Origin of the sequence: Erythrobacter sp., assembly GCF_038133525.1 — a bacterium.
In the GTDB taxonomy this organism is placed as follows: Bacteria; Pseudomonadota; Alphaproteobacteria; order Sphingomonadales; family Sphingomonadaceae; genus Qipengyuania.
This window is the reverse complement of record NZ_JAYPTL010000002.1, coordinates 35142-92812: the sequence shown is the minus strand read 5'-3', so window position 1 is coordinate 92812 and position 57671 is coordinate 35142. Positions and strand designations below refer to the sequence as shown.

The 57671-nt window shown below is 63.0% G+C and carries 51 protein-coding genes (1 of these 51 only partly in view); 22 read left to right on the top strand and 29 right to left on the bottom strand.

What is annotated here, in order from left to right; genetic code table 11:
* The 3 genes from gltB to AAFM29_RS01145 form a co-directional block, all read right to left on the bottom strand.
* A protein-coding gene (gene gltB / locus AAFM29_RS01155) for a glutamate synthase large subunit (RefSeq protein WP_371830699.1) crosses the window boundary here: on the bottom strand, positions 1-4551 show its 5' portion. Its footprint begins 96 nt before the window's first position; the window shows 4551 of its 4647 coding nt (coding positions 1-4551); the start codon lies at positions 4549-4551; its stop codon lies off the left edge, out of view.
* A gap of 239 nt (positions 4552-4790) precedes the next feature.
* Positions 4791-5708 carry a hypothetical protein gene (locus AAFM29_RS01150; RefSeq protein ID WP_341710981.1) on the bottom strand — a complete coding sequence of 306 codons (918 nt, stop codon included), beginning with the start codon at positions 5706-5708 and terminating at the stop codon, positions 4791-4793.
* Between the two features lie 18 nt (positions 5709-5726).
* Positions 5727-6959, bottom strand: coding sequence for a TIGR04063 family PEP-CTERM/XrtA system glycosyltransferase (locus tag AAFM29_RS01145; RefSeq protein WP_341710980.1), 1233 nt, complete (start codon positions 6957-6959; stop codon positions 5727-5729).
* 80 nt (positions 6960-7039) lie between these two features.
* Between AAFM29_RS01145 and AAFM29_RS01140 the strand changes: the two genes are divergently transcribed.
* The 5 genes from AAFM29_RS01140 (at position 7040) to AAFM29_RS01120 (ending at position 10975) form a co-directional block, all read left to right on the top strand.
* Positions 7040-7225: a hypothetical protein gene (locus tag AAFM29_RS01140; RefSeq protein ID WP_341710979.1), complete on the top strand. Its 186-nt coding sequence runs from the start codon at positions 7040-7042 to the stop codon at positions 7223-7225.
* Positions 7218-8600, top strand: coding sequence for a DUF5935 domain-containing protein (locus AAFM29_RS01135; RefSeq protein WP_341710978.1), 1383 nt, complete (start codon positions 7218-7220; stop codon positions 8598-8600). Before AAFM29_RS01140 ends, AAFM29_RS01135 begins: the two co-directional genes overlap by 8 nt.
* Before the next feature lie 108 nt (positions 8601-8708).
* Positions 8709-9158 (top strand): MaoC family dehydratase, encoded by a 450-nt coding sequence (locus AAFM29_RS01130; protein ID WP_341710977.1) that lies wholly within the window; start codon positions 8709-8711, stop codon positions 9156-9158.
* A gap of 54 nt (positions 9159-9212) precedes the next feature.
* Positions 9213-10394, top strand: a complete 1182-nt coding sequence (locus AAFM29_RS01125) for an acetyl-CoA C-acyltransferase (RefSeq protein ID WP_341710976.1) — start codon at positions 9213-9215, stop codon at positions 10392-10394.
* Positions 10394-10975 (top strand): carboxymuconolactone decarboxylase family protein, encoded by a 582-nt coding sequence (locus tag AAFM29_RS01120; RefSeq protein ID WP_341710975.1) that lies wholly within the window; start codon positions 10394-10396, stop codon positions 10973-10975. The genes AAFM29_RS01125 and AAFM29_RS01120 overlap by 1 nt, the downstream gene beginning before the upstream one ends.
* A gap of 39 nt (positions 10976-11014) precedes the next feature.
* On the opposite strand, the gene AAFM29_RS01115 is transcribed toward AAFM29_RS01120, so the two are convergent.
* A complete protein-coding gene (locus AAFM29_RS01115) occupies positions 11015-12253 on the bottom strand; it encodes a polyhydroxyalkanoate depolymerase (RefSeq protein ID WP_341710974.1) in 1239 nt (412 codons plus the stop codon).
* A 162-nt stretch (positions 12254-12415) separates the two neighbouring features.
* Here AAFM29_RS01115 and AAFM29_RS01110 point away from each other — a divergent pair, with 162 nt between their 5' ends.
* The 3 genes from AAFM29_RS01110 to AAFM29_RS01100 all read left to right on the top strand — a co-directional run bounded on the left by AAFM29_RS01110 (position 12416) and on the right by AAFM29_RS01100 (position 15468).
* Positions 12416-14242: an ABC transporter transmembrane domain-containing protein gene (locus AAFM29_RS01110; RefSeq protein WP_341710973.1), complete on the top strand. Its 1827-nt coding sequence runs from the start codon at positions 12416-12418 to the stop codon at positions 14240-14242.
* Positions 14243-14314: 72 nt separating this feature from the next.
* Entirely contained in the window at positions 14315-15127 is an 813-nt protein-coding gene (locus AAFM29_RS01105; protein WP_341710972.1) for an undecaprenyl-diphosphate phosphatase, read from the top strand.
* A gap of 86 nt (positions 15128-15213) precedes the next feature.
* Entirely contained in the window at positions 15214-15468 is a 255-nt protein-coding gene (locus AAFM29_RS01100) for a hypothetical protein (protein ID WP_341710971.1), read from the top strand.
* Between the two features lie 46 nt (positions 15469-15514).
* Here the strand turns inward: AAFM29_RS01100 and phhA are convergent, their stop codons facing one another.
* A complete protein-coding gene (phhA, locus tag AAFM29_RS01095) occupies positions 15515-16453 on the bottom strand; it encodes a phenylalanine 4-monooxygenase (RefSeq protein ID WP_341710970.1) in 939 nt (312 codons plus the stop codon).
* Positions 16454-16463: 10 nt separating this feature from the next.
* Here phhA and ppk2 point away from each other — a divergent pair, with 10 nt between their 5' ends.
* The gene (gene ppk2, locus AAFM29_RS01090; protein ID WP_341710969.1) at positions 16464-17291 is read left to right on the top strand and encodes a polyphosphate kinase 2; all 828 of its coding nucleotides are present in this window, start codon (positions 16464-16466) and stop codon (positions 17289-17291) included.
* Positions 17292-17301: 10 nt separating this feature from the next.
* Here ppk2 and AAFM29_RS01085 read toward each other — a convergent pair whose 3' ends face one another.
* The 7 genes from AAFM29_RS01085 to AAFM29_RS01055 form a co-directional block, all read right to left on the bottom strand.
* Positions 17302-17676: a hypothetical protein gene (locus AAFM29_RS01085; RefSeq protein WP_341710968.1), complete on the bottom strand. Its 375-nt coding sequence runs from the start codon at positions 17674-17676 to the stop codon at positions 17302-17304.
* A gap of 135 nt (positions 17677-17811) precedes the next feature.
* Positions 17812-18666 (bottom strand): MaoC family dehydratase N-terminal domain-containing protein, encoded by an 855-nt coding sequence (locus AAFM29_RS01080; RefSeq protein ID WP_341710967.1) that lies wholly within the window; start codon positions 18664-18666, stop codon positions 17812-17814.
* Positions 18666-19898 (bottom strand): acetyl-CoA C-acetyltransferase, encoded by a 1233-nt coding sequence (locus AAFM29_RS01075; protein ID WP_341710966.1) that lies wholly within the window; start codon positions 19896-19898, stop codon positions 18666-18668. The genes AAFM29_RS01080 and AAFM29_RS01075 overlap by 1 nt, the downstream gene beginning before the upstream one ends.
* Before the next feature lie 14 nt (positions 19899-19912).
* Positions 19913-21154, bottom strand: a complete 1242-nt coding sequence (locus AAFM29_RS01070; protein ID WP_341710965.1) for a CoA transferase — start codon at positions 21152-21154, stop codon at positions 19913-19915.
* 1 nt (position 21155) lies between these two features.
* On the bottom strand, positions 21156-22340 hold the full coding sequence (locus tag AAFM29_RS01065; protein ID WP_341710964.1) for an acyl-CoA dehydrogenase family protein: 1185 nt from the start codon (positions 22338-22340) through the stop codon (positions 21156-21158).
* Positions 22337-22555, bottom strand: coding sequence for a hypothetical protein (locus tag AAFM29_RS01060; protein WP_341710963.1), 219 nt, complete (start codon positions 22553-22555; stop codon positions 22337-22339). The genes AAFM29_RS01065 and AAFM29_RS01060 overlap by 4 nt, the downstream gene beginning before the upstream one ends.
* A 73-nt stretch (positions 22556-22628) precedes the next feature.
* Positions 22629-22919, bottom strand: coding sequence for a hypothetical protein (locus AAFM29_RS01055; RefSeq protein ID WP_341710962.1), 291 nt, complete (start codon positions 22917-22919; stop codon positions 22629-22631).
* A 136-nt stretch (positions 22920-23055) separates the two neighbouring features.
* On the opposite strand from AAFM29_RS01055, the gene recQ reads away from it, so the two are divergent.
* The 5 genes from recQ to AAFM29_RS01030 are packed head-to-tail and all read left to right on the top strand — an operon-like array spanning position 23056 to position 27265.
* Positions 23056-24840, top strand: a complete 1785-nt coding sequence (gene recQ / locus AAFM29_RS01050) for a DNA helicase RecQ (protein ID WP_341710961.1) — start codon at positions 23056-23058, stop codon at positions 24838-24840.
* Positions 24841-24898: 58 nt separating this feature from the next.
* Positions 24899-25810 (top strand): SPFH domain-containing protein, encoded by a 912-nt coding sequence (locus AAFM29_RS01045; protein WP_173213028.1) that lies wholly within the window; start codon positions 24899-24901, stop codon positions 25808-25810.
* Positions 25811-25834: 24 nt separating this feature from the next.
* A complete protein-coding gene (locus tag AAFM29_RS01040) occupies positions 25835-26026 on the top strand; it encodes a toxin-antitoxin system HicB family antitoxin (RefSeq protein WP_341710960.1) in 192 nt (63 codons plus the stop codon).
* Between the two features lies 1 nt (position 26027).
* Complete coding sequence (locus AAFM29_RS01035) at positions 26028-26288, top strand: hypothetical protein (RefSeq protein WP_341710959.1); 261 nt, start codon at positions 26028-26030, stop codon at positions 26286-26288.
* Complete coding sequence (locus AAFM29_RS01030) at positions 26285-27265, top strand: right-handed parallel beta-helix repeat-containing protein (protein WP_341710958.1); 981 nt, start codon at positions 26285-26287, stop codon at positions 27263-27265. Before AAFM29_RS01035 ends, AAFM29_RS01030 begins: the two co-directional genes overlap by 4 nt.
* Here AAFM29_RS01030 and AAFM29_RS01025 read toward each other — a convergent pair.
* From AAFM29_RS01025 to xth, 3 genes are read right to left on the bottom strand one after another with little or no spacing between them, the layout of a single operon-like run.
* Positions 27262-27762, bottom strand: a complete 501-nt coding sequence (locus tag AAFM29_RS01025; RefSeq protein WP_341710957.1) for an N-acetyltransferase — start codon at positions 27760-27762, stop codon at positions 27262-27264. The two genes, AAFM29_RS01030 and AAFM29_RS01025, sit on opposite strands and share 4 nt — an antisense overlap.
* A complete protein-coding gene (gene ribA, locus AAFM29_RS01020; RefSeq protein ID WP_371830698.1) occupies positions 27759-28880 on the bottom strand; it encodes a GTP cyclohydrolase II in 1122 nt (373 codons plus the stop codon). The genes AAFM29_RS01025 and ribA overlap by 4 nt, the downstream gene beginning before the upstream one ends.
* Positions 28829-29626, bottom strand: a complete 798-nt coding sequence (xth, locus tag AAFM29_RS01015; protein ID WP_341710955.1) for an exodeoxyribonuclease III — start codon at positions 29624-29626, stop codon at positions 28829-28831. The genes ribA and xth overlap by 52 nt, the downstream gene beginning before the upstream one ends.
* Before the next feature lie 103 nt (positions 29627-29729).
* On the opposite strand from xth, the gene AAFM29_RS01010 reads away from it, so the two are divergent.
* On the top strand, positions 29730-31142 hold the full coding sequence (locus tag AAFM29_RS01010) for an alkaline phosphatase (protein WP_341710954.1): 1413 nt from the start codon (positions 29730-29732) through the stop codon (positions 31140-31142).
* Between the two features lie 217 nt (positions 31143-31359).
* Here AAFM29_RS01010 and AAFM29_RS01005 read toward each other — a convergent pair whose 3' ends face one another.
* From AAFM29_RS01005 to pabB, 5 genes are all read right to left on the bottom strand, one after another.
* Positions 31360-32022, bottom strand: a complete 663-nt coding sequence (locus tag AAFM29_RS01005) for an outer membrane lipoprotein carrier protein LolA (protein WP_341710953.1) — start codon at positions 32020-32022, stop codon at positions 31360-31362.
* Between the two features lie 74 nt (positions 32023-32096).
* Positions 32097-32264, bottom strand: a complete 168-nt coding sequence (gene rpmG / locus AAFM29_RS01000) for a 50S ribosomal protein L33 (protein ID WP_173213016.1) — start codon at positions 32262-32264, stop codon at positions 32097-32099.
* A gap of 131 nt (positions 32265-32395) precedes the next feature.
* Complete coding sequence (gene arfB, locus AAFM29_RS00995; RefSeq protein ID WP_341710952.1) at positions 32396-32800, bottom strand: alternative ribosome rescue aminoacyl-tRNA hydrolase ArfB; 405 nt, start codon at positions 32798-32800, stop codon at positions 32396-32398.
* Positions 32793-33449 carry an RNA pseudouridine synthase gene (locus AAFM29_RS00990; protein ID WP_341710951.1) on the bottom strand — a complete coding sequence of 219 codons (657 nt, stop codon included), beginning with the start codon at positions 33447-33449 and terminating at the stop codon, positions 32793-32795. The genes arfB and AAFM29_RS00990 overlap by 8 nt, the downstream gene beginning before the upstream one ends.
* Positions 33446-35257, bottom strand: a complete 1812-nt coding sequence (gene pabB / locus AAFM29_RS00985) for an aminodeoxychorismate synthase component I (protein ID WP_341710950.1) — start codon at positions 35255-35257, stop codon at positions 33446-33448. Before pabB ends, AAFM29_RS00990 begins: the two co-directional genes overlap by 4 nt.
* A 109-nt stretch (positions 35258-35366) precedes the next feature.
* Here pabB and AAFM29_RS00980 point away from each other — a divergent pair, with 109 nt between their 5' ends.
* Together AAFM29_RS00980 and AAFM29_RS00975 are read left to right on the top strand one after the other, a co-directional pair.
* A complete protein-coding gene (locus AAFM29_RS00980; RefSeq protein WP_341710949.1) occupies positions 35367-36941 on the top strand; it encodes a helicase HerA-like domain-containing protein in 1575 nt (524 codons plus the stop codon).
* A 98-nt stretch (positions 36942-37039) separates the two neighbouring features.
* Positions 37040-39700 carry a M1 family metallopeptidase gene (locus AAFM29_RS00975; RefSeq protein ID WP_341710948.1) on the top strand — a complete coding sequence of 887 codons (2661 nt, stop codon included), beginning with the start codon at positions 37040-37042 and terminating at the stop codon, positions 39698-39700.
* Here AAFM29_RS00975 and AAFM29_RS00970 read toward each other — a convergent pair.
* The 6 genes from AAFM29_RS00970 to AAFM29_RS00945 all read right to left on the bottom strand — a co-directional run bounded on the left by AAFM29_RS00970 (position 39697) and on the right by AAFM29_RS00945 (position 45444).
* A complete protein-coding gene (locus tag AAFM29_RS00970; RefSeq protein WP_341710947.1) occupies positions 39697-41121 on the bottom strand; it encodes an ATP-binding protein in 1425 nt (474 codons plus the stop codon). The genes AAFM29_RS00975 and AAFM29_RS00970 overlap by 4 nt on opposite strands.
* On the bottom strand, positions 41121-41855 hold the full coding sequence (locus AAFM29_RS00965) for a response regulator (RefSeq protein ID WP_341710946.1): 735 nt from the start codon (positions 41853-41855) through the stop codon (positions 41121-41123). Before AAFM29_RS00965 ends, AAFM29_RS00970 begins: the two co-directional genes overlap by 1 nt.
* A gap of 51 nt (positions 41856-41906) precedes the next feature.
* A complete protein-coding gene (locus AAFM29_RS00960; protein ID WP_341710945.1) occupies positions 41907-42599 on the bottom strand; it encodes a hypothetical protein in 693 nt (230 codons plus the stop codon).
* A gap of 188 nt (positions 42600-42787) precedes the next feature.
* Positions 42788-43186, bottom strand: coding sequence for a cupin (locus AAFM29_RS00955; protein WP_341710944.1), 399 nt, complete (start codon positions 43184-43186; stop codon positions 42788-42790).
* Positions 43186-43581 carry a VOC family protein gene (locus AAFM29_RS00950; RefSeq protein ID WP_341710943.1) on the bottom strand — a complete coding sequence of 132 codons (396 nt, stop codon included), beginning with the start codon at positions 43579-43581 and terminating at the stop codon, positions 43186-43188. Before AAFM29_RS00950 ends, AAFM29_RS00955 begins: the two co-directional genes overlap by 1 nt.
* Positions 43582-43641: 60 nt before the next feature.
* The gene (locus tag AAFM29_RS00945) at positions 43642-45444 is read right to left on the bottom strand and encodes an aminopeptidase P family protein (protein ID WP_341710942.1); all 1803 of its coding nucleotides are present in this window, start codon (positions 45442-45444) and stop codon (positions 43642-43644) included.
* 139 nt (positions 45445-45583) lie between these two features.
* Between AAFM29_RS00945 and AAFM29_RS00940 the strand changes: the two genes are divergently transcribed.
* Positions 45584-47683: a S9 family peptidase gene (locus AAFM29_RS00940; RefSeq protein WP_341711000.1), complete on the top strand. Its 2100-nt coding sequence runs from the start codon at positions 45584-45586 to the stop codon at positions 47681-47683.
* Positions 47684-47699: 16 nt separating this feature from the next.
* Entirely contained in the window at positions 47700-48089 is a 390-nt protein-coding gene (locus AAFM29_RS00935) for an acyl-CoA thioesterase (RefSeq protein ID WP_341710941.1), read from the top strand.
* Positions 48090-48098: 9 nt separating this feature from the next.
* Here the strand turns inward: AAFM29_RS00935 and AAFM29_RS00930 are convergent, their stop codons facing one another.
* From AAFM29_RS00930 to ald, 3 genes are all read right to left on the bottom strand, one after another.
* Positions 48099-49835 carry a diguanylate cyclase gene (locus tag AAFM29_RS00930; RefSeq protein ID WP_341710940.1) on the bottom strand — a complete coding sequence of 579 codons (1737 nt, stop codon included), beginning with the start codon at positions 49833-49835 and terminating at the stop codon, positions 48099-48101.
* 97 nt (positions 49836-49932) lie between these two features.
* Positions 49933-51594 carry a diguanylate cyclase gene (locus tag AAFM29_RS00925; protein ID WP_341710939.1) on the bottom strand — a complete coding sequence of 554 codons (1662 nt, stop codon included), beginning with the start codon at positions 51592-51594 and terminating at the stop codon, positions 49933-49935.
* 125 nt (positions 51595-51719) lie between these two features.
* Positions 51720-52835: an alanine dehydrogenase gene (gene ald / locus AAFM29_RS00920; RefSeq protein WP_341710938.1), complete on the bottom strand. Its 1116-nt coding sequence runs from the start codon at positions 52833-52835 to the stop codon at positions 51720-51722.
* 127 nt (positions 52836-52962) lie between these two features.
* On the opposite strand from ald, the gene AAFM29_RS00915 reads away from it, so the two are divergent.
* From AAFM29_RS00915 to AAFM29_RS00905, 3 genes are all read left to right on the top strand, one after another.
* Positions 52963-53436 (top strand): Lrp/AsnC family transcriptional regulator, encoded by a 474-nt coding sequence (locus tag AAFM29_RS00915; RefSeq protein WP_341710937.1) that lies wholly within the window; start codon positions 52963-52965, stop codon positions 53434-53436.
* 192 nt (positions 53437-53628) lie between these two features.
* Positions 53629-56310 (top strand): TonB-dependent receptor domain-containing protein, encoded by a 2682-nt coding sequence (locus AAFM29_RS00910; RefSeq protein WP_341710936.1) that lies wholly within the window; start codon positions 53629-53631, stop codon positions 56308-56310.
* A 243-nt stretch (positions 56311-56553) separates the two neighbouring features.
* Positions 56554-57671: TonB-dependent receptor plug domain-containing protein (locus tag AAFM29_RS00905; protein WP_341710935.1), on the top strand; the 1118-nt coding region annotated here is incomplete at its 3' end.

The following is a 57671-nucleotide window of genomic DNA, read 5'->3' as shown; positions in this document are numbered from 1 at the left end:
CAGTTCGCCCGCCCAGTTGTCGAGCAAGGCCTTGGCCTTGGCCGAACCGGTGTGGAGCAGGTGTCGTTCGACAAGGACCTTCAGCCTTTCGGCATCGTGGTAGAGCGGATCGCCCATGCCGGGATTGTCGACGGACACGGCCCGTTGCTGCGGCTTGCCCCAGCTCTTTTCCGCACCCTCGCCGTCACCCGGCGTAACCGGGAGCAGGTCGACCTGCGCCGGATTGCAGAGATCGGCGAAGCGCCCATCGGGATCATAGACATAGGCGATGCCGCCGCTCATCCCCGCTGCGAAGTTGCGCCCGGTGGGGCCGAGCACGCAGACGACGCCCCCAGTCATGTATTCGCAGCCGTGATCGCCGGTGCCTTCGACCACCGCGACCGCGCCCGAATTGCGCACCGCGAAGCGTTCGCCCGCGACACCCGAGAAATAGGCTTCGCCCGCGATCGCGCCGTAGAGCACGGTATTGCCGACGATGATGTTCTCGCCCGGCAGGCGCGGTGCCTCGTCAGGTTGGCGTACGATGATGCGACCGCCCGACAGGCCCTTGCCGACATAGTCGTTTGCATCGCCGGTCAGGCTCAGCGTCACCCCATGGGCGAGCCATGCGCCGAAGCTCTGCCCTGCCACACCGGTAAGGTCGATGCGGACCGTGTCCGGCGCCAGGCCGGCATGGCCGTGCGCCTCTGCGATCCGGCCCGACAGCATGGCGCCGACGGTACGGTTGACGTTGCGAATGGTGCGGGTGAGCTGGACAGCCTGCCCGCTCTCGATCGCGGGCCTGCAGGCCGCGATCAGCTCGACGTCCATGGCAGCTTCGAGGCCGTGGTCCTGCTCTTCTGTGTGGTGCAGCGATTTGCCGGCATCCAGCGGAACTGCATGGAGGATCCGTGAAAGGTCGACCCCATGGGCCTTCCAGTGCCGTTCGACCCGGCGCATGTCGATCCGATCGACCCGGCCGACCATTTCCTCGACCGTGCGGAAGCCCATCTGCGCCATGATCTGGCGCAGCTCTTCCGCGACAAAGAAGAAGTAGTTGATGACGTGTTCCGGCGTGCCGGTGAAGCGTGCGCGCAGCACCGGATCCTGGGTCGCAACGCCGACCGGGCAGGTGTTGAGGTGGCACTTGCGCATCATGATGCAGCCCGCCGCAATCAGCGGCGCGGTGGCGAAGCCGAATTCGTCGGCTCCCAGCAATGCCCCGATGGCAACATCGCGCCCGGTGCGCAGGCCGCCGTCGACCTGCACCGCAATGCGTGAACGCAGGTCGTTGAGCAGCAGGGTCTGTTGCGTTTCGGCCAGGCCGATTTCCCACGGCGAACCGGCATGGGTGAGACTGGTGAGCGGGCTCGCACCCGTCCCACCTTCATAGCCGGAGATCGTGACGTGGTCCGCCTTGCACTTGCTCACGCCCGCGGCGACCGTGCCGACGCCCACTTCGGATACCAGCTTTACCGAGATACGCGCACTCGGCTTCACATTCTTGAGGTCGTGGATCAGCTGCGCGAGATCCTCGATCGAATAGATGTCGTGATGCGGCGGCGGCGAGATCAGGCCCACGCCCGGGGTCGAATGGCGGACCTTGCCGATGCGCTTGTCGACCTTGTGGCCGGGCAGCTGGCCGCCCTCGCCGGGCTTTGCGCCCTGCGCCATCTTGATCTGGATGTCGTCCGAATTGACGAGATATTCGGCAGTCACGCCGAACCGGCCCGACGCAACTTGCTTGATCCGGCTGCGCATCGAATCGCCATTGGGCAGCGGCTCGAAACGTTCGGGCTCCTCGCCCCCTTCGCCGGTGTTCGAGCGACCGCCCAGGCGGTTCATCGCGATTGCCAGGGTCGAATGCGCTTCGTGGCTGATCGAGCCGAAGCTCATCGCGCCGGTGCTGAAGCGTTTGACGATTTCTACTGCCGGTTCGACCTCGGACAGGTCGAGCGGCTGTTCGGCCGTCTTGAGCTCCATGAGGCCGCGGATCGTCAGCAGCCGTTCGGACTGCTCATTGATCGAGCGGGCGAACTCTTCGTAATTCTTTGGATTGTTGCCGCGCACGGCGTGCTGCAGCTGCGATACCGATTGCGGGGTCCAGGCATGCGCCTCGCCGCGGATACGGTATTGATAGATCCCGCCGACATCGAGCATCCCGGCATAGAGCGGGTTGCCGCCATAGGCCTGCGCGTGGCGCAGCACGGCTTCTTCGGCCACTTCCTGCAGGCCGATGCCTTCGATGGTGGTGGCGGTGCCGCAGAAATAGGTGTCGACGAAGTCCGACGAGAGGCCGACCGCGTCGAAGATCTGCGCGCCGCAATAGGATTGGTAGGTCGAAATGCCCATCTTGGACATGACCTTGAGGATGCCCTTGCCCACCGCCTTGACGTAGTTGGCCTGTACCTTGGCGGAGTCCATGTCGGGGAAGCGTTCCGCACGCAGTGCCTCGATCGTTTCGAAGGCGAGGTAGGGGTTGATGCCCTCCGCACCATAGCCTGCCAGAGCGCAGAAATGGTGCACCTCGCGCGCCTCGCCGGTTTCGATGACGAGCCCGGTCTGCATCCGCAGGCCCTGGCGAACGAGCTGGTGATGGACAGCGCTGGTTGCGAGCAGCGCGGGCATGGGCACGCGATCCGGCCCTTGACCGCGGTCGGACAAGATCAGGATGTTGGCGTCGCCCAGCACCGCCTCGGTTGCGGCCCAGCACATTTCCTTGAGCGCCATTGCCAGGCCCTCGGCACCGGTGCTGGCATCCCAGGTGATGTCGATCGTAGCCGTGCGGAAGGCACCGTCGAGCGCGACTTCGACCGAGCGGATCTTGGCGAGATCGGCATTGGTGAGGATCGGCTGGCTCACCTCGAGGCGCTTGTGCGTACCGCCATCGCGACCCAGCAGGTTCGGGCGCGGGCCGATCATCGACAGCAGGCTCATCACCAGCTCCTCGCGGATCGGATCGATCGGCGGATTGGTGACCTGCGCGAAGTTCTGCTTGAAATAATCGTAGAGCAGGCGGCTGCGGTCAGACAGCACCGCAATCGGCGTATCGGTGCCCATCGAACCGATCGGGTCCTCGCCGCCCGAAGCCATCGGCTCGAGGAACTTGGCGATGTCTTCCTGCGTGTAGCCGAAGGCCTGCTGGCGATCGAGCAGGCTCTCTTCGGGCTGCGTTATCGCCGACAGGTCGGGCTCGATATGATCGAGGTCCTCGAGCTTGTACTGCGCCTTCTCAAGCCATTTCTCGTAAGGCTGCGCTGCCGCCAGGTCGGCCTTGAGCTCTTCGTCCTCGACGATGCGGCCCTGATCGAGATCGATCAGCAGCATGCGGCCCGGCTGGAGGCGCCACTTGCGGGTGATATCCTCGTCCTTGAACGGCAGCACGCCGCTTTCCGAGGCGAGTACGACGAGATCGTCCTTGGTCGTGCACCAGCGCGCCGGGCGCAGGCCGTTGCGATCGAGACAGGCGCCGATCTGGCGACCGTCGGTGAAGCACACCGCCGCCGGGCCGTCCCATGGTTCCATCAGCGCGGCGTGGTATTCGTAGAAGGCGCGACGGGCCGGGTCCATCAACGGATTCTTGGCCCAGGCTTCCGGCATGAGCATCATCATCGAATGAGCGAGGCTGTAGCCGCCGGTCAGCAGCAGTTCGAGCGCATTGTCGAGACAGGCGGTATCTGACTGGCCGTGGGGGATCAGCGGCCACATCTTGTCGAGGTCGGCGCCCAGCAATTCGCTTTCCATCGTGCGGCGCCGGGCTTCCATCCAGTTCACATTGCCGCGCACGGTGTTGATCTCACCGTTATGCGCCATGAAACGGTAGGGGTGGGCGAGTCGCCAGCTGGGGAAGGTGTTGGTGCTGAAACGCTGGTGGACGAGGCCGAGCGCCGAAACGCAATCGGGGTCGCGCAGGTCGTCGTAGAAGCTGCCGACCTGGTTCGCCAGCAGCAGGCCCTTGTAGACCAGCGTACGGCTGGAAAAGCTCGGGATATAGGCTTGCGACAGGCCTTCGATACCGTGCTTAGCCTCGAGCGCCTTGAGCGGGTTGAGCGTCTGCTTGCGGATTACTACCAGCTTGCGGTCGAAGGCGTCCTGGTCGACGCATTTGGGACCCCGGGCGATCACGCACTGGCGGATCACCGGCATGGATTCGATCACCGCCTTGCCAAGGCCGTCGAGTGTGGTGGGCACATCGCGCCAGCCGACCACCCGCTGCCCTTCCTTGGCGGCAAAGCGTTCGAGCTGCTTCTCGACGTATTCGCGCGCTTCGTCCTGCTGAGGGAGAAAGCACATGGCGACCGCGTAATCGCCAGCGGCAGGCAGATCATGGCCTTCGGCGTCAGCCCATTTGCGAAACAGCGGATCGGGGATCTGTACGAGAATGCCGGCGCCATCGCCCAGCAACGGATCTGCGCCAACCGCGCCGCGATGATCGAGATTGGCCAGAATCTCGAGCGCCTGGGTTACGATCGCATGGCTTTTCGCGCCTTTGATATGCGCGACCATGCCGACGCCGCAGGCGTCGTGTTCGTTGCGGGGATCGTAAAGACCCTCATTCCCCAGGGGCGGCATGCGTCCCATCAGCGGTACGTCCTCCTTCGTGCCCGCCGCGCTGCCTCGCGATGCGAAGCGCCGGGGACAAATCACTTGGTGCCAAAGGATGGCACCGGCAAAATTACGCGAGTGAGCGTCATGCCGTTGCAATTGTGATTTTGCAACTGCGAGAGGCGAAGCAAAATTTCAGCCGAGCCAAGTTTTCAGCGCGGCGGGAGGGTGCTTTCAGGCAGGAATTCGTATCCGTGCGCCGGGAATCAGCGGGGATTGCTGATCCTTGAGAGGCGATCGAGCGCACCGCGCAAGGCTGCCTGCGGGTCATCCTCCGCAGCAGTGCCTTCGTCCAGAGTTGTGCTGGAGCGATCGGCCTCGCGCCTGAGGAATGCGATAACCGGGTCCATGTCCTCGCCTTCGCCCGCGCTACCGGCAGCCTCAACCGCTTCCCGGTCCTTGATCGCGCGGTTCAGCCGCGCGGTGAGTTCGGTCAATGAAAGGTCGCCGAACGCCCGCTTCTCCTCGCTCGTCGGCAGCGCGGTGGGCTGTGCTACGAACACCGGTTCCGCAGCTTCGATGGCCGATTCCTGTTCCGGAAGCCACTCGATGGCGTCCTCAAGGATTTGGGATGGCTGGTTTGCTTCGTCGGGTGCCAAATATTCGACGGAGTCGGGGAAGTAGGGCTCAGGGCCCGCATCGGGTTCAGCTTCGGCGTCAAGCTCGATGACGTCCCCGTTTGGGTCGACTTCGTTGCATTCCTCCGCAATGTATTCGCGCGGATTGAAGGGGCGGCGCGGATCCTCGTCGACAGCCTCTTCGGCTCCCGTTTCGGGCTCGATCTCATCAAATACGGGTTCGTCGGTCAGCCAGACGGCATCTGGCTCGACTTCTTCATCTTCATCATAACTGTTGTGGGTCACGTCGTTCAGTGCGGCAACCCGCATGCCGATCACCAGACCGAGCACCAGGCCCAGCAGCGCAGCTCCACCCGAAAGTGCCAGCTTGCCAGGCGTGCCCGCAGGGAAGAGCGCGGCAATTCCAATGGACTGCCGCAACTGATCGTGCACTGCGTCGGGCATGACAAACAGCCCACCGCCGAGCAGGGCGGCGAACCATGCGCCTACCGCCCAGCGAAAGGCCGGGTGACTGCTGACAGGCTGTTTGCGCGCGGCGCTATTCATGGTGCGACTGATCTCGACCTATTCAGCTGACGGTTGATTACCGCCCGTTTGGGACCGCTTTAGCAGGTCTTGGTAAACACTGAGATAACGATCGACATTGCGACTCCAATCATGGTTCCGGGCAACGTACTGGTGCGCGCGTTCGCGCATCGCCGGCCAATCTTCGCCTCGATCGATGAAGCCTGCCAGGGCTGCGGCGATCGCGGCGGGATCATCGGGTGGATACAGCAGTCCGGTTGCCCCATTCTCGATCAACTCGCGATGCCCACCGACATCGCTGGCGGCGACGATACTGCGCTCGGCCATGGCCTCCAAGGGCTTCAATGGCGTCACGAGCTCTGTCAGCCGCGACTTCTTGCGCGGATAGGCCAGTACGTCGATCAGCGAGTAGTAGCGCTCAACCTCGTCGTGAGGAACGCGACCGGTAAAGGTGATGGCGTCATGTACCGGAGACGCCGCGGCCTGTGCGCGAAGCCGTACATCCATCGGCCCACCACCGACCAGCAGCAACTGGGCATGCGGCTGGCGCTCGCGGAGCAGGGGCAGGGCAGCGATAAGATCATCGAGCCCCTCGTAATCGTAGAAACTGCCGATGAAGCCGATTACCGGCCCTTCGGCCAGGCCAAGTGAGGCTGCAAGGGCGGCGTCGCGCGGAGGCGGATCGCCGAACAGTGTCAGGTCGACGCCGTTGGGAGAGATCCCGATCTTCGAGGCGTCGTGGCCGCGCGCGATCAAGTCCTCGCGCAATCCATTGCAGATGGCGAACACGGCATCCGCGCCCGCCACGACGCGATTCTCGAGCGTGCGGGTGAGTCGGTACTTGATCGAACCCTCGCTGCCGGTGCCGTTGCCGACCGCGGCATCTTCCCAAAACGCCCGGATCTCATAGACGAAGGCTATGCCCAGGCGCCTGGCCGCGCGCAGGCCAGCCATGCCGCACAAGGCTGGCGAGTGCGCGTGCAACACGTCGGGACGCCATTCCTTTGCAAGCCGTTCGATTGCGGCCTGAAGGCTCTCGATCTCGCGCCATTCGCGCAGGATTGGTGGGCCCGAAGGCTTTCCTGGCACGCGATGGAAGGTCAGGCCTTCCACTTCCTCGACCGCGGGCCCCGCGGCGGAATGGCGTTGACCGGTAATGCCGCGAACATCGAGGCCCTTGGCCTGTTGGCTCTTCAGGATCGCGCGCGTGCGAAACGTATATCCCGAATGCAGCGGCAGCGAGTGATCGAGGATATGAAGGACGCGGGTCATCGGCTTGGTCTAGTGTCACAACAGGCTTAACGCCGCGTCAACTGCAATAGGTTAGGAGCGGAGCGAGGAACACCACCGGTTTGATCGACTATTTCGCCCTTGCACTGACTCACGTCCTGATCGTGATCGCGCTGCTGCGCATTCTCGTGCGGCCCGATCTCGATCGTGAGGATCTCGTCACGGCGGATGAGGTGGCTGAGCCGAAGACTGGCCGACGCGATGCCCGGCACGCTCGACGCAATCGCAAGAGCACCGACGATGCTTGATCTTGCGTTGTTCGCCACCGTGATGGGCATGTTCGCGCTCGGCTTGCGACGACCCTTCATCTGGGTGCTTGCCTATCTCTATATCGATATCCTTGCGCCGCAGAAGATCGGCTGGACGCTGACGCCGATGCTACCGATCTCCTTCATCGCGTTCCTGCTGGCCTTTGCCGGCTGGGCGATCGGCGATACCAAAGCGGATACCCGCTTCACCTTGCGGCAGGGGATAATGCTGGCTCTGCTCGCATGGTGTTTCATGACGCTGCAATGGGCCGATTTTCCCGACAATGCTGCAGACAAATGGGAATGGGTGTGGAAGGCGCTGGTCTTCGCCATCTTCCTGCCCCTCACCCTGACGACCCGGCTGCGCATCGAAGTCGCCGCGCTGATCATGGTGCTGACCGCGGGGGCGATCATCATCGCAGCGGGGATCAAGACCGCGCTCGGCGGCGGGGGGTATGGCAACCTCTACCTCTATGTGAACGACAACTCGAATATTTATGAGAGCTCGACACTGGCGACGGTCGCGATCGCGATCATCCCGATCATCCTGTGGCTGGTCAAATACGGCACGATCTACCCAAGCGACTGGCGGGTGAAGGCGTTCGCGGCGCTGCTGATATTCGCTTGCCTGCTTATCCCGGTCGGGACCGAAGCGCGCACTGGTCTGTTGTGCATCGCGGTGCTGGGTCTGCTGATGCTGCGCGATGTCAAGAAGCGTATGATGTACCTGCTGGGCGCCGCGGCGCTTGGCATGGTGGCGCTGCCCTTCCTCCCCGCCAGCTACTACGAACGTATGGCTACGTTGGGCTCGGTCGACAGCGACCAGTCGGCTTCAACGCGGATGCAGGTCTGGATGTGGACCATCGATTACGCCAACGAACATCCGCTCGGCGGCGGCTTCGACGCCTATCGCAGCAATAGCTTCACCTATGAAATGCCCGTAGCGACCAGGGAAGGAACCACCACTTCGGTCGAAATTCAGCAGGTCACCGATGCGGGGCGCGCCTATCACTCTTCCTATTTCGAGATGCTCGGCGAACAAGGCTGGATCGGCTTGATACTATGGCTGGCACTGCACTTTCTCGGCCTCGTCTATATGGAGGGCATCCGCAAGCGTTGGGCTGGTCGTGCGAAGCACGGTGAGCAGTGGCAGGCACCGCTGGCCAGTGCGCTGCAGTTCGCGCAGATCATCTACCTGGTTGGGGCGACCTTCCAGGGAATTGCCTATCAGCCCTTCGTGCTGATGCTGATCGGGATGCAGATCGCGCTCTCGACCTACTGCCGACGTCGCGAGTCGCTGACCCGCGAAGCGGAGCGCAAGGCAGCGCGCGATGCCCGGCGCGAAGCCGCCGGGGCCAAGCCCGCCATGCCGTAACGGCACAATTCGCGCAGTTGCGCGCCCCCTCCGCTTGCGCCATGACTCCGCCCGCCAGCGCGGCCGGAGTCGCGCAAAACTGCAGTTTTTCGAGAGAAGGAGAGGCGCATGACCCCGCAGGAAGTAGCCGGCATGGTCGGCCAGCACATCGGCACCAGCGAATGGGCCGAGATGAGCCAGGAACGCATCAACCAGTTCGCCGATGCGACGGGCGATCACCAGTTCATCCACATCAATGAGGAAATGGCCAAGATGACGCCGTTCGGCGGCACCATCGCGCATGGTTTCCTGACGCTGTCGATGATCCCCTACCTCGGCGCCAATTCGGACACCCCCAAGATCGACGGGGTGAAGATGGGCGTCAATTACGGTGGCAACAAGACGCGCTTCATCTCGCCCGTACGCTCGGGCAAGCGCATTCGCGGCCACTGGAAGCTGCTCGAAATGGTCGAGAAGCGCCCCGGCCAGTGGCAGCAGACCAGCGAAATCACCATCGAGATCGAGGGCGAGGACAAGCCCGCGCTGATCTGCGAATGGATTACCCAGCTCTTCGTCTGATCCCCCTCCTCCCCAAGAGGTAACGGACACTCTTAGCAATTCAAGGAACTACCCATGCGTGACGCAGTCATCGTCTCCACCGCCCGTACCCCGCTGACCAAGGCGGCGCGCGGCGCATTCAACAACACTACCGGCGCAACCCTCGGTGCCTGGTCGATCAAGGCCGCCGTCGAGCGTGCGGGCCTCGAAGGCGCAGAAGTCGACGACGTGATCATGGGTTGCGCGGCCCAGCAGGGTTCGACCGGCGGCAACGTTGCCCGCCTTGCGGCATTGCGTGCCGGCCTGCCGGTATCGGTCCCTGCCATGACCATCGATCGCCAGTGCTCGTCGGGCCTGATGACCGTGGCCACCGCTGCCAAGCAGGTGCTGGTCGACAACATGGACATCTGCGTCGCCGGCGGTCTCGAAAGCATCTCGAAGGTAAGCGGCAGCGGCAAGCTGTTCGTCGAACCCGACCGCGAACTGCTGGAAATGCACCCGCATATCTACATGCCGATGATCGGTACCGCCGAAGTGGTGGCCAAGCGCTACAACATCAGCCGCGAATATCAGGACGAATATTCGCTCCAGTCGCAGCAGCGCACTGCCGCCGCGCAGGCAGCGGGCAAGTTCGATGACGAGATCATCCCCTGCACCGCGACCATGGCCGTGATGAACAAGGAGACCAAGGAAGTCACCTTCCAGGAAGTCACTGCCGATCGCGACGATTGCAACCGCCCCGACACCACGCTCGAAGGCCTTGCTTCGCTGAAGCCGGTGATGGGCGAGGGTCACTGCATCACGGCGGGCAATGCCAGCCAGCTGTCCGACGGGTCGTCGTCCTGCGTGGTGATGGAAGCCAAGGTCGCTGAGAAGCGCGGCCTCAACCCGCTCGGTCGCTATGTCGGCATGGCGGTCGCCGGCACCGAGCCCGACGAAATGGGCATTGGTCCGGTCTATGCCATCCCCAAGCTGCTTGAGCGCTTCAACCTCAAGATGGACGACATCGGCCTGTGGGAACTGAACGAAGCCTTCGCGGTGCAGGTGCTCTATTGCCGCGACAAGCTCGGCATTCCTGACGAACTGCTCAACGTCAACGGCGGTTCGATCTCGATCGGTCACCCCTTCGGCATGACCGGCGCACGCTGCACCGGCCACGCGCTGATCGAAGGCAAGCGCCGCGGCGTGAAATACGCCGTCGTCACCATGTGCATCGGTGGCGGTCAGGGCGCGGCAGGTCTGTTCGAGATCTTCTGATGCGCCTGTCTGCTCCTCGTATCGAGCCGCTCGAGATGGATCGGCTCGACGAGGAGCAGGCGGCTGTCCTCGCACCTTTCGCCGACCCCGCCAACAAGGTCGGGGGCGGCAAGGTGCTCAATATCTTCCGCACGCTGGCCCGTGCGCCCAAGGCGCTGACCGGTTTCCTCGCCTGGGGTAATTACATTCTGTCACGGCGCAATGCCTTGCCGCCGCGTGAGCGCGAGATCGTGATCCTGCGCACCGGGTGGCTGTGCCGTTCCGGCTATGAATTCGCCCAGCATCGGCGGATCGGGCTCGATTGCGGGCTCACGGGTGAGGAGGTCGAGCGGATCAAGGCTGGCCCCGACGCGCCCGGCTGGACCCCGATCGAGGCGGCCATGATACGCGCGGCGGACGAGTTGGTTGCCGACCTCTTCGTTTCCGATTCCACCTGGCTCGCACTAGCCGAACTTGGCGACAAGGGTCGCATGGACCTCGTTTTCACGGTGGGTCAGTACACGCAGGTGTCGATGCTGCTGAACAGCTTCGGCGTGCAGATCGAAGACGGCGACGAAATCGATCCCCAGCTGAGACCCTAGGTCCGGCTTTTGACGGCGCCCTGGTCGGGCGCGCTTCTCCTAGCCATGCTCGGCAATGAATTCCTCGACCACCGGGGCGATCTTCTCGCGCCACTTGCTGCCGTTGAAGATACCGTAATGCCCGGCCCCTTCGGCCATGTAGTAGCGCTTCTTGGCGGCTGAGAGACGCGGCGTCAGGTCGAGCGCTGCCTTGGTCTGCCCTAGGCCCGAGATGTCGTCACGCTCACCCTCGATCGCTAGCAAGGCAGTGTGAGTGATATCGCCCAGGTCAATGCGCTTGCCACGATGGACAAAGGTGCCGTTGGGCAAGGCGTGTGTCTGGAACACTTCCTCGACCGTCTGCAGGTAGAACTCCGCGGTCATGTCACAAACGCTGCGGTATTCGTCGTAGAAATCCTTGGTCGCCTGCGCGCTTTCGTCATCGCCCACGGTGAGGTGTTTGAACATCTCGTAGTGGCTCATCATGTGGTTGCCGAGGTTCATGCTCATGAACCCCGCCAGCTGCATGAAACCGGGATAGACCTTCCGCCCCGCGCCGCGATACTGCATCGGCACAGTGGCGATCACAGTGTGGCGGAACCATTCGATAGGCCGCTCCATGGCGAGGTCGTTGACACTGGTGGGCGAGCAGCGCGTGTCGATCGGGCCGCCCATCATAGTCAGCGTCTTGGGTGTGCAGGGGTGGTTGTCGCGGTTCATGATCGCCGTGGCCGCGAATACCGGGACCGATGGTTGGCATACCGCCATCGCATGGGCGCCGGGGCCGATGTGCTCGAGGAATCCGATCACGTAATCCATGTAGTCGTCGAGATCGAAGCGCCCCTCAGACAGCGGGACCGTGCGGGCGTCGGCCCAATCGGTGACATAGACGCGGTAATTCTGGAGCATCCGCTCGACCGTCCCACGCAGCAGCGTGGCATAGTGCCCGCTCATCGGAGCGACAATCAGAAGGCTGGGCGCGTCGTCCGCCAGCCCCACGCGGTGGAATCGCTTCAGATCGCCGAACGGGCGATTCACTTCGATTGCTTCGATGACTGGATCGGCGAGGCCGTCGACCAGCACGCTTTCGATGTTCCAGGCCGGCTTGCCGTAACTGGCCGAAGCATGCGCGAAGACTTCGAGCGCGCTGGAGGCAATCGTACCCAGCCCCGTCGATGCCATCGGTGCCATGAAATTTACGGGATTGGCCGGATTGGACAGCATTTCCGCCCCGATCGAGGCGAGGGCGCTGGCAGAATTGAGCCAGCTGCGTTGCAGTTCATAGGCGTGATAGAGCAATGCGTGTCCCCTGCTGGGTGGCCTCTTGTGTTATGTGTGCCTACCCCGAAATCGCGCCATCCTGACGCGACGGCGACGATTGTGCAATGCACAAATCGATTGTTTTGCCCGTGGCGCCCCTCTGCGGTGGATTTTCGCGAGAACGCGACCTAGGTGGAGGCGATGGATGCGCAGACCGAGATCGACATTTCCGAAACAGAGGTTGTGAGCCCCGCAGAGGCGAAACCCGAGCGCAAGCAGCGTTCGCTGCGGCCGTTGCGCATGGTGTGGCAGGCCGCGTCCAACTATCCCGGCCATGTCGCACTGGCGCTGGTCGCATTGATGATCACCGCCAGCGCCACGCTGGCGATACCGGCAGGGTTCAAGATGGTGGTCGATCGCGGCTTTGCCGAAGGGTCCGACCCGGGAGAGATTGCGCGCTGGTTCCGTTACCTGCTGCTGATCGTCGCCGTTCTGGCGATGGGCACGGCCATGCGTTTCTATTTCGTCAGCTGGCTTGGCGAGCGCGTCGTCGCCGATGTGCGATTGAAGGTGCAGGAAAACCTGATGCGCCTGGCCCCCGGGTTTTACGAGGAGAACAGCCCCAAGGAAATCTCCAGCCGCATGACTAGCGACACCGCGCTGATCGAAACGGTGGTGGGGACCACGGTTTCGGTGGCGCTGCGCAACACGCTGATGGCGATCGGCGGCACGGCCTATCTGTTCTGGCTCATTCCCGGACTGACGATTGGCCTGGTCCTGATCATTCCCGCGATCGTCGTGCCCATCACCTTCTTCGGTCGTCGCCTGCGCAATGTCAGCCGTACCAGCCAGGACCGCGTGGCGGATATCGGTGCCATGGTCACGGAAGTGTTGGGGGCGATGAAGATCGTCCAAGGGTTCAACCAGGAGGCGCGCGAGCATGAGCGCTTCCAGGGTGCAGTGGAACGGACCTTTGCCACGGCCAAGCGGCGCATCATGATCCGCGCAGCGATGACTTCCGTCGTCATCCTGTGTGTGTTCGGCGGGATCACCATGCTGGTGTGGAAGGGTGCCGAAGAAGTGAGCGCGGGTACAATTTCGGGCGGTACAATTGCAGCCTTCGTCATCACCGCGGGCCTTGTGGCAGGGTCGTTCGGCGCGCTGACCGAAGTCTATGGGGACTTGTTGCGCGGCGCGGGAGCGGCCAGCCGCCTCGCCGAACTGCTCGAGGAAAGGCCGAGCATCGCCCCGCCGGCCCGGCCGCAGGAGCTACCCGTTCCGGCACGCGGCAGCCTGTCGTTCCGCAACGTGACCTTCCGTTATCCAACCCGGCTCGAAGCCCCCGCCATCTTCGACTTCACCCTGGAGATCGAGCCTGGGGAGACTGTCGCCATTGTCGGGCCCTCGGGCGCTGGCAAGTCGACTATCTTTCAACTGGCGGAGCGCTTCTATGACCCCCAGGCGGGATCGATACGTATCGACGGAATCCCGCTGACCAGCGCCGACCCGGCCGAAGTAAGGCGGCGCATGGCCTATGTCCCTCAGGAAGGGGTGCTGTTCAGCGCCAATGCACGCGATAATCTGCGCTACGGCAATTGGGATGCGAGCGACGAAGAAATCTGGGCCGCCGCGCGTGCGGCCAATGCCGAAGAGTTCCTGGAAAAGCTTCCCCAGGGACTCGACACCTATCTCGGCGAAAGCGGGACTCAATTGTCGGGCGGCCAACGCCAACGCATCGCGATTGCACGGGCCCTGTTGCGCGATGCGCCGATCCTGCTGCTCGACGAAGCGACCAGCGCGCTCGACGCCGAAAGCGAACGCCTAGTGCAGGACGCGCTCGAACATCTGATGGAGGACCGCACCACGCTGGTGATTGCGCACCGGCTATCGACGGTTCGCGCAGCCGACCGGATCGTCGTGATGGAAGATGGCAGGATTGTCGAACAGGGCACTCACGATCAACTGGCGGCAAATGGCGGGCTCTATGCGCGGCTGGCTTCGCTGCAGTTCGTGCTCGAAGCCGGTTGAGCATGCGGGTTACCGCATCCTGGCACCGGATCGCTTGACTTGGCCTCCACCATTCTCTTGGGCGCTTAGCCGATGAGCGACTATTTCACCGCAATCTTCCTCGGCATCGTCGAAGGGCTTACCGAATTCATTCCGGTGTCCTCGACCGGGCACCTGATCCTTGCGACCGAACTGTCGGGCGCGGACCCGCAGGAATGGGCGATGTTCAACGTCGTGATCCAGCTCGGTGCGATCCTGGCGGTTGTATACCAGTATTGGGGCACCTTCTGGGGCGCGGGCATGGGTGTGCTGCGCGGCGAACGCGAAGGGCTGCTGTTTGCGCGCAACCTGATCCTGGCTTTCCTGCCCAGCGCGATCCTGGGCCTCATGCTCCACGAGCAGTTTGAAGCGATGCTCGGGAATCCGCAGATTGTGCCCTGGACCTTGATCCTCGGCGGGATTGCCATCCTGGGGATCGAACGCTGGTCCAAGCCGGAAGGCGAGCATGGCGTGGCCGACTTGCCCATCGTGACAGTTCTCGGCGTCGGCCTGGCGCAGTGCCTAGCGATGGTCCCCGGCGTCAGCCGGTCAGGTGCGACGATCATGGGTGCCCTGGCCATGGGCGTGAATCGCAAGACAGCCGCTGAATTTTCGTTCTTCCTTGCCGTTCCGACGATGATCGGAGCCTCTGGTCTGGAGATCGCAACCAAATACGACACGCTGATGGCGGGTGGAGCGCGGGTCGGCTGGGATGACATAGCACTTGGCTTTGTGGTCAGCTTTGTCGTTGCCTTGCTGGTGATCCGTGCTTTCGTCGCCTTCGTCGGTCGCAGCGGGTTCGCCCCCTTCGCCTGGTATCGCATCCTGGCTGGCTCCGCGGTCCTAGCTTGGTTTGCGCTTGGCTGACTGGGTATGCGATAGGTCGTGTCGGCAGGAACCAATGCCCTGCCTGCGAATTTATCGGATATGACCACGAAACGGACATTCCTGTTATGGGTGCGCTGATACTGATCGTGATCGGTGCCGCCTTGGGCTGGTTGGGCACTATCGTCCTGCGTATCGAAGACGGCCGCCGCATCCTTGGCCAGATGCTCGCCGGAACGGCGGGCTCTCTGCTTGCCGGGCTGTTCGTCGGCAATGCGTCGATCGTCGGCGGGGTTAGTGGTACTGCCTTGGCGTGGGCCACGATCGGGGCGCTCGCCGCGATCGCTGCCTATAATCTCCTACGCCGCCAACTGGCCCAGTAGGGCATACCCCCACCCTTCCATGGCAGGGACGGCGACTGGCTGTTCCCTAGACCGGCTTCGCGCCGCTGCCGCGTCCGCCGCGTAGCGTATATTCCAGCGTGCCTTCATTGACGACGTAATCGACGTCGATCACCGCCGTATTGGCATAGGTGAAGCCCGGGCCGAGATGGCGATAGAGTTTGTCGAAGTCGCGCTCCACCGTCTGGCGATAGAGGTCGGCAAAGCTCTCGATCACGAAATAGGTCGGCTGCAAATCGCTGATCACATAGTCTGTGCGCATGACACGATCGACATTGAGCATGATACGATTGGGACTTTCCGCCTCGGTGGCATAAACCACTTCGGTCGGGCCCGAGAGGATCCCGGCACCATAGGCCTTGATGCCGTCCACTTCCTGAATCAGCCCGAATTCGACCGTGTACCAGTAGAGTGCGCCCAGCGCCTTCAGCCGGTTATAGCGCATCGCCTTCCATCCGGCGCGCCCGTATTCCTGCATGTAATCGGCATAGACCGGGTCGGTCAGCATTGGCACGTGGCCGAACACATCATGGAATACGTCGGGTTCCTGAATGTAGTCGAAGGTCTCACGCGTGCGGATGAAATTTCCCGCCGGGAAGCGCCGGTTTGCCAGGTGCCAGAAGAACACGTGATCGGGGATCAGCATCGGCACCGGGACCACTGTCCAGCCGGTCAAGGCATTCAGGTCTTCGCTGAGCTTGCCGAATTCGGGCACCCCGCCGCGATCGAGGTTGAGCTTTTCGAGGCCTCCCATGAACGCAGTGGCGGCGCGGCCGGGCAGGACCTGCATCTGGCGCGCGAACAGGTCGTTCCAGATCGCATCTTCGTCCGAAGAATAGACGGTCTGGGCCGGCTCCAGCCAATCTTCGCCGACGTGGGCCGGTTTCTTCAGCGGGGCGGTAAAAATTCCTGCCGGAAGCTCCGGCAGGCGGCTAAAGTCCTGTTCGGGTTCTGCGATCGTAGCCATATCGTTGCCGATGATACTACTTTTGCCGCCCGCATACAAATGCTTCGGGAGGTATGGGGTGAAGAAAGAGGAATACGAAGACGCGATCGAGCCGATGCAGGCCGAACTTGTCGGCATGGCGCGTTGGGCCAAGGCAACCGGCCAAAGGATCGTGGTGATCTTCGAGGGGCGCGACACGGCAGGGAAGGGCGGCGCAATCCAGGCCGTCCGCGAAGCGTTGAATCCGCGCCAGTGTCGCGTCGTTGCGCTGTCGAAACCGACCGAAGCTGAACAGACCCAATGGTATTTCCAGCGCTACATCCCCCACCTGCCGAGCGCGGGTGAGATCGTGTTGTTCGATCGCAGCTGGTACAACCGGGCAGGGGTGGAAAAGGTCATGGGCTATGCTGCCCCCGAGCAAGTCTCGGCTTTCCTTGCCCAGGCCCCGCTTTTCGAGAAGCAATTGGTCGAAGACGGCATCCTGCTGTTCAAATACTGGCTCGGCACCGACCAGACGGAACAGGAAGAACGCCTGCGCGAACGGCTGGAGGACCCGCTCAAGCGGTGGAAGCTTTCGCCGGTCGATCTGGCCGCGCGTGATAAATACGATGCCTATACCGAAGCGCGCGAGGTCATGCTGGCGGCAACCCACACCGATTGGGCGCCCTGGACGCTGGTCGATTTCAACGACCAGAAACGTGGCCGCCTGACGCTGGTCCGTGACCTGCTCGACCGTTTGCCCGATACAGCGGTCGAGCCAACGACAATAGATTTCCCGCCGCTGGCTCGTGAGCCGCAGGCCGAACATTATGGGGTTCTGCAACCGATTGCGAGCTACGTGCCAGAAGATCGGGACTGAGAGGCGGCGGTCAGACCTCTACTGCCGTTTCGCTCAACCAGCGTTCGGCTTCCTCCAGCGATCGGAAATAGCGGAACTTGTCGTTGCGTTCGGACACACGCTTGAGCTGCAATTCCTGAAGCATCGTGCCAACCGCGATAGCTCCACGACGCATGCCGTTGGCCAAGCACCAACGCATCAGAACCTCGCCGCTATCGACGCGCTCCTGCCCGATCACGTGGATGTCGACCAGGTCGACCAGCACGTCGAAGTATCCGCCTTCGGACCGCACGCGGTCGGCCGCGGTGGCAAAGTCCCGGTGGACCGCCTCGCGGTCGTGGTTGTAATCGTGCTTCAGGATAAGAATGACGCAGTGACGTGATGCGTCTGCCCGGACTTCGTACATTATTGGCTCCCGTGTTATCGAAGCACCTGCTTTGTCGCGGTGCGTTATATCCCCGTTCTAGATCAAGGACTTCGATTGCATCGGGATATCGGGAGTGCGTTAACTTATGGTTGGCGAACAGCGGAACGGTTGGTCCTAGCCAAGACTGGCCCGGGCCCTGACCACCTCGCGGCCATCGGATGCCAATGCTGCCAGCTCCAGTCCAGCACTTTCACGCCGGATCAGCAGGTTCAATTCTTCACCGGCAATGGCGGGGCTGATCGCACGAAAACCGAAGCTCTCGAGCCGGTTTTCGCCGAATTCGCTCGCTGCCAATTGCAGCAGGAGGCTCGCCATCAAGGGCCCGTGCACAACCAGGCCGCGATAGCGCTCGACGTCACGGGCATAGGGCTCGTCATAGTGAATGCGGTGGGTGTTGAAGGTCAGTGCCGAATAGCGAAACAACAGCCGAGAATCGGGGATCAGCTTCCGGTGCACATCCCATCCGGTCGGATCCACGCCGTTAGCGGCCGGCTGCGGAGGGCTCAGCGGCGCGTCCGGGCTGGCGGCATCGCGGTAGACGAGCGTCTGCCGTTCCCGCACGGTCAATACCCCGTCCGCGCTCGTTTCATGGTCCACCTCGACGAACACCAGCGACCCGGTCTTGCCGCTCTTTTCGTCGATCGCGGCAATGCGCGATCGGCGTTCGATGTTTGCGCCAAGGGTCAGCGGCGCAAGGAAGGTGACCTTGCTCGAGGCCCACATCCGGCGTGGCTGGGGTACCGGAGGGAAGAAGCTCGCCGCGCTCTCGTCCCGCGCCGGATGCCCATCTTCGCCCAAGGCGGTGGTCGGGGCGTCGGGCGTGCACAGGCAGAAATGGATCCCTTGGGGCATCGCACCGTCGTCGGGCACCTCGCGATCCAGCGTGGCGCACCAGCGCGCGGCGAGCGCAGCATCCAGCCTGTCCCGCGACGTGGTTTCGCGCCCCAGCCAGGCGGACCAGTTTCCCATCAGGCGGCGCGCTCGAACACGGCGGCCATGCCCTGCCCGCCGCCGATGCACATGGTTTCGAGGCCGTAGCGGACCCCGCGGCGGTGCATCTCATGCGCCATGTCGGCGAGGATACGGATTCCGGTGGCGCCGATCGGATGGCCAAGCGAGATGCCCGAACCGTTGACGTTGACGAGCTCGCGGCGGCTGTCGTCGTCCGAGAACCCCCAGCCCTTGAGCACGGCAAGCGCCTGCGGGGCAAAGGCTTCGTTGAGTTCGATCAGCTCGATGTCGTCCCAGCCCAGCCCGTTGCGGGCGAAGAGCCGGTTGACCGCCGGGACGGGCCCGATACCCATGCGGCTGGGATCGCAGCCCGCGGCGCTCCATGAATGGAACCACAGGATCGGCTCCAACCCAAGTTCTTCGACCTTGTCTTCGGCAACGACCAGGCAGGCCGCCGCGGCGTCATTCTGCTGGCTGGCGTTGCCTGCCGTCACAATGGCGTCAGGGTCGCGCTTGATGTCGATTGCGCGCAATGCGCCCAGCGTCTCCATGCTGGCGTCGGGGCGGAAGCCCTCATCCTTGGCGAAGACCACCGGATCGCCCTTGCGCGACGGGATCTCGACCGGAACCAGCTGTTCGTCGAACTTGCCCTCGGCCCAGGCGCGGGTCGCGTTCTGGTGGCTGCGGACCGCAAAGGCGTCGGCCTCTTCGCGGGTGATGCCATAGTCCTTAGCCAGGTTTTCGGCCGTCTCGATCATCCCGGTAATGACGCCAAAGCGCTCGATCGGCTGGCTCATTAGGCGCCCGCGCGTCAGCCGGTCCCACAACACCATGTCACCCAGGCGCGAACCCTGGCGAGCCGCCGTCGTATAATGCTCCGCGTTGGACATGCTTTCGACCCCGCCTGCCAGGACGCAGTCGGCAACGCCGGTCTGCACCATCATCGCCGCCGTTGCGACTGCCTGCAGGCCCGATCCGCAACGCCGGTCGAGCTGGAAGCCGGGGACCTCGATGGGGTAACCCGCGGCCAACCAGCTCCAGTGGCCGATCGCAGGTGCCTCGCCGCTGCCGTAGCCCTGGCTGAACACGACGTCGTCGACGCGTAACGGGTCGATTCCGCTGCGCTCGACCAGTGCCTTGATGATGATCGCGCCAAGCGGCCCCGCTTCGAGCGGTTGGAGACTGCCCAGGTAGCGACCGACCGGGGTGCGCAGGGGCTTGCAGATGGCGACTCGACGAAGTGACGTCATGGATCAGTTCCCAATCAACTAGAGGCGTCGGACAGGCGGGCAACGCCGCGATCGACGAGATCGCCGATCGTGCCCGAGGCGAGTCCGAGACGTTCGGCCAGGACTTCTTCGGTATGCTGCCCAAGATAGGGGGCCGGTGCGGGATTGCCCGCTTCGCGACCCGGAATGTTGGCGAAGCTACGCGTTGCCGGATATTCGAAACCGCTCGGGTTGGCAGGTGAGGGACCGAAGAGCGGGTTGTTCGCTACCAATTCGGGATCGTTGGCCGCTTCGTGCATCGTCCGATAACGCTCGAAAGTGGTTCCTTCGACGGCGAGCCGTGCGGACAGGTCCGCCCAGTCGAATTGTCCCGCTTGGTGCTGGAACAGGTCGAACAGTCGATGGCGATGCTCGAAACGTGGTCGGTCGCCATCGGCGAAGCGCACGCCCAGTTCCCGCTCGAGTTCAGCAATGGCGTCGCCCACACCCATGGCGGCGACCAGGCCGTCCCATTGCTTTGGCGTCAGTGCGGCGACCATGAAACGGACGCCGTCGCGGGTGCGGAAGTCCCGTCCGAAGGCGCCCCAGATGGCGTTACCCAACCGTTCGCGGTCGGTCCCGCGATAGAGCATCTCGGCCATCGCCCCGCTATTGGCCATGGTGCCGATGGCCACATCGCCCAACGGTACGCGCAGCTCGCTGCCTTCGCCCGTGGCGTCACGGTGGCGGATGCCGGCCAGCAGGGCAAAGGCGCAATAGGCGCCGGTAATGAAATCCCAGGCTGGTAGTGCCTGGTTGACGGGCGGTGCGGTTGCGGGATCCCAGTCCTCGGGTCCGCACATCAATGGGTAACCGCTGGCGGCGTTGACCGTGAAGTCCATCGCCTGCCTGCCGTCGTGCCAGCCCATGATGCGTATGCTGACGAGATCGGGGACACCGTCTGGCTGCCGGGCCGAAACGGCACTATGCGAAAGGAAACTCTTCTCCGGCAGGTTGGTGATCAAATTGCCGGTGCGGGCTGCCAGTTCGACCAGCAGTTCGCGCCCTTCCGCGCTGACCAGGTCCAGTGCGACCGATTTCTTGGCGCGGTTGAGGTTCTCCCAGCTCAGCGAACGGCCGCCACTGGTCAGCAGGTAGCGATCATAGTCGAGCCCGCCGGCCTTGTGGTCGACGCGGATCACCTCGGCACCCATCTGGGCGCAGTAGAGCCCGGCAGTAGGCGATGCGACGAAGCTCGAAGCTTCGATGATGCTCAGTCCCTTGAGAAGCCCGTACACCTCAGGCCTGCTCGGCGAATTCGCGCAGCATGTGCTTGGCGATCTGGAGCTGGAGGATCTGGGTAGTGCCTTCGTAGATGCGGTAGATGCGTGCATCGCGGAAGAAGCGTTCGGCATCGTATTCGGCAAGGTAGCCGGCGCCGCCATAGATCTGCACCACGCGGTCGACCACGCGGCCGCACATCTCGCTGGCGAAGACCTTGAAGGCGGCAGCCTTGCGCAGGATGTTCTCGCCGCGGTCCGCCCGTGCCGTGACATCGGCCATCATCGCCTCGGCGGCGTAGATTTCGGTGTCGCTTTCGGCGAGCATTTGCTGGATCAGCTGGAAGTTGGCGATCGGTTCGCCAAACGCCTTGCGCTCGTTCGCATAGCGCAGTGCACTGTCGAGTGCGCGGCGGGCGTAGCCGGTGGCGGCTGCGCCAACCGAAATGCGTCCGTTGTCGAGGCTCATCATGGCGAAGCGGAAACCCTTGCCGGTTTCCCCGCCTAGCAGCGCATCACCCGGAACGTGGACATCGTCGAGCATGATGTCCGAGATGTGGCTGCCCGATTGGCCCATCTTCTTGTCCGGGCTGCCGGTGGACACGCCAGGTGCGTTCATTGGTACGATGAAGGCGCTGACATGTGCGTTCTTGGGCAGGGCCTCTTTCTCAGTGCGCGCCATGATCAGGCCGACTTCGGCGAAGGGAGCGTTGGTGATGTAGCGCTTGGTCCCGTTGAGGATCCAGCCATTGCCGTTGGGATCAGGGCGTGCGGTGGTCGCCATGGCGGCGCTGTCGCTGCCCGAACCCGGCTCGGTCAGGCCGAAGCAGGCGATCGAACCGGCCGCGATCTTGGGCCACCATTCGGCCTTTTGCGCATCGGTTCCGCCATTCTTGATGGCCGAGTTGAACATCCCGACATTGATCGAGAAGATCGAGCGGAAGGCCGGTGCGGCATAGGCCATGCAGTGCACGACGCGGGCATATTGCGAAGTGTTGAGCCCGGCACCGCCATATTCCTCCGGCACGGTGAGACCGAACAGGCCCATTTCCTTCATCTCGGCGATGATGTCGTCGGGGATGCGATCATCCTCGATCACGTCCTTTTCCGCCGGGATCAGGCGTTCGCGAACATAGCGTTGCAGCTGTTCGATGAACTGATCGAAGATTTCGGGGTCCATCCCCGGATTTGGCGTGCTGGTCATTGTACGGCCTCTCCCTGAGCCGGATTTTCATTCGCCTCGCCAGATTCGGCAATCGCTTCGGGCGGCAGGCGTCTCTGCTCGAGCATTTCCGCCGCTTCGTCGAGCGCCTTGGCTTCGGTCGGCGAAACGGCTTCGACCTGCTCGTCGCTGTCGTCGGAACACCCCGCCAATGCGGGCAGGGCGGCAAGTGCCAGAGACAGGGCGAGTCGGCTCATCGAGCAGTGAATACCGCCGGACGGGGCCTTGCGCCAAGGACGCTACGGCACCCGGCCCGGCGGCATGCCTGGATCAGTTGGCGCTGTCTTCGGCCATGGCATCCATGGCAGCGGCAGCGGTGTCGGCGGCATTGTCGCCGGCTTCCTGGATCTGCTGCGCTTCGGCGGCTGAGGCTTCTTCACTCGCTTCGTCTTCGGCCATTGCGCCATCATCGGCTACCGCGGCGGCATCGACACCTTCGAGCGCGGCGTCGGCATCCACCTCTACGGTATCTGCTTCGGCTTCGGTCGAGGCATCCTGCGAACTGCCGCATGCGGCGAGCACGAGCGTGGCGGCGGCGGCGAGGGCGATACGGAACTTCATTAGGGTCTCTCCTGCGTAAGCTGGTTGGGCCCGACCGGCCCGTGGCCCGTCTAAAGCGTGTCTGGACCGCCGGGGGCAAGGGGAAAATGTCTCGCAGCCGGTTGCATGTCGCCGCGAGGGCCGCAATCAGGGCGCCATGCCCGACAGCATTCAAGTTCCCACCGACACCGCCCGGGCGAAGCTCAAGGCGGTGTTCGGTTTTACCGATTTCCGCGGCCGCCAGGCCGAAGTGGTTCGGCGAGTGCTTGCGGGGCAATCCACACTGGCAGTCATGCCGACCGGAGCGGGCAAGTCGCTGACCTACCAGCTACCGGCTGTGATGCTGGGGGGGACCTGCGTGGTGATCAGCCCGCTGATTGCGCTGATGCACGACCAGCTGCGTGCCGCGCGGGCCAACGGCATCCGTGCGGCTACGCTAACCAGCGCCGATGCGGATTGGCGCGAGACCCAGGACGCCTTCCGCCGTGGTGAGCTCGACCTGCTCTATGTGGCGCCAGAACGTGCCAGCCAGCCTGGTTTCCGGGAGTTCCTGGGTGCCGCCCCCTTGTGCCTCTTTGCGGTGGATGAGGCACATTGCGTGTCCGAATGGGGCCACGATTTCCGGCCCGACTATCGCTTGCTGCGTCCGCTGATGGATAGCTTCCCTCAGGTGCCACGACTGGCGCTCACCGCTACGGCCGACAGCCAGACGCGATCAGACGTGATGGGCCAGCTCGGTATTCCGGACGAAGGTCTGGTACTCGCAGGCTTCGATCGCCCCAATATCCGCTATTCGATCCGTCACCGCGACAACCCGATGCGGCAGTTGGCGAACCTGATGGCGGCCGAGCCGGGGCCAGGGATCGTCTACGCTCCGACGCGGCGAAAGGTGGAAGAGCTGGCGGAAAAGCTTGCTGCCACTACCGGCCGCCCGGTGCTGCCCTACCATGCTGGACTGGAGCCCGAGACTCGCGCAGCCAACCAGGCGAGCTTCGTTGCAAGCGAAGATACGGTGATGGTTGCGACGGTCGCCTTTGGCATGGGTATCGACAAGCCCGATGTGCGGTTCGTCGCGCATGTTGGCGTGCCCAAGTCGATCGAAGGCTATTACCAGGAAACCGGCCGCGCGGGGCGGGACGGTGACCCGGCCCAAGCCGTAATGTTCTGGGGTGCCGGGGATTTTGCCACCGCGCGCCAGCGATTGGGCGAGATTGACGAGGCGCGGCGCGGTGCCGAACGAGCTCGGCTCGATGCGCTCGCTGGGCTGGTCGAAACCGCCGAGTGCCGCCGCGCGATCTTGCTGCGCCATTTTGGGGAGGACCCGCATGCAGCCTGCGGCAATTGTGATAACTGCATCGAGCAACCGGCCGTTACCGACGTGACGGAGCTGGCGCGCAAGTTGCTCAGCGCCGTTTATCGCACCGGCCAGAGCTTCGGCATGGGCCATTTGCAGAAGGTCCTCATCGGGGTCGAGGACGAACGCGTGCGCCAGCGTGGCCATGATCGACTGAGCGTATTCGGGATAGTCGAAGCGGATGAGGCTCCGCTGCTCCAACCGCTCGCGCGGGCATTGCAGGCGCGAGGCGAGCTAGTCGCTACCGAACATGGCGGACTTGCGCTCGGCGGTGCGGCGCGAGCCATCCTAAAGGGCGAGAGCAATGTGCGGATCGTCGTCCCGCCCAAGCGTGAACGCAAGGGACGGCGCAATGCGGCGGCCAATCCGATCGGCGACCCCTTGTTCGATGCGCTGCGCGAATTGCGGCGCGAACTGGCGGTGGAGGGTCAGGTTCCGCCCTATGTCATCTTTCACGATGCGACTCTGCGCGAGATGACCGAGCGCCGCCCGGCCACATTGGCGGAACTGGGCCAGCTCCCCGGGGTCGGGGCGAGAAAGCTGGAGGCCTATGGCGAGGCCTTTCTGCGCGCCATCGCGCGTCATTGACTCCCATTGCAAACGATATAAATATGATATCAGATTTATATCGTGGGAGTGATTCGTTATGTCAGTTGAACTCAAGGGGATGAAGACCAGCCGGGAATATGCCGGCTCCAGCTTCAGCGGCTATCTGATGCTGCTTGTGCTTCTCCTCCTCATCGTGCTGGTGGTGTGGGACTTCACCTCGAACCTTCCGCCTTCCGGGGCTACCAAGTTCGACAAGCTGCTGTTCCTGGGCCTCCTGATGGGGCCCCTCCTCGCGTCCATCTTCGTCGCGGCCGGTTTCTTCATGATCCAGCCCAACCAGGCCACGGTGCTGACCCTGTTTGGCGAATATAAGGGTACCGAGCGGACCGAAGGCCTGCGCTGGGTCTGGCCGTGGATCGGGCGCAAGAAGATTTCGGCCCGTGCGCACAACATCCACTCGGAACGGGTCAAGATCAACGACAAGCGCGGCAACCCGATCGAGATCGCCTGCAACGTGGTTTGGCGCGTCGCCGATACCGCACAGGCAAGTTTCGATGTCGATGATTACAAGCAGTTCGTGAACATCCAGATCGAAGCGGGGCTGCGCACGGTGGGTTCGCGCCATCCCTATGACGACTTCGAAAATGAGGAAGTCACGCTGCGCGGCAGCGGCGATGTGGTCAATCACGAGCTTCTGGTCGAGTTGAATGACCGTCTCAAGGTGGCGGGCATCCTGGTTGACGAGGCCGGCCTGACCCACCTTGCCTATGCACCGGAGATCGCCGGGGCGATGCTTCGCCGCCAGCAGGCCGATGCGGTGATCGCCGCCAGGCAGAAGGTCGTGATCGGTGCAGTCGGCATGGTCGAGGATGCGCTCGCCAAGCTGGCCAATGATGGGATTGTCGACCTCGATGACGAGCGCAAGGCGGCCATGGTCTCGAACCTGATGGTCGTGCTTTGCGGCGATCGCGAGGCAAGCCCGGTGGTCAACGCCGGTTCGCTATATTGACCCACACGTAACGGGTCCGACGCAATGCAGAAGAAAGCCTTCGCCCTCCGTCTCGATCCTGCGGTTCACGCCGCGGTCGAACGGTTGGCGGCGGACGAATTGCGAAGCGCCAATGCCCAGATCGAGATCCTGCTGCGCGAGGCGTTGGCCAGGCGCGGAATTGAAATTCCTGCAAGCAGGCCCGCCAAGCGTGGCCGACCGCCGAAGGAGAGCTGAAATGAGCGAGGATGACGACGCCTGGTTCGCACCAAAGAAATATGGCTATGGTGCTGGCCTGCCGATCGCGCGGGAAGGCTGGGCCGTGTTGTCGGGATACCTGCTGGTCCTTGGTCTTTGCGGCTTGCTGGTAGGATGGGATGCCGCGATCGGCGGAGCCACGGCCTTCGCGATCTTTCTTGCTGCCACGATTGCCCTGATTGCAATTTCGGCACGCAAGATCCGGGGTGGCTGGCGGTGGCGCTGGGGCGACGAGGAATGACGCCAGCATACTCAGCGCGACGCCTGCAAGGTCGGACGATCGGTGCTCTCGCGATCTTGGCGGTCATATCGATTCCAATCGCCGCACCGCATGCACAAAGCGCGCGTGAGGCAAGCTTCACGGTGCTCGAAAGCGGTCGTGGCTATGTTTCCCTCCAGAATGCAGTCGATGCGATCGGCGATGGCCGCGGCACCATCGAGATCGCCGAGGGCAATTGGCGCAGTTGCGCGGTCCAGCGCGGGGGTTTCATTACCTATCGCGCAGCGGTACCGGGCAAAGCACTGCTTGGTGGCGTGGCCTGCGAAGGGAAGGCCTCATTGGTGCTGCGCGGCCGTGGCGCGAGGGTCGAAGGTCTCGTCTTTGCCGATATCACGGTGCGCGATGGCAACGGTGCCGGTATTCGGCTGGAAAAAGGCCCGCTGACGGTAATCCAGAGCTGGTTTCGCGACAGCCAGCAGGGGATCATGACCGCCAACGGCGTCGATAGCGAACTAATTGTCGACAAATCTACCTTCACCCGGCTCGGCACCTGCGAGAATTCGGGCGGGTGCGCCCATTCGATCTACGTCGGCGACTATGGCAGCGCCAGGGTGACGCGTAGCCGTTTCGAACAGGGAACCGGGGGGCATTACCTCAAGTCCCGCGCGGCGCGCACAGTGGTCGAGGATTGCAGCTTCGACGACGCCAACGGGCACGGCACCAATTACATGATCGACTTGCCCAATGGGGCAGCGGGCGCGATCCGCGGCAACTGGTTCGTCCAAGGGGCGGACAAGGAAAACTGGTCGGCCTTTATCGCCATCGGGGCGGAAGGTGCGCGCCACAGCGCTGACGGGCTGGTGATCGAGCGGAACGATGCACGTCTCGCCCCGGGCCTGCACCGCACGCCGGCATTCGTCGCCGACTGGACCGGTGATCGCCTCGTGCTCCGCGACAATACCTTGGGCCCGGGCCTCAAGCGCTATGAGCGGCGCTAGCCGAAGCCCTTGGCATAGCTGACGATGCCCCTCGGCGCGGGGCCTGCCAGAACCAATCGCTGAAAGTATTCCGGCGGCGGGCCGGGATAGGTCAGTGCGGGATCGTGAACGAATCCGAAGCGGCTGTAATAGTCGGGACTGCCGAGCAGGACGATGCCTGCTGCCCCCTTATGCTGCAGGTCACCGATACCGCGAAGGATCAATGCCGATCCGATGCCCTGCCCCTGCAATTCCGGCCATACGCTAACCGGCCCCAAGCCGAACCAATGCTTGGCCCCATCGGAAATGGTCACGGGAGAGAAGGCGATGTGGCCGACTATCCGATCGGCCTCCACTGCCACCAGGGAGAGGGACAAATCCCCATTGCTGCGCAGGCGATCGACAAGGTGCTGCTCGTCGCCCTCGCTGAAGGCCATGTTGCGAAAGGCGGCTTCGGTCAATGCATGAATGGTCGCTTCATCGCCCACCCGTTCGGGCCGAATGGCGATGGTGCTCAAGGCAGCAAGTGCCCCGCACGGTCGCGCTTGGTGGCGAGATAGCGGGCATTATGCGGGTTGTCGGGAAGGGCGTGGGGGACGCGCTCGGCCACGGTTACGCCCTCATCTTCGAGCGCGGCGACCTTGGCCGGGTTGTTGGTCATCAACCGGATCGCGCGAACGCCGAGCAATTCGAGCATGCGTGCCGCAATGGGAAAATCGCGCGCTTCGTCGGGCAGGCCCAGCCGGGTGTTGGCGTCGACCGTGTCGAAGCCCTGATCCTGCAGGCGATAGGCCCTGAGCTTGTTGACCAGGCCGATCCCGCGCCCTTCCTGCCTCAGGTAGAGCAGGACTCCCCAACCGCCTTTATCCGCTTCCGCGGCCATTGCGTGGAGAGCTGCGTCGAGCTGCGGCCCGCAATCGCATTTGAGGCTGCCAAGGATATCGCCGGTGAGGCATTCGGAGTGTAGCCGGACCAGCGGTGGACGTTCAGCGCTCTGCTGGCCGATCACCAGTGCGACATGCTCGCGCGTGTCGTCGGGGCTGCGAAAGGCGACGATGCGGGCGCCCTCTGCTGCCACCACTGGCAATTTCGCTCGCGTGGCGATCTGCAGCCGTGTGGCATCGGCATAGGCCGCGACGTCGTTTGCCTCGAGCTCAACCGGTTCTGCCGCACCGCGTGGATCGACCAGGAAGGCGGGGAGGATTCCCGCCATGCGCGCCAGTTCAAGCGCTGCACGCGCCTGTTCTTCCCACGCGAGCGGCAGGGCCTTGAACGGGCCTTTGAGCGGGTTTTCCATGTCTAGCGCGGGGTCTGCCACCGCCAGCGCATGCGGCAGGTCGAAGGGCTCGGCCGCGCGCATCAGCACCGGCTGGCGCGGTACGGCCGCCTCGATCTGGTTGGCCAGTTTCAGTGTCGCGGCACGGCTTGCCGACAGGAGCATTGCGCCCCCGCTCAGTTCACCGAAGGCCGTTTCCACCGGTTGGAGCAGCGGCGCCCCTGCGATTGCCAGCGGCCATCCGTGGCGCAGCGCATCGACCGCCTGCGCCGCCCGCCGGGCGGGCGAGTAAGAGGGCTTGGCCTCGCTCAGAGGGTGAACTCCGTCACCAGCGGCACGTGGTCCGATGGCTTCTCCCAGTCGCGCGCATATTCGTGGACCGAGTGGCCGGTTGTCTGCTTCGACAGTTCGGGGCTTGCCCACATATGGTCGAGCCGGCGGCCGCGATCATTCGCCTTCCAGTCCTTCGCGCGATAGCTCCACCAGCTGTAGTAGCGTTCGGGCGCCTTGATGTGTTCGCGCCCGATGTCAGACCAGCCATGCGCGTCCATGAAACGTTGCAGCGTTTCGACCTCGAGCGGGGTGTGGCTGACCACCTTGAGCAGCGCCTTGTGGTCCCACACATCGCTTTCGAGCGGTGCAATGTTGAAGTCGCCGACGATGAGCGTCGGGCGATCGATCGTTTCGGCCCAGCGGGTCATGCGATCGAGGAAATCGAGTTTCTGCCCGAACTTGGGATTGATCGTGCGATCGGGTTCATCGCCGCCAGCGGGGACATAGACGTTCTCGACCACCATGCCCTGCATGGCCGGGCTGGTCAGTTCGACGCCAACGTGGCGCGCCTCGCCATTATCCTGCCAGTCGTGGCGCGAGAACTCCTTGAAAGGCACTTTCCCCACGGTCGCGACCCCGTGATAGCCCTTCTGCCCATGCACGGCGAAATGCTCGTATCCGAGCGCGCGAAAGGCTTCGTATGGGAATTGCTCTTCTTGGCATTTGATCTCCTGCAGGCACAGGATGTCAGGAGCTTGCTCCTGCAAGAAGCGGGCGACGATCGGCATCCGCAGGCGGACCGAGTTGATGTTCCAGGTTGCGACAGTGACCATGGCGCGGGGGTTAGGCGAGCGTTAGGCCCGCCGCAAGCGTCACATTTTCGTATTATGTCGCTTCGATATAGGGCAGCTAGTCCGCACCAGAGGGAGAGTCTCAATGCCGCTTCGCACTATCCGCCTTGCCACTTGTGCCGCCGTTCTGGCGCTGGGGGTGTGCACGCCCACGCTGGCGCAGCAGGCGCCAGTCGAGGCAGGCGATGCTGCGGCCCCGCGTGCCAAGAACGTGATCCTGTTCATCGGTGACGGGATGGGTGTTTCTACCGTTACGGCAGCGCGGATTTATGCCGGGCAGAAGCTGGGACAGACGGGTGAGGAATATGTCTTGCCGTTCGAGACCTTCGAACACCTCGCCCTGATCAAGACCTACAACACCAACGCCCAGGTGCCGGATAGCGCAGGCACGGCGTCTGCCATGCACACCGGGCGCAAGACCAAGATCGGCATGCTCGGCTATGGTCCCGAGACGCATAATGGGGACTGCCGTTCCGGCGCGGGGCATGAGCTTCCGCTGCTGGGCGAGGAGGTCAAGCAGCGGGGCCTGGCGCTGGGCATCGTGAGTACGGCGCGAATCACCCACGCAACCCCTGCCTCGGTATATTCGCGCAGCGTCGATCGTGACTGGGAGGCCGACAGTGCGGTGCCCGAAGCGCAGCGTGGGCTCGGTTGTGCTGACATTGCGGCGCAGCTGGTCAGCAAGCCCTTCGACGTCGCGCTGGGCGGTGGGCGTGCGGCGTTCTTCGGTGCGGCGGGCAAGGGGCAGCGCCTCGATGCGTCGGCCGATCTTCCCGGCAGCTGGTCTGCGGCCACCGGCGGAACCTATGTCGAAAGCGCTGCCGCACTCAACGACGCACCGATGGACAAGCCGGTGCTGGGCCTCTTTTCACCCAGCCACATGACCTACATGGTCGATCGCAAGCCCGACAGCAGTGAGCCGACGCTAACCGACATGACCGCGGCGGCGATTTCCCGCCTGCGCCAGGATCCCGATGGATTCTACCTGATGGTCGAAGGTGGCAAGATCGACCATGGGCACCATGCCGGACAGGCCGGCTATGCGCTGGAGGAAGCCGTCGAGTTCGCCCGGGCGGTGCAATATGCTATCGACCATACCGATCCTGCGGAAACCCTGATCATGGTCACGGCCGATCACAGCCACGTCTTCACAATCGCGGGCTATCCGCAGCGCGGCAATCCAATCCTGGGCCTGGTCGTTTCGCCCAGGGAAGACGGCGAGCCCGGCACCGAGCCTGTGCTGGCCGCCGACGGCAAGCCCTACACCACGCTGGGCTATGCCAATGGCCCCGGGGCTGTGCAGGGCGAACGCCCGATTCCCGAAACCGGGATTGCCGCGCACCAGCAGTCGCTGCTGCCGATGGGATCGGAGACGCATGGCGGTGAAGATGTCCCCCTTTACGCCAGCGGCCCGGGTGCCGAGCGGGTGCGCGGCGTGATGGAACAGAACCTGATTTACACCGTGATCCGCAAGGCGCTCGGTTGGTCGGACGAATGACCAATCAAAAAACCCTCGTGCCGGGGGCAATGGCACGAGGGTTCCTTGCTAGCGTTCGTCACGCTTGGAACGAGATGAACCAGTGCGAGCGGATCAACAGGGGGGAAACCCGTCTCGCGTCGTCTCGTTACGAAAAATTATCCCTGTCCTGCTTGCTGTGCAATGAACAACCGCCAGCGGGATATCGCAATTATCCAACCGGCCACGGTTGAAGCGTTCACCCCGGTCGACGGGACGTGCGGCGCGGATCGCGGAAGGTGAATGCGCTGTCCGATACAGCCACACCATAGCGCTGGTTGCGCAGGCGCACGGTGGTGCGATTGTTCTGCGAATCGAGGGCAACCCAATGGGTCAGCTGCAGCCCGCCGGGCGCACTGGCGCTCCGCGCGAAGATCAATGTGATCACCCCATATTCGGGATGCTTGGTATCGCGCACCTCGATGCTGATAACGTCGGGGTGACCCGTCGGCAGCAGCTTGCCGTATTTCTTCACGTCACGGCTGGGGTCGAGCAGGGCGCCGAGCGGCGAGCTGCTGATTGGCCAGCGCTGAACCTGCTTCACTTCGTAATCGACGAGATACATCGACTTGCCGTTGGAGACGATCAGCAGCGGCACGCCTTTGGCATATTCGAAGCGAATCTTGCCGGGGCGCTTCAGCGTCATAACCCCCGCGACGGCCTGCCCGTTGCGATCGGTCTGCACGAAATCGGCCTTCATGGTCGAAATGCTGCGCAGCGCGGCAACAGCCTTGTCGAGATCGCCTTCGGCGGCCTCCGCCGGCTGGGTCGCGACGATGGCGGAAACGGGCAGCGCCGCAGCCAGCGATAGAGCTAGCGCGGCGCGCAATGGGTGTTTGGTTTTGAAAGACAAGTTGCTCATGCTCCTTGATTGGTGTCGGAGCATTGAACCATCACTGAACCCGGCCTGTTCCCACGTTTCAGCATCTGGCCGCCTTACTTGATCTTGGCTTCCTTGAACTCGACGTGCTTGCGCGCAATCGGGTCGTACTTCTTGAAGGTGAACTTCTCGGTGTGATTCCGGGGGTTCTTCTTCGTCACGTAGTAAAAGCCCGTGTCGGCGGTCGAGACGAGCTTGATCTTGACGGTTGCGGGCTTCGCCATGGCGTGTTCCTAAAGATCCTGTGAGGCCCGGTTCGGGGCCGAAAAAATAAGGGCGGCGCGCGTCGCACCGCCGTTCCGGCGCGCCCATTGGGTGATTCCGGGGGAAAAGTCAAGCGACCAGCAGGCGCCCGCTACCAGTCGACCTTGCCGCGGTTGGCCTTCACCTCACCGCGCACCTTCTTGGCCTTGAGGCGCTGGGCCTTGCCCACGCGATTGACCCGGCTCCTGGCGCGTTTCTTCGGCGGGGTAAGCGCTTCGGCAAGCAAAGCCAACAACCGTTCCCGCGCAGCTTCGCGGTTCTGTTCCTGCGTGCGGTACTCGTTCGCCGTCAGAACGATCTCACCGGCCTTGGTCCACCGGCTGCCAGCAAGTTCCTTGAGCCGGGCGAAGGTTTCGGGGGTGAGCCCCAGCTGGAACACGTCGACCCGTAATTGTACCGCTGTCGCGACCTTGTTGACGTTCTGGCCACCGGGACCGGAAGAGGTGATGAACTTCTCTTCGGCAATCTCGAGCGCCCGATCCGCGATCCTACCCATCGGAAAAGCCGAGCGCCGCGAAGTCCCTTGGCAGCGGAGCGCTGGCTTCGATTGGTGGCTTCCCCTCGCGCGGCACGGTGAGGCTGGCCGCGTGGAGCATGGTGCGGGGTGCGCCCTTGCCGTCTCCGTAAACTGGGTCACCCAGCAGCGGGATGCCCAGGCCCGTCAGCGCGTGAACGCGAATCTGGTGCGTCCGGCCGGTCTCTGGGCGAAATTCGACAAGTGCGTGCCCATCATGATCGCCCAGCACTTGCCAATGCGTGACCGAAGGCTTGCCCTTTTTCGCCGCGATCATCCGCCAGCCCTTTTCGGCGCTGCTGATCTTGGACAGGGCCAGTTCGATTGTGCCTTCGTCCTCCTTGGGAATGCCTGCGAGGATTCCAAGGTAGCGCTTGCCAACCAGCCTGTCCTCGAACGCCTTGGCGAAGCGCTTCAGGGCCTTGGGATTGCGCGCCAGCAGCAGGCAACCGCTGGTATCGGTATCGATGCGATGCACCGCGACCGGGTCCCGTTGAAAGCCAAGGCGCAGGTCGGCAAGGTGGTCTTCGAGGCTCGGTCCGCCCTTGCGCGGGCGTTCGATCGGCAAGCCGCCGGGCTTGTCGATCACCAGTGCCTCACCATCCTCGAACAGGATCGGAATCGCATTCACGCCTTCAACCTCGCATCCATCATCTGCCGCAGGGCATTGCCCAGGAAAAAGCCGCCTTCGAGATCTTCGATGCGCAATTCGGCCTCTCGCGCCAGACCCTGTTCGAGCAGCGACTGCCGCAATACGCCCGGTAGCAGGCCCAGCCGTGCAGGCGGTGTAAGCAGGATGCCGTCAGGCCCACGTACGAAGAGGTTGGTGACGCAGCCTTCGGTCAGCAGTCCGTCCTCGCGCACGAAGATCGTCTCCTGTGCCCCGTGCGTGCGGGCGACCGCCTGCGCGTCCTCATAAAATCCGCGATCACTGGTCTTGTGCTGCAATCGCCAGTCGCCTGGATCGACGGGTAGCGGCATGACGATGGCCTGCGCCGGGGAAGGCCAGGCATCGGGCATGTCCTGAGCCTCGACTGCGAGCGCGCCACCACGCGAAGCGAGCAGGCGGATCCTGCTTGGCTTCTCCAGCACGAAGCATAGCGCATGAAGCTGGTTGCGCGCTTCGTGGCGGTCGAAGGACATGCCAAGCTCTGCCGCGCTGGACTTCATTCGCAACAAATGCGCTTCGAGCAAGGCGATCCCCTCGTCCGGCGTGAAGCGCATGGTCTCGATCAGGTCGAACTGGGCAGCGCGATGATCGGGTGATGACTTGCGGGCAAAGGCCCCCTTGAGCAGGGCTTCACGCCATTCGACGCGCATCTCACTATCGGCGACGATCGCGCCGCCGACGCCGAGCACTGCCTTGCCGCGCCGGTTCTCGATCTCGGTCAGTCGCAGTGTACGGATAGCCACGTTGAATGCCGTGTCTCCTCCGGCATCGATCCGGCCGATCGCCCCGCAATAGGGGCCGCGTGGATCGCGTTCGACTGCGTCGATCAGTTCCATCGCGCGGATCTTGGGCGCGCCCGTAATCGAGCCGCAGGGGAACAGCGCGCGCACCAGATCGATCGCGCCCTCGCCTTCCTTCAATTGGGCGCGTACCACGCTGACCATCTGGTGGACTGTCGGATAACTCTCGACCGCAAAGGGCGCGTCCACCCGCACGCTGCCCGCCTCGGCCACCCGGCTCAGGTCGTTGCGCATGAGGTCGACGATCATCAGGTTCTCGGCCTTGTCCTTGACCGATCCGGCGAGTTCCTCGGCGAGCGCACGATCGCTTGCCTCATCCGACCCGCGTGGACGCGTGCCCTTCATCGGTTTGGCCTTGGCCTCACGGCCCTTGAGCGAGACGAAGAGTTCGGGGCTGAGGCTCAACAGCCAGTGCGAACCGTCGAACACGACGCCGCCATAACCCGCCCGGGCCGATGGGCGGAGTGCTGCGTAAAGCCCCAGCGGGTCGCCGGTAAAACCGCCGGCCAGGGGAAAGGTCAGGTTCGCCTGGTAGATATCGCCCGCACGGATCGCTTCCTGAAGCCGTTCGAAGACCTGGGCATAGCCCCCCGGGCTCAACTGCGGTTCCAGTGGGCCGACGCCCCCATCACCATCGGCCCGCATCGCCAGCCATTCGGGCATGTCGGCCGCGGCGATGGCCGTGGCTTCATCGAACAGGCCAAGCCACACCAGCGGCCCAGCGCCGCCGGTGCGTGCCGGAGCCAGCTTTGCCAGCTTCGGTTCCAGCGCCAATCCGGCTTCATAGGCGATATAGCCGGCCAGGGTTCCACCTTCGCACCGTGCCTTGTCGGCGTCAGCCAGCACCTTCTCGACGTCACTTGCTTGCCGAGCAACGAAGACCGCACGCGGGTGCTCGAACAGCAGAGCGTCGGCGGCGCCGCTGTCGCGCGCATCATCGAGAAGGACGAAGGGATGCCGGTCGGCCATTGTCCCAAGCCTTTAAACGCTGGTGCGCGGCTGTCGAGGGGTGGGTTGACCGCCTGTGCCACCCTGCGCCACACCGCCGTGACGTCAGGTTTAGGGAGCGGGCGCAGCTATGGGCGAAATTTTCCTTGGTGCTACGGAAGCGGGAGAGCGGCAGGCCCTGCTGCTTGGTCAGGCCAATCGCCACGGATTGATTGCCGGTGCGACCGGTACGGGCAAGACCGTGACGCTTCAGGGATTGGCAGAAAGCTTTTCCGCAAACGGGGTGCCGGTGTTCCTCGCCGATGTGAAGGGCGACCTTTCGGGGATCTCGATGCCCGGTTCTGCGCAGTTCAAGCATGCCGACAAGCTTGAAGGGCGCGCGAAACAGCTGGGCATGGACAATTATGCCTATGCCGATAACGCCGCGGTCTTCTGGGATCTCTTCGGTGAGAAGGGCTTTCCCATTCGCACCACCGTGTCGGAAATGGGGCCGCTGTTGCTCGCCCGCCTGCTAGATCTCAATGAAACCCAGGAAGGCGTGCTCAATATCGTCTTTCGCTTTGCCGATGAACAGGGGTTGTTGCTGCTCGACCTCGGGGATCTGCAGGCGATGCTGGCCCACACGGCAGAAAACGCCAAGGAGCTGTCCGCCAAATACGGCAATGTCACCAAGGCCAGCGTCGGGACGATCCAGCGCCAGCTGCTCAGTTTCGAGGCGCAGGGTGCGGACCTTTTCTTCGGGGAGCCGGCACTGGAAATCGACGATTTCCTTAAAGTCGACGAGCAGGGCCGCGGCGTGATCAATGTCCTCTCGGCGCAAAAGCTGATGCAGGGCCCCAAGCTCTATGCAACCTTCCTGCTGTGGCTGCTCGCCGAGCTGTTCGAGAGCCTGCCCGAGGTTGGCGACCCGGACAAGCCGAAGCTGGTGTTCTTCTTCGATGAAGCGCACCTGCTGTTCGACGATGCGCCCGACGCGCTGGAGGACAAGGTCGAGCAGGTCGTGCGACTGATCCGTTCCAAGGGCGTCGGCGTCTATTTCGTCACGCAAAACCCGATCGACATTCCCGAGAAGATCGCCGGTCAGCTTGGCAATCGCATCCAGCACGCGCTGCGCGCCTTCACCCCGCGCGACCAGCGGGCGATCAAGGCCGCAGCTGAAACCTTCCGCATCAACCCCGATCTCGACGTTGCACAAGCCATTACCGAGCTGAGGGTCGGTGAGGCGCTGGTATCGACACTTGATGAAGACGGAGCTCCATCGGTGGTCCAGCGCACGCTGATCAAGCCGCCACATTCCCGCCTGGGCCCGGTGTCGGACAAGGAGCTGGCCATCATCAATTCAGTGAGCGAGATCGACGGAAAATACGATACTGCGGTCGATCGCGAGAGTGCCGAAGAGGTTCTTGCCGCCAAGGCCGCCGATGCCGCTGCCACGGCCGAAGAGGTGGCCGAGAAAGGCCGCGAGGAAGTTGGCAAGCGATCGCGCAAGACCACCTCGATTTGGGAGAAGGCGGGCAAGGCGGCGATTGGGGCGGCGACCGGTTCGGCGGCCAGCATCGCGGCCAGTGCGATCCTGGGCAAGAAGAGCAGCGCCAACCCCTTGCGGACAGCGACCACCGCGGCGGCGGGCACCATCGCGACCGGCTTCGGTGGTGCCCTGGCAGGGCGCTTCGTCCGAAACCTGATCGGCGGACTGATGCGTTAGCTGTATTTCGTCGGTTGCCGATGGCGGTCTGTCGAACAGGCTGTCGGTCGAAAACTGCGCGCGGGCAGTGCAGCCGCGTAAAAAATTCGGGAGCACCCATGCGATCCAAGACTTTCTGCGGCCTGTTGCTGGCCGGTGCGGCACTGTTCACCCCTTTCAACCTTGCCGCACAGGAGGCCCAGGCAGACGCGTCGGTGCTCGCGCTCGGGGAGGTTCCGCGTGGCCAGTTGAGCGACATCGCCATGCCGCAGGCCTATCGCCTCGACACTTATTTCGACCCGAGTTCCGACAGCTTCCGGGGCCACACCGAAATCGACGTCACGCTGGCGCGACCAACCAGTTTCCTCGATCTTCACGGCCGCGGGCTGGTGGTTACGCGCGCGGTCGCGAGCATCGACGGCAAGGACTATGTCGGCGCGTGGACCGATACCGATCCGACCGGGGTGGCGCGGCTGGTCTTCGACGAAGAGCTTCCCGCCGGCAAGGCGACGCTCTCATTCGACTATAGCGGGGGCATCGCGACCAACCCAGCTGGCCTGTTTCGCGCTCAGGTGGGCGGCCAATGGTATGGCTGGAGCCAGTTCGAATCGACCGACGCGCGCGCCGCCTTTCCGTCCTTCGACCAGCCTGGATTCAAGACGCCGTTTACGGTGACCATCCGAACCCGCCCGGGCGAGGTTGCAGTGAGCAATGCGCCAGAGGTTTCAAACACACTTGAAGACGGTTGGCAGGTTCACCGTTTCGCACCCACCCTTCCGCTTCCCACCTATCTCGTGGCGATGATGGCCGGACCCTTTGCGGTCGTCGAAGGCATGGTGCCGCCAACCCCGCAGCGCCCCGATCCGCTGCCGCTGCGGATCGTTTCGGAGCAGACCAACAAGGACAAGCTGGCCTTCGCCCTGGAGAACTCCAAGCCGATCGTCGCGCTGCTCGAGGATTACTTCGGTCAGGCCTTTCCTTATCCCAAGCTCGATCAGATCACCTCGCCGCTGATGCCGGGTGCGATGGAAAACGCCGGCGCGGACCTCTACAATGATGCGATCATCGTGCTCGATGAGAATGCGCCGGTTGGCCAGAAGGGCCTTTTCGGGATGGTGGTCTCGCATGAGTTGGCGCACCAGTGGTTCGGTGACCTGGTCACGCCCGTATGGTGGGACGACATCTGGCTGAACGAGAGTTTCGCCAACTGGATGGGCTTCACCATCGGCGGGGCATGGCGGCCCGATCTGGGTATCGGCGATGGCGCGCTGGGCGAAGGCTTCCAGGCGATGAGCACCGATGAACTGCTCGCCGGCCGTCCGATCCATGAACCGATCCCGACCAACGATCGTATCGACGCCGCCTTCGACGGGATTACCTATGGCAAAGGCGGACACGTCGTATCGATGATTGCCGCTTTCATGGGGCCTGAAAAGTTCCGTGACGGCGTGCGCCGCTATATGGCGGCGCATCGCTATGGCAATGCGACAAGCACCGACTTCTTCGCCGCCATGGCCGAAGCCGCGGGCGATCCGCGAATTACCCAGGCGATGCAGAGTTTTACCGACCAGCAAGGCGTGCCCTTGGTAACGGTCACTGGCAGCAATGGTCGCTATACCGTTAGCCAGAGCCGTTATGCTCCGATCGGCGTGACGGCATCGGATACGCAATGGGGCGTACCGGTGTGCATGCGTCACGGCGAAGATCGCAAATGCGAACTGTTGGCGGGCAAGAGCGCCAGCTTCGAACTTGGCGGATCGGGCGCGCTCATGCCCAATGCTGGGGGTACCGGCTATTACCGTTTTGATTTGCCCGCGACGGAATGGGACCGGTTGATCGCGATTGCGGACACGCTCGAAGGACCCGAGGCGATTGCGCTCGCCGACAGTCTCGATGCCAGCTTCCGCGCCGGCCATGCCTCTCCCGCGCAATTGCTGGCCCTGGCCGTCGAACTCGCGAAAAACCCGGACAGCAATGCGGCGGGCACTGCGTTCAGCGCGCTTGGCTCGATGCGCCGCAGCGGGGTGATGGATGCCGATGCCCGGGCCGCCTACCGCGTATGGGTCGGGAAACTGGCGCAGGAGGATTTTGCGCGGCTCGGTCTCGATCCACGCCTGGGTGCCTATGCAGGTGTCGATCCCGAGATCATCCAGCAGCGCGAGCGCGTAGTCGGCAATCTGATGCTGGCGCGCGATCCCGCGGTTGTTCAACCGTTGACCGATGCAGCCCAGGCCTTTCTGGCTGGGGATGCCGAGGCGCTCGACCCGGCTTTCATGGGTGAAGCTTTCGAAGCTCTGATCGATACTGGCGGCCTCGAAGCAGCCAAGGCGCTGGCCGATAAGGCGTTGGCGTCGGACGACCCGCTGTTCCGACCAACCGCCTTGCGGGCGATTACCGGTTCGGGCGATGAGACGATTGCCCGCTGGGTGCTCGACGGTTTCGACGATGAGCGTCTGCGCCCGTCTGAAAGGGTTTCGACCAAGCTTGGTATTGTGGCTACGCCCGAGACGCGTGAATTGGGCTATGACTGGTTGGTTACGCATCTCGAAGAATTGATGAGTGGATCTTCGGGCATCTTCCTCGCGCGGCGGGTTCCCAGCGTGGCCGGCGGCTTCTGCTCGGTCGATCGTGCCGACGATCTTGCCGAACGCTTCCGGCCGGTACTGGCCGGAACGCCGGGTGCGCTGTCGCTCGAACGGACGATCGAAAGGGTGCGCAATTGCGCCGCGCTCAAGTCCGCGCGCGGAGCCGAGCTGAGCGCTGCCCTGAAGTCCCTCTAGCGACCGGCGGGGATTCGCAATTCTGCTCGCAATCCGCCTTCGGGCCGGTTTGCGAGCACCAGCGTGCCCCCATGCTGTTCGGCCACGGCGCGAGCCAAAGTGAGTCCAAGCCCGGCACCGCCGGTCTCGCGGTTGCGGCTGGCTTCGCCACGCGTGAAGGGCTGGCACATCTCGGCAATGCGATCGTCGGGTATGCCGGGTCCGTCGTCGTCGACCCGCAGCACTGCCAAGTCGCCTTCGCGCAAAACTGAAACGCGGGCCGTGCCAGCATAGCGCAAGGCATTGGTGACGAGGTTTCTAAGCCCGCGCTTGAGCCAGGTCAGGTGGACGGGCGCCGCGAGCCGCCCCGAACTTTCCAGTGTCACCGGCTCGCCCATGTCCTCGAACTCTTCGACCACCGATGCGGCGAGCGCGCCCAGCTCGGTCGGCTCGGCGATGCTGTGGTTGCGCCCGATACGCGCCAGCGCGAGGATTTCGTCGAGCGTCCGAGTAATGTCTTCGATCGTCGCGGCCATCTTGGCCCGCGCCGCTTCGTCCCCGACACCCTCGATCCGCACACGTAAGGCGGTGAGCGGGGTCTTGAGGTCGTGCCCGATCGCGCCGAGCATCACGTCCTTTTCATCGAGCATCGACCCGATGCGGGCCTGCATCGCATTGTGGGCCTCGATCAGGCGCTTCACGTCATCCGGGCCGGTAACCGCGAGCGGTTCCTCGGGCGAACCCGCGCCCGCAAAGCGCTGTGTCCGCTCGGCCAGCGCTGCAAGCGGGCGCGTGATGCGGCGCAATACGAAATAGAGCAATCCCACGAGAACCACGAACAGGATGATCGTCTGAAGCAATAGAGTGCGGACGATCGCGCGATCGCGAGAAGCGATTGCCAGGCGCGCAACCTGCCAGGTCTCGCTGCCTTCCTGGCGCAGGCCTGCGATGACGAGGTCGAACGGCCCCGCGGCGAATTGCCGGTGCGAGGCCGGATGGCGATGTGCCAGCCGTTGGATCTCAGGATCTTCTAGCGCTGGCCTGCTGGTTACCACCACATCCGCGACCGCAATTCCTTGCGATGACAGCAGCTGCGATAAGGCCTCTTCGCGATTGCGGTGGCGCGTGTCGCCCGGGCTGAGGGGACTGGCTGTGCTTTCGCTATAGCGCAGTTCGTGTGGAAGGCGAGGCAGGGGCACGTCTTTGAGACGGACGTTACGCGGGGGCGGTGCGCGGTGGAAGGGCCTGTCGACGGCTGGATCGCGGCCACGGCGTTCGGCGCCGCTCAGCAGCTGGAAGGCCATGGCATGGACGATACCAAGCTCGCGCCGCTGTTCTGCCGCACGGTATAGGAGTGTGGTCGAAATCGCCTGAGCGATAAGGAGTGCGGCAACCAGGGTCAGCATGACCTGGCCGAACAGGCTGCGGGGCATCAGGCGCATCAGCCTTCCCCGCGCGGCAGGCGAGTGACTTCGGCACCGAAGCGATAGCCGCCACCGCGTACCGTCTGGATGAAATGCGGGTTGCGGCTATCGGCTTCCAGCTTGCGTCGCAGGCGGCTGACCTGATTGTCGACCGCGCGGTCGAACAACTGCGCCTCGCGGCCCTGAACCATGTCGAGCAGGCGGTCGCGGTCGAGCACCTGGCGTGGATGATCGCAGAAAGCCCGCAGCATGCGGAATTCGGCGGTCGAGATGGGCACCAGCGTTCCGTCGGGATCGGTCAGGCGTCGCTTGAGCGGGTCGAGTTGCCAGCCCTCGAAATCATAGAGCATGTCCTCGGCAGGGTTGCTGGCCGGGCGGTCGGCACGACGCAGCACCGAACGGATGCGCGCGATCAACTCACGCGGTTCGAAGGGTTTGGTGACATAATCGTCTGCGCCGATCTCAAGCCCTATAATCCGGTCCATCGCTTCGCCCTTGGCGGTCAACAGGATGACAGGGATGCGGCGCGTTTCAACGAGGTGACGGCATAGCGATAGGCCATCTTCCCCGGGCATCATGATGTCGAGCAGGACAAGGTCCGGCACCTCTTGCACCAGCCGGCTACGCGCAGAAGCGGCGCTTTCGGCCTCCTGCACGACGAACCCCTGGCGGGTGAGGTATTCCGCCAGGGGTTCGCGCAGCGATCGCTCATCGTCGACCAGGAGCAGTGACGTGGGTGCGGGATCGGTCATGGACGGTCCATCCCCCCGGCTTGCCAGGCGGTCAACGGCTGATTGCCGGTATCAGTTATCGCTGTGCGCCCCGTGATGTTCGCGCATCCGCTCGCGCATCGCCTTGTGTGCGGCCTCGCGCTCCGCTTGCGAAACCGAGCCGTCACCGTCAGCATCCATCTTGGCGAAGTGCGTAGCGATCGCATTGTCGAACTCTGCGCGGGTAATCGCCTTGTCGCCATCGGTATCGGCCATGTGCATCATCATCTTGGCACCGCCGCCGCCGCGATGTTCGCCGCCATGTCGGCGCTTGCCTTCCCGGTGTTCGCCGCGTGTTTCGTGCATGGTGCGCAGTTCGTCCTGCGACAGGCCGCCGCTCTTGTCGGTATCGGCCTTGGCGAAATGTTCCGCCATCCGGCCTTCGCGCTGCTCGGTCCGTTCGGCGCGGCGCGCCTCGCGGTGTTCCATGCGCGCCACGTGCGCCGCCTTCAGTTCGTCCGGACTCAGTTCGCCATCACCGTTGGTATCCGCCTTGGCGAACATGTCAGAGCCATGGGCACCGCGATCGGCTTCGTCGAGCACGCCGTCGCCATTGGCGTCCATCCTGGCAAACATCTCCGCACCATGGGCCTGCATCTCCGCAAGGGTGATGGTGCCGTCACCATTCGTGTCGGGGTTGTGACGTTCGCCGTGCTGGGCGAGGGCGACGGTGGCACCGGTCAGGGCCAGGGCGGCAACCGAGATGCCTAGGTAAGTCTTTCGCATTGCTACACTCCGTATCTTCGATCGGGTGAGCTGCGGCGGTCGGGTTTGTGGGGGGAGGGAGACCAGGTACCCGCCGCAGCTCGTGTGCCTTCACTATGCCCTCAATGTCGCAGTATTATCCCGGCTGGCTGACGAATTGTATCAGCTTGTAATGCTGGATGACAGTCGTTCAGCGGGGCGCAAGCCAATCAGCGTGGGCGGTGCTCCGTGCCTTCACCGGCAGTGATGAAGATTGCGGTCGCGCAGTCGGCGATGTCCGCGATATGCCAGACCCCGGGTGGGTTGATCGCATAGTCGCCGGCTTCGAGCATAATCGTGGCGCGATGCCCGTCCGGGAATTCCTGCGTCAGTTCCATCCGCCCGGCAGTGCATACCACCAGTTCGTCACCGTGGGGGTGCATCTCCCAGCTTGGCCAGTCTTCGGAAAAGGTATGCTGGCTGACCAGCCGCCCTTCGCGCCCGTCCCCGCCGTGACGAGCGCCATAGGCTTCGTACCACGCCATCCCGTCGAAAGGCGGCTGCGGCACGACCGTCGCGCCGAGGCCGAGATGCACGAAGCTTTCGGCCAATCGACGCGGGCGGTCCATCAGGACACCTTGTCCATCAGGAAGGCGTTGAGCTTGTTGCCGTCGGGATCGCGGAAATAGCCGGCGTAGAAGACCATGCCGTTCGCGTCAGGCTCCCCACGCGGGCCGGGCGCGCCTTCGTCGGTGCCGCCATTGGCGAGAGCGATGTCATAGATCCGCTGGACCTGGTCGCGATCCTTCGCCTCGAAAGCCACCATCACGCCGTTGCCGACCGTTGCTGGATTGCCGTCGAATGGCTTGGTCAGGCCGATACCGGCCCCGCCGCCGGGTTCGCCCCAAGCGATGAAGGTGTCGAATTCCATCATCCGGCCGATCCCCAGCTCACCGGTGATGAGGTCATAGAATTTCGCGGCGCGCGCGAGGTCATTGGTACCGAGGGTGACGTATCCGATCATGTTCCTGCTCCTTGTGACGCGACTCGCGTTAATTGGAACATTACAAGAACAACCTCGGAGCTACAAGGGTGCGCATTCGCGGGTGAGCCAGGCCAGGTCTTCACCTTCGAGTTGTGGGGCGAGAATCTCGTGGACCTTGGCGTGATAGCGGTTCCACCAGCCGATTTCGGCTTCGGACAGCATGCGCTTGTCGACCAGCTTGCGGTCGAGCGGTACGAACGTCAGCGTCTCGAAGGCGAGGTAGTCGCCTTCGCTCTCGATCTGCGCCGGGACCACCAGCACGAGGTTCTCGATCCGGATGCCGTAATGGCCTGCCTTGTAATAGCCGGGCTCGTTCGAAAGGATCATCCCTGCGCGCAGTTCGGTTCCGCTGCCCGGATAGGGCCCGTTGGGCTTGGCAATTCGTTGCGGCCCTTCGTGCACCGAGAGATAGCTGCCGACGCCATGGCCGGTGCCGTGATTGAAATCGACCCCGCCGGCCCACAGGTGCATCCGCGCCAGTGCGTCGAGCGCGCCGCCGGTCGTACCCTGGGGAAAGGTCTGCATGGCAAGCTGGATGTGCCCCTTGAGCACGCGCGTATTGCGCTCGACCATCTCCGCCGTCGGCTGGCCCGGTCCGACCCACACGGTGCGGGTGATGTCGGTGGTGCCGTCGGCATATTGCCCGCCTGAATCGACTAGATAGATCGAGGAAGGTGGGATCGGGATATTGCTGTCCTCGTCGACCTTGTAGTGCGGCAGGGCGGCGTGTGGTCCGGCTGCGCTGATCGTGTCGAAGGAACAATCGCGCAGCACGCCGCCTGCCTGCCGGAAAGCGAGCAGCTTGGCTGCGGCAGTGAGCTCGTCGATCCCGCCCTTGGGTGCTTCGATCTCAAGCCAGCGCAGGAAGCGGACGACCGCCGCTCCGTCGCGTGCCTGCGCATCGCGCTGGCCCCGCTGCTCCGCGGCGTTCTTGATGGCTTTGGGCAAGACGGTAGGATCGCCTTCGCGCACGACCTTGGCACCGCCCGTTTCCAGGGCGTGGAAGATCCCCGCCACCGCGTGTTGTGGGTCGACCGCGACCGTCTTCCCGGCGAAGCTGGCCAACGCCGGGAGGAACTGGTCGCGCGGGCGCACGGTCACGGCATTGCCGAGGTGCTGGGCAAGCTCGGGCGTTACCTTCTCGGGCGCGATGAAGAGCTCTGCCGTGCCATCGGCGTGGGCCAGGACATAGGACAGCGCAACAGGTGTGTTGTCGACATCGGTGCCGCGCATGTTGAGCAGCCAGGCGACCGAATCGAGCGCGGTGATGACGGTTGCGTCATAGCCTTCGCGCTTGAGCCAGTCGGCCACCTCGGCGCGCTTTTCCGCGCTCGATCGGCCTGCCAGCTTCTCGTCATGCGGCGTCGCGACGTTGAGCGATGGTTGCGGGCGGTCGCCCCAGATGGCGTCGATCGGATTTCCGTCGACCGGAACCAGCTCGATCCCCTTCTTGGCAAATTGCTTGCCGGCCGTTTCGGCCCAATCGATCCCGTGGAGCCAGGCATCATAGCCGATCCGCGACCCTTGGGCGGCATGTTCGGCGATCCACTTGGCGGGGCTGGTCGCGGGGACATCCTCATAATCGTACAGCTTGCCGTCGACCTGATCGCGCACCTGCACGGTATAGCGGCCGTCGGTGAACATCGCCGCCTTGTCCTTGAGCACCACGGCGCTGCCTGCGCTCCCGCCGAAGCCGGTCAGCCATTTGAGCCGCTGGGCGTAGGAGCCGACATATTCGCTCATATGTTCGTCCGAGATCGGAATGACGAAGCCGTCCAGTCCGCGTTTCGCCAGCTCCTTGCGCAATCCGTCGAGCCGGGCTTCGTGGGTTTGCATCAACATCGCGGGGTCCTTTTGTCCTGTGCGCCGGTGGTTTCGCTTCCCGGCGCTTGCCGCGCACCCTTGGCGCGCATAGTCATGCGCCCCACTTAGGCCGCTCTGGCACCCATTTCCACCCGTTCCCCCGACAAGGAGTTGTCCCATTTCGACGAGCCGCCCTGCCGCCCCGCCCAAGGCCGAAAAGCGTGAGTTTTCCTATTCGCATCACGGGATCACCATCGCTGATCCCTATGCCTGGCTGCGCGATCCCGGCTATCCCGAGGTGACCGATAAGGATGTGCTGGCCCATCTCGAGGCGGAGAACGCCTGGTTCGAAATGCGGATGGAACCGCACAAACCGCTGGTGGATGCGCTGTTCAAGGAGATGCGGGCGCGCATCAAGGAAGACGATTCGACCGTCCCGCAGCGCCGGGGCGACTGGCTCTATTGGTCGGAATTCGAAGAGGGCGCGGAGTATCGCAAATATTACCGCAAGCCCATTGGCGACGGCGATCCACAGCTGATCCTCGATGAGAATGCGCTGGCCGAAGGGCTGGAATACTTCCGCCTGGGCGCCTTCACCGTGAGCCGGGACGGCAATATTCTCGCCTATTCGTTCGATGGCAGCGGATCGGAGCGTTTTCGTGTTCGTTTCAAGAGCCTCGGCAATCAGATCCCGCCCAGCGAGGAGATCGTTGATGTGCGAGCACCTTGGGGCGATGATGCCATAGAGGGTACATTGGGCAATCTCGTCTTCACTCCCGACGGGACGCAGCTTGTCTACGGCTTGGTCAATGACAGCTGGCGTGTTGACCGCCTCATGGTGCACCGACTTGGTACGCCGCAAAGCGAAGATCGCCTCGTCTACCTTGAGAAAGACGATTCGTTTCAGGTCGGCGCGGCATTGTCGGCGCAAGAAGATTGGCTGATCATCGGTACCGGTGACAACGAAACATCCGAGGTGCACCTTGCCCCCGCAAACGAACCGACTGCAAAGCCGATCTTGGTGAAGCCGCGCCAGAAAGGCGTCGAATATGACGTCGACCTGCGCGACGGGGTGGTGTGGATCCACGCCAACGACGATCACGTCAATTTCCGCCTCGCCACCGCGTCTCTCGCCAATCCGGGGGAATGGACCACGCTGATCGAGGGTTCGGATGAATTCTATCTCGACGGCTTCGAACTCTACCGCGATTTCTATGTGACCGAGGGGCGGCTCAATGGCCTCGACCAGATCCAGCTCCGTTCCTACGAGGACCCCAGCCTGGTCAAGCCGATCGCCTTCGCCGAGCCGAGCTACACTACCGGCCTGACCAACAATCCCGAATACCATCAGGACAAGTTGCGGCTGTCGTACCAAAGCATGGTCACACCGGATTCGGTCTATGACTATCACGTCGCCAGCGGAGAGCTCGAGCTGCTCAAGCAGCAGGAGATCCCGAGCGGTTACGACCCCTCGCTCTATGTCACCGAACGGCTCGAGATCGAGGCGCGCGACGGGACCAAGGTTCCGGTCAGCGTAGTCATGCGCAAGGATCGCAAGCCGGGCGGGCCACTGCACCTCTATGCCTATGGTGCGTACGGCTATGCCGTGCCGCCGGGTTTTTCGACCACGCGGTTGAGCCTGGTCGATCGCGGCTTTGCCTATGCCATCGCCCATATCCGCGGCGGCGACGACCTGGGGCGCAAATGGTACCTGGCCGGCAAACTCGAAGAGCGGACCAATACCTTCAACGACTTCGTTGATGTGGCCAAGGGTCTGGTAGCAAAGGGTTACACCGCCAAGGGTCGCATCAGCATCTCCGGCGGTTCGGCTGGAGGCGAATTGATGGGCGTCGTCGCCAATACCGATCCCGAGCTATGGGGTGCGGTGGTGGCGCATGTCCCCTTCGTCGACGTGCTTGCAACCATGCTCGACGGTGATCTGCCGCTGACCCCGGGCGAATGGCCCGAATGGGGCAATCCGATCACCTCCAAACGCGCCTTCGCGCAGATCCTCGCCTATTCGCCTTATGACCAGGTGGCAGCGCAGGATTATCCGCCGATGCTGGTGACCGCCGGGCTCAACGACCCTCGCGTGACCTATTGGGAGCCGGCAAAGTGGGTCGCCAAATTGCGCGAGTCCAAAACAGACGGCAACGAACTGCTGCTCAAGACCAATATGGGCGCGGGTCATGGCGGGAAGTCAGGCCGGTTCGAATCCATCCGCGAGACGGCCGAAGAAGTTGCATTCGTGCTCTGGCAGCTCGGCCTGGCCGAATGATAGGGACGGCACCGCAATGAAGCGCTTCAATCGCACATTCGTGGCCGCGCCTGAACACATCGACGAGCTCGGGCACGTCAACAATGCCGTCTGGGTGCAGTGGATCCAGGACGTGGCAACCGCGCATTGGGATTCGGTAGCCCGCCCCAAGGATCTCGAGAGCTATTTCTGGGTCGTGACCCGTCACGAGATCGATTATCGCGGCAATATCGACGAGGGAGAGGCCGTCACGGGTGAAACCTGGATCGAGGGTGCGCCGCGCGGGGCAACCTCAGTTCGACGGGTCGATTTTCGCAACGGAGACGGCAAGATTATCGTGTCCGCGGCGACGACCTGGGCCATGCTCGATCGCGAAACCGGGCGGCTGGTGCGGGTCCGGGCGGAATTGCTTGAACCGTTTGCCTGAGCCTGCAGCTCAGGCGGCGGCAATGGCCCCGCCCGCTTCATCCTCGGGAATGAACAGCTCGAGCCGGTCGTCCATCGTCCGGTTCCGACCAGCGCATTTGGCGGCATAAAGCAATTGATCGGCCCGCGTGTACAGCGTGCCGAAATCGACGCCGGGTTCTGCGCTTACGGCCCCGAAATCGAGGAAACCCATGCTCGCCGTGACCGGCCGTTCGAGCCCTTCCATCATGGCGAAGGTGCGTGCGGTCAATGCGCGGCGCCGCGCCTCAGCGCGCTGGCGTGCATCGTTTCCGCGCAAGAGCAGCAGGAATTCCTCGCCACCGATGCGGAAGACCTGTGCATCCTCGTCACTACCTACGGTCAGGGCTTCGGCCATGCATTTGAGCACCTCGTCGCCAACCGGGTGGCCATGCAGATCGTTGATCTCCTTGAAGTGGTCGATGTCGAGCAACGCCATGGCATGGAAGCCTTCGGCCACGAGGTCGGCATACCGCGTGGTCAGCGCGCGGCGATTGAACAGGCCGGTTAGCTCGTCCCGTTCGCTCAGTACTTCGAGCGAACGCGCTTCGCTGACGGCCTGGTCGCGCTCGCGCTTGATCGAGATGAAACGGTCAGCCACGGCAAGCGCCGTTGCCACCACTTCGAATAGCAGCGCGAGGTTCTGCGGCCAGGTTTCGTCAAAGCCATACGCGTTGGGCGAGACGACAGTGGTCGTGAACTGGATCAGCATGATCCCCGCGAATGGCGCAAATCCGAAGATCAGATAGGGTGCCATTCGGCTGCCCATCCGCCAGCAGCTCCATAGCACATGGAAGTATCCGCCCAGCAGGATCATGTAAGTGCCGAAATAGGCATGATCGATCCAGCGGGCGAACAGATCGGGCCGGAAGGTCGTCAGCGATCCGATGGTCAGGGCACCGACAGCGATCCCCATGAGGAGCAGGCGCTTTCGCCGACAGAAGAATTCAGGCTCGATGAAATTGCTGGCGAACAGCATGGTCGCCGCGATCATGATGTCGACGCTGAAATAGGTGATCAACAATTCGGTCTCGAAGCCGATCGGGGTGAGCAGCGGGATCAGGCCAGAGACGGCAGCCGTCTGGACGAAGGCCATGAGACAGAACAGCGCGTGGAACAGCGGGAATGGCTCGCGCAGTGCTCGATAATAGCCGAAGTCGAACAGCATCGGGGCGAGCAGCAGGCCGCAGATCAGCGCCGCGAGCAAATGGGCATAGCCTGCCAGCGGCGGCATCGATGCGTTCTCGACGAGCTCAGCATTGGCAAAGGCTTCAGGCCACTTCGTTCCGTCGATTACAAAGACGACCGAAGCGGCCTGTTCCTGAATCTCGGGCAGCGAGATGATCGAGCGGAGGCTTGAGAAGCCCAGGCTGGTCTCGTTGAAAGCGTAGTTGCGGGTGGCGCTCGAACCGTCGAGACCTTTGACGATGACGGCCAGGTGGTCGAATTCGTGCCGGTCAAGTTCGGCGAAGCGCGGGTTCGGTTGATCTACGCTGCGGTCGCGCAGGTCGATCCGCACCAGTTGCCTGGGTTTCTTCCAGTCGTATTCGGAGTCCTGACAGATCCAGCGTTCGGGATGGCCTTCGATCACGACGTGATCGAGTGAGGTGGGGCCGGCCGTGTGGCAGATCGAACCAGGTTTGAATTCAGCAGCCGCTGCGGGCAGGGCGAACAATCCCAAGCTCGCCAGAATAGCGAGCATGGCCGCAGCCAGGGCGCGACGCGCCACGGTCACCGTTAACCACCCCATGCCGCCCCGATAGGGCAAAGGACTTAAGGACGGGTTACGGTTCGGTTACGATTTCTTGGACAGGCCAGCAGCTTGCCTAGGCAGCTACTGAGCCGTCCGCGTCGAGTTTGGGATCGAATAATTCGAGGGTATCGTAGATCGTTCGATTCCGACCTTCGCATTTGGCCGAGTAGAGCAACTGGTCTACCCTGGTGTAAAGCATGGCGAAATCGAGATCGGCTTCGCTTGCCACGGCGCTAAAGTCGAGGAAGCCGGCGCTGGCTGTAACAGGCCGTTCCAGGCCGTCCAACTCCTTCAGTACTCTTGCGGTGATGGCCCTTCGGCGTGCCTCGGCGCGGTGGCAGGCGTCGCTGCCATGCAGCAGCAGGAGAAACTCTTCGCCGCCCATGCGGACCAGCTTGCTGGCGGGATCGGCGCTTAACGCATTCGCTGTCAGCTGCAGGACCCGGTCCCCGATGGTGTGGCCATATTCATCATTGATCGATTTGAACCGATCGAGATCGACCAGCATGAAGGACGTGTAGCCTTCGCTCACAAGCCTGTCGAAGTCCTGCGTTATGGCGCGACGGTTGAGTGCTCCTGTCAGGGGGTCGCGCCGCGCCTGCAATGCGAGCGCCTGCGCTTCGGTGAGCATCCGGTCCCGTTCGCGACGCAGCGACAGGAAGCGGTCGGCCACACCGAGGGTCGTCGCCATGACTTCAAGTGCGCCACCGAGCAGGAAGAGCGTGCCGGCGTCGTAGGTGGGCATGCCCGGGATCAGGTGGCTGCTCGTGCGGATCGCCCCCACCATGATCAGGGGGGCGAAACCGATGGCCAGGAAGCGGGCGGATCGACTGCCTTCTCGCCAGGCCTTGGCGATCGCCCAGATAAAATATGGGCTACCGGCAAGGCAGGTCACGTAGAAGAAATCCGCCGGAAAACGGCCAAGCGCATGAAATTGGGGTGCGTGGACGGCAGTAGCGATCGCGACCAGAATTGCATGCCCGTAGAAAATGGCGCGTCCACGTTTTGAGAGATGCTCGCGCTCGAGGAATGACTCGGTGAACAGGCTGGCGCCAATGACGATGGCCCCGAAGCTGGCCACGCCCAGGAACCGTGCCATCGGCAGGCTGAGCGCGAAGAACGGCAGATTGAGGCCGGATACGGTGACCAGGTGAATCAGCGTGCTGCCGACCATACCCGCGTGCATCAGGCTGAAGCGGTCGCGCAGAACGTAGAAGACACCCAGATCGATCAGGATCGGCATGATGAGGATGCCGATAACCAGGGCATAGAGGAGCAAGGCATTGCGCTCTGCTGGGGTCGAACCCGGCAGCCGGGGTTCCAGCCTGAGGTAATCGAGCGGCATGGTTTCCTTGCCACCGGTCATGATGGCGAAGAGGTAGTGTGTTTCCGTGGTGATTTTCGGCAGGGGCAGTGAAAACTGGCGCTCCAGATAGGCCTGCTGGCCATCGGCGAAGTTGTTGCTGGTTACGCGCTGTGCGCCGTCCACATCCTGCGCAACGAAGGTCAGCCGCTCGAAATCCGCCTTGCGGGAAATGGCGTAGCGCAATTGGGCGCGATCATTGCGGTCGATCAGGTCGAACCGGATGATCTGCGCCTTTTCAGGGGCGACATCGAAGCGTGCCGGGCAGTGCCAATCGGAGATTTGCGGCAGATCACCGGCGGCGGGGACGGCATCAAGCGTGACACCACAGCGTTCACCTACCGGCGAATGCCCTGCGGCTTGCGCCTGCACCCCCGGAAGGATGCACAGCGCAAGCAACAGGGCTCCGAACAGACAACGGAATGTACCAACCCACATCACACCGGCGTTTAACCGGGAAAGGTTCGCAGGCGGTAAACCCCTGGTAACGCCTTGTATCAGCCAAGCAGGTCGGTGACCGGGCGGTAAGCGTACCCGAGTTCCTTGGCGACTGCCTCGTAAGTCACTTCGCCACCGTGGACGTTGAGGCCTTCGGCCAGATGCGGGTCGCTACGCAACGCTTCCTTCCACCCGAGCTGCGCAATGCGCAGGGCGTGTGGCAGGGTAACGTTGTTGAGCGCATAGGTGCTGGTGCGCGCCACGGCGCCCGGCATGTTGGCCACGCAATAGTGGACGATATCGTCGATCACGTAAGTTGGATCTGCATGGGTGGTCGGGTGCGAGGTTTCAAAGCAACCGCCCTGGTCGATTGCAACATCGACGAGCACTGCACCCTTCTGCATGTCCTTCAGCATATCACGGCTGACCAGCTTGGGCGCCGCAGCGCCAGGGATCAGCACCGCGCCGATGACGAGGTCTGCCTCACAAACCGATTCATACAGGTTGGCGGCATTGGAGAAGCGGGTCTTGGCGCGGCTTTCGAAATGCGTGCCGACGCGTTCGAGCACTTCGGGGCTGCGATCGAGGATGGTGACATCCGCACCCAGGCCGGCTGCCATTTGCGCGGCGTTGAAGCCAACAACGCCGCCACCGATCACGGTAACCTTACCCGGCATTACGCCCGGAACGCCGCCGAGCAGCACGCCGCGGCCGCCCTGGGCCTTTTCGAGCGCAGTGGCGCCGGCCTGCACGCTCATGCGGCCCGCCACCTGGCTCATCGGCTTGAGCAGCGGCAGTGTGCCGCCGGGGCCCGTAACGGTTTCATAGGCGATCCCGGTCACGCCGCTCGCAAGCAGTTCCTTGGTCTGTTCCGGATCGGGGGCCAGGTGGAGGTAGGTATAGAGGATTTGGCCTTCGCGGAGCCGGGCACGTTCTACCGCCTGGGGTTCCTTGACCTTCACCACCATTTCGCATTCGGCGAAGATCACCTCGGGGCCATCAACGACCTTGGCGCCAGCGGCGACATATTGCGCATCGGTCGCACCGATCCCTGCGCCCGCCTGGGTTTCGATCCAGACCTCGTGACCGTGGTTTACCAGTTCGCGAGCACTCTCTGGGGTGAGGCCGACGCGATATTCGTGGTTCTTGATTTCCTTGGGGCAGCCAATGCGCATGGGGGTTCTCCTCTATTGCGCCAAACATACTCTCATCAGCGCGAGAATTTTTGCCTCATTTGACCTTCCCGGCGGGTAGGATTGGTGATATTTTCCGATTTTCTGTTATTTTTTGGGAAATCATTCGATGGATCGCGCTGACATCAAGCTGCTCGAGGCGCTGCAGAGTGACTCGACTCAATCCATCGCGCAATTGGCCGAGCGGGCCGCTCTTTCACCATCTGCCTGCCACCGCAGGATACGGGCACTGGAGCAGGCCGGGATCATTTCCGGCTATGGTGCGCGGCTCGATCCGCGCAAGCTGGGATTGAGCCTGGTCGTATTCGTGGAGATTACCCTGACCAGCCAAAGCCGAGAGGTCATGGACCGGTTCGAGGATGCGGTGCGCGACTTCGACGATATCCTCGATTGCAACCTGATGTCCGGCAATGCCGACTATCTGTTGCGGGTCGCCGCAGCGGATCTCGCCCAGTTTGACGCAATCCATCGCGATTGCCTTGCGCGTTTACCCGGCGTTTCCTCGATGCGCTCGAGCTTCACGATCCGCAACATCAAGACATGGCGAGGCTATCCCATCGCGCGCTGTTCCAGCCCCGCTTGAGGGGGTTTTCCGGTCAGCCGTCGAATTTTTCGATTGTTGCCAAAAAACCCGATTCTTACGCAATATTCTCGGTATGCACTGGGGCGCCTTGCACCGAACCTGTCGTTTCGTATGCAGACGCTAAGGGTCAAGGGCGGGAGAAGCCTCGCAAGGCTGCATCTCCTGCATGTCGGTAGCAAGACGGAGGGAACGATGAACAAGCGGGTTACCCAGACTTCAATCAAGGCATTGCTGGTAGGAGCAACGGCGGTTTGCGCGATTGCGAGCGCCGATGTCGCGATGGCTCAGGATGCCGAAACAAGTGCCGACGAAACCCCATCGGGATCGATCGTCGTCCTCGGGACGCGCCGTACCGACCGCAGCGCGACCGATTCCGCTTCGCCTGTCGACGTTATCGATGCGGCCGAGCTTCAGCAGCAGCCCGCGGCGAACATGCTCGATGTCGTGAAGAACATCGTTCCGTCGTTCTTCGTGCCGCAGAACACCATTTCCGACGCCTCCACCTTCGTGCGCGCACCATCGCTGCGCGGTCTGCCAGCTGACAACATCCTCGTCATGCTCAATGGCAAGCGCTTCAACCGTTCGGCCCTGGTGCAGGTCTATACCGGTGGCGACACCGCGCTGTCCTTTGGTTCTCAGGGTGCCGATATTTCATCGATCCCGGCGATCGCGGTAGGCAATTTGCAGGTGCTGCGCGACGGCGCAACGGCCCAATACGGTTCTGACGCCATCGGCGGCGTGCTCAACTACGGCCTGCGTGACGATATCGGTTTCGAGGCGCAGGGGCTTTACGGCCAGAATTACGACAATGGCGGCGACGGTGAGACCTGGCAGGTCGCTGGCTATGGCGGCGTGGCCCTGGGCGATGCCGGCTTCATTTCGCTCGCCGGCGAATATTCGGACACCAATGGCACCAGCCGCGGCGTGCAACGCCCCTCGGCAGTCAACTTCGCCAACCAATTCCCCAATCTCGCCGACCAGTTGCCCAATTATCCGGGCCCTGTGCAGATTTGGGGTACGTCACCATCGCATGGCTGGAAATTCATCCTCAACAGCGAGATCGAACTGTCGCCCAATGCGACGTTCTACCTGTTCGGCAACCTCGCACGATCCAAGGCGGACCAGAGCTTCAACTATCGTGAAGCGGTCACGACCACGGCAACCCGCTTCGATGGTACGAACAATACCACGGGTACGCTGAGTGCCAACTCGGCATTCCGTCACCCGATTTATCTGACCCCATGCCCAACGGGTAGCGCCACCTGCCCATCGGGTGGCTGGGTCAAGGATAGTAATGTTTTCAACTTCACCGAACTGTACCCGGCCGGTTTCACACCGCGTTTCGTGGGTGTGACCAAGCAGGCCATCGGCGTGGCGGGTGTCCGCGGTGAAATGGATTCGGGCTTCACCTATGATGTTTCGGGTTCGCTTGCGCGCCAGTCACTCAACCTGTCGATGTATAATTCGCTGGCGCCATCCTACGGCCCTGACACGCAGACCGAATTCGAGTTCGGCACGCTGATCCAGCGCGAAATCAACCTGAACCTCGACATGACCTATCCGCTCGACTTCGGGCTAGCCAGCCCACTGACCTTGTCGGGTGGCGCCGAATTCCGGCGCGAGGAATATGAAGCCACCGAAGGCGACCCACAGTCCTATGGCGCGGGCCCCTATGCGGTTCAGAACCTCTATGTTGACCAGGGCGGCGGGGTCTATGCCTTCGACTCGACCGTTACCCTGCCTCCGGCTGCAAGCGGTTATGGCGGCACCAGCCCCACCTTTGCCGGCAAGAGCAGCGAAAAGAGCTACGGCTTCTATGTCGGCCTTGAAGGTGACATTACCGAACGCTTCTCGATGGGCGTTGCCGGCCGTTACGAACACTACGAGAACTTCGGCAGCACGACCGTGGGCAAGGTCAATGCGCGCCTCGAACTGTCGGACATTCTCGCCATCCGCGCCACTGCGGGCACTGGGTTCCACGCTCCTTCGCCGGGCCAGAACAACGTGCAGGTGCTGACCACCACCTTCATCCAGGGCAACCAGGTCCAGGTGGGCACCTATCCGGTGACCAGCGACATCGCGCAGTATTTCGGTGCGACAACTCTTGGCCCCGAAGAATCAACGAACTTTGGTGCCGGCTTCGTGCTCGAGCCGACCAGCAACTTTACCGTCACGGTTGACGCCTACTCGATCAAGGTCCGCGACCGTATCGGTATCTCGCAGACCTTCAACGTCACTGCCGCCGATATCGTAGCACTTCCGTCGCTGGCCGGCGTTGGCGAAGGTGGGTCGGTCCAGTACTTCACCAATGGGTTCGATACGCGGACCCGGGGCGTCGATCTGGTGGCGACCTATCGCACCGGGCTGGCCGATGGCGATCTCAACATGACGCTCGCCTATAACTACAACAAGAGCAAGGTGACCGACTTCGATCCTGGCGTCATCGGGCCGACCCAGCTGATCGATATCAAGTACCTCGCCCCGAACCATCGGGCCACTTTCGCAGCCAACTGGTCGTCTGGACCGTGGTCGGTCAATCTGCGCGAGAGCTACTATGGCGAATGGCGGGATTCGAACGATTACCCGATCCGTGAGGGCAACCTCTCAACCGGCGCAATCATTGATGGCCAGCATTTCGGTGCCAAGTTCATCACTGACCTCGATGTGAGCTATACCTTCGCTGAGAAATACACGCTCACGTTGGGTGCGAACAATCTGTTCAATACCTATCCCGACAAGATCGCGGCAACGATCAACAACCCGATCTATGACTCCACCGGTAGCATCTCCAACGGCTCGGTCTATCCGCGCCCGGGTGGCCCGTTCGGGATCAACGGTGGTTTCTGGTACGCCCGCATTCGCGTGAAGTACTGATCGCCTAACTCATGAAAACGTAAGGGCGGGGGAGCAAATCTCCCGCCCTTTCCTTTTGCCTGCCGATATTGGCAGGCAAGCCTGTCCAGTGGGTGCCTTCGAAATTCGGCATGATCGGCCGAATGACCGGCTGTGACGAAATTGTTACAACTGTAAATTTTGAGAAGTGCCTGCACATTTTTCGCTGTGCGGAATGGCAGTTACGCGCGATTCTATGGTCACCATAGTCAAAGGAAAGACCCGATGCGTCGTACCCTCATTCTTGCGGCCAGCACCTCTGTGCTTGCGCTCACCGTTCCTGTCGCAGCCCAAGCGCAAGACGCTGGGGCTGACGCTGTCGAAACCCAGGAACCCTCCGAAGCCATCGTCGTAACCGGCTCGAGAATCCGCCGCGACCCGCTCGACAATCCGTCGCCGGTTGTGACGCTCGATCAGGGCGCCTTGCAGCAGTCCGGCCTTTCGTCGGTCGCCGACATCCTTCAGCGCCTGCCGAGCGCAGCTGGCGGCCTCAACACGCGCGTGAACAACTCGGGTAACATTGGCAACCCGCAGGATGGCGGCGGTGTCGGCGCAGGTACCGCCGAAATCGACCTGCGCTATTTGCTGGCCAAGCGCACACTCGTCCTGGTCGACGGTCTTCGTTACGTCCCGGCGACTGCAGCCAGCGGCATTCCATCGACCATCGACCTTAACTCGATTCCGCAGGGTATGATCCAGCGGATCGAAGTCCTTCAGTCCGGCCAGTCGCCGCTTTACGGCTCCGACGCGATTGCCGGCGTCGTCAACATCATCACCAAGAGCCGCCAGGACGGCCTCCAGGCCTCGGCCAAATACGGCCAATACCTGGCGGAAGGCGATGGCGAGACGACCGAACTGAGCGTGAGCTACGGCACGCGTGGTCCCGGCATCGAAGTCGTCTTTGGTGCCGACTACGTGGATCAGAAGCAAATTCTCACCGCCGACCGTGCGTTGACGCAATTCCCGAACCCTGGCCAGACCAGCTGTACCGATGCGGTCGGCGGTTGTTCGTCGGGCACGCTGGGCGGGCGTATTGTGTTCAACCCGGGCAACCCTTCGCTGCCCGCAGGCGGTAGCGTTACCGTGCGCAACTCGCCGCTGACGACCCGCGGTGTCTACGATCCCACGCTGGTCGGAGGCGATTTCCGCGCTTTCACCAACGCGGATCGCTTCAACTTCGCACCCTTCAACCTGCTGGTGACGCCATCAGAACGCTATGGCGCCTGGCTCAGCACCAAGATCGAGGTTTCAGACTCGATCAATCTGCGTACGCGGTTCGTTTACAACCGCCGCAACTCGAAGAACCAGGCGGCCTTCTTGCCGCTCTTCATCGGACCCGATGC

Coding starts and splice junctions, on each gene's coding strand:
- AAFM29_RS01150 (WP_341710981.1), bottom strand. CDS start 5,708: ATGAATAGCGCCGCGCGCAAACAGCCTGTCAGCAGTCACCCGGCCTTT.
- AAFM29_RS01145 (WP_341710980.1), bottom strand. CDS start 6,959: ATGACCCGCGTCCTTCATATCCTCGATCACTCGCTGCCGCTGCATTCG.
- AAFM29_RS01135 (WP_341710978.1), top strand. CDS start 7,218: ATGCTTGATCTTGCGTTGTTCGCCACCGTGATGGGCATGTTCGCGCTC.
- AAFM29_RS01130 (WP_341710977.1), top strand. CDS start 8,709: ATGACCCCGCAGGAAGTAGCCGGCATGGTCGGCCAGCACATCGGCACC.
- AAFM29_RS01125 (WP_341710976.1), top strand. CDS start 9,213: ATGCGTGACGCAGTCATCGTCTCCACCGCCCGTACCCCGCTGACCAAG.
- AAFM29_RS01120 (WP_341710975.1), top strand. CDS start 10,394: ATGCGCCTGTCTGCTCCTCGTATCGAGCCGCTCGAGATGGATCGGCTC.
- AAFM29_RS01110 (WP_341710973.1), top strand. CDS start 12,416: ATGGATGCGCAGACCGAGATCGACATTTCCGAAACAGAGGTTGTGAGC.
- AAFM29_RS01105 (WP_341710972.1), top strand. CDS start 14,315: ATGAGCGACTATTTCACCGCAATCTTCCTCGGCATCGTCGAAGGGCTT.
- AAFM29_RS01100 (WP_341710971.1), top strand. CDS start 15,214: ATGGGTGCGCTGATACTGATCGTGATCGGTGCCGCCTTGGGCTGGTTG.
- phhA (WP_341710970.1), bottom strand. CDS start 16,453: ATGGCTACGATCGCAGAACCCGAACAGGACTTTAGCCGCCTGCCGGAG.
- ppk2 (WP_341710969.1), top strand. CDS start 16,464: ATGATACTACTTTTGCCGCCCGCATACAAATGCTTCGGGAGGTATGGG.
- AAFM29_RS01085 (WP_341710968.1), bottom strand. CDS start 17,676: ATGTACGAAGTCCGGGCAGACGCATCACGTCACTGCGTCATTCTTATC.
- AAFM29_RS01080 (WP_341710967.1), bottom strand. CDS start 18,666: ATGGGAAACTGGTCCGCCTGGCTGGGGCGCGAAACCACGTCGCGGGAC.
- AAFM29_RS01075 (WP_341710966.1), bottom strand. CDS start 19,898: ATGACGTCACTTCGTCGAGTCGCCATCTGCAAGCCCCTGCGCACCCCG.
- AAFM29_RS01065 (WP_341710964.1), bottom strand. CDS start 22,340: ATGACCAGCACGCCAAATCCGGGGATGGACCCCGAAATCTTCGATCAG.
- AAFM29_RS01060 (WP_341710963.1), bottom strand. CDS start 22,555: ATGAGCCGACTCGCCCTGTCTCTGGCACTTGCCGCCCTGCCCGCATTG.
- AAFM29_RS01055 (WP_341710962.1), bottom strand. CDS start 22,919: ATGAAGTTCCGTATCGCCCTCGCCGCCGCCGCCACGCTCGTGCTCGCC.
- recQ (WP_341710961.1), top strand. CDS start 23,056: ATGCCCGACAGCATTCAAGTTCCCACCGACACCGCCCGGGCGAAGCTC.
- AAFM29_RS01045 (WP_173213028.1), top strand. CDS start 24,899: ATGTCAGTTGAACTCAAGGGGATGAAGACCAGCCGGGAATATGCCGGC.
- AAFM29_RS01040 (WP_341710960.1), top strand. CDS start 25,835: ATGCAGAAGAAAGCCTTCGCCCTCCGTCTCGATCCTGCGGTTCACGCC.
- AAFM29_RS01035 (WP_341710959.1), top strand. CDS start 26,028: ATGAGCGAGGATGACGACGCCTGGTTCGCACCAAAGAAATATGGCTAT.
- AAFM29_RS01030 (WP_341710958.1), top strand. CDS start 26,285: ATGACGCCAGCATACTCAGCGCGACGCCTGCAAGGTCGGACGATCGGT.
- xth (WP_341710955.1), bottom strand. CDS start 29,626: ATGGTCACTGTCGCAACCTGGAACATCAACTCGGTCCGCCTGCGGATG.
- AAFM29_RS01010 (WP_341710954.1), top strand. CDS start 29,730: ATGCCGCTTCGCACTATCCGCCTTGCCACTTGTGCCGCCGTTCTGGCG.
- AAFM29_RS01005 (WP_341710953.1), bottom strand. CDS start 32,022: ATGAGCAACTTGTCTTTCAAAACCAAACACCCATTGCGCGCCGCGCTA.
- rpmG (WP_173213016.1), bottom strand. CDS start 32,264: ATGGCGAAGCCCGCAACCGTCAAGATCAAGCTCGTCTCGACCGCCGAC.
- arfB (WP_341710952.1), bottom strand. CDS start 32,800: ATGGGTAGGATCGCGGATCGGGCGCTCGAGATTGCCGAAGAGAAGTTC.
- pabB (WP_341710950.1), bottom strand. CDS start 35,257: ATGGCCGACCGGCATCCCTTCGTCCTTCTCGATGATGCGCGCGACAGC.
- AAFM29_RS00980 (WP_341710949.1), top strand. CDS start 35,367: ATGGGCGAAATTTTCCTTGGTGCTACGGAAGCGGGAGAGCGGCAGGCC.
- AAFM29_RS00975 (WP_341710948.1), top strand. CDS start 37,040: ATGCGATCCAAGACTTTCTGCGGCCTGTTGCTGGCCGGTGCGGCACTG.
- AAFM29_RS00970 (WP_341710947.1), bottom strand. CDS start 41,121: ATGCGCCTGATGCCCCGCAGCCTGTTCGGCCAGGTCATGCTGACCCTG.
- AAFM29_RS00965 (WP_341710946.1), bottom strand. CDS start 41,855: ATGACCGATCCCGCACCCACGTCACTGCTCCTGGTCGACGATGAGCGA.
- AAFM29_RS00960 (WP_341710945.1), bottom strand. CDS start 42,599: ATGCGAAAGACTTACCTAGGCATCTCGGTTGCCGCCCTGGCCCTGACC.
- AAFM29_RS00955 (WP_341710944.1), bottom strand. CDS start 43,186: ATGGACCGCCCGCGTCGATTGGCCGAAAGCTTCGTGCATCTCGGCCTC.
- AAFM29_RS00950 (WP_341710943.1), bottom strand. CDS start 43,581: ATGATCGGATACGTCACCCTCGGTACCAATGACCTCGCGCGCGCCGCG.
- AAFM29_RS00945 (WP_341710942.1), bottom strand. CDS start 45,444: ATGTTGATGCAAACCCACGAAGCCCGGCTCGACGGATTGCGCAAGGAG.
- AAFM29_RS00935 (WP_341710941.1), top strand. CDS start 47,700: ATGAAGCGCTTCAATCGCACATTCGTGGCCGCGCCTGAACACATCGAC.
- ald (WP_341710938.1), bottom strand. CDS start 52,835: ATGCGCATTGGCTGCCCCAAGGAAATCAAGAACCACGAATATCGCGTC.
- AAFM29_RS00915 (WP_341710937.1), top strand. CDS start 52,963: ATGGATCGCGCTGACATCAAGCTGCTCGAGGCGCTGCAGAGTGACTCG.
- AAFM29_RS00910 (WP_341710936.1), top strand. CDS start 53,629: ATGAACAAGCGGGTTACCCAGACTTCAATCAAGGCATTGCTGGTAGGA.